We start from the raw sequence: 55,832 nt of genomic DNA, 5'->3' as shown, positions 1-55,832 counted from the left end.
GTTGAGCGCGTCGATCTCCGCCCGCGCCTTGCCCAGCGCTTCGGCCGCCAGGCGTGCCCATCGGCGTACGCGAGGTGGGTCGAGGACCTCCATGTGCGACGCTCCGCCCTCCCCGAGTGCGCTACGTTGAACGAGGAGGATATCGCCGGGTCAGCTGCTCGGGTTCGCACCGAAGGGTGCGGATCGGATATCCTCGTCTGGCTGGCCGGTTGTCCCGGCATGCCCTCCGCTCCGACGAACATCAGCGGACCGGGCTACATCGACTGTTTTAAGGAGCGATACCGTGGCTTCCGTCTGCGATGTCTGCCGCAAGGGTCCGACCTTCGGCAACAACGTGTCCCACTCTCACCGCCGCACCCGCCGTCGCTGGAACCCCAACATCCAGACGGTCCGCGCGGTCGTGGGCGGCACGCCGAAGAAGCTGAACGTCTGCACCTCGTGCATCAAGGCGGGCAAGGTCACCCGCTAGTTCCGACTTCCACGAGAGCCCGCCGGCTCATCGAGCGGCGGGCTCTCGTCATGCCCGGAGGTCCTCAGCGCCACCGCCAGGCGTGGTCCACGGGCCCGATGCCGGCGCCCAGCGGGAAGCCCAGGGCGATGGCGCCCGTGACGTATTCCTTGGCCTTCTCGACCGCGGCGGGGACGTCCTCGCCCAGCGCGAGGTAGGAGGCGACGGCCGAGGCGAGCGTGCAGCCCGTGCCGTGGGTGTGGCGGTTGTCCAGGCGTTCGGCGCGGAAGCGGTATTCGCTCGTGCCGTCGGTCAGCAGGTCGACCGGCTCGTCCGGCAAGTGGCCGCCCTTGATCAGGGCCCAGGCGGGTCCCAGCGCCAGCACCGCGTCGGCGGCGCGGCGCAGGTCACGCTCGTCCTCCACCTTGACCGAGGTGAGCTGCTCGACCTCCCACAGGTTGGGGGTGACGACCGTGGCGACCGGCAGCAGCTGCGTCCGCAGCGTCTCGACGGCCTCGGGCACGAGCAGCGTGTCCCCGTGCTTCGACACCCCGACGGGATCGACCACCACCGGGGCGGCGTACGAGCCGAGCGCCACGGCCACGGTCTCGACCAGCTCGGGCGAGGCCAGCATGCCCGTCTTGATAGCCTGCGCGCCGATGTCGCCGAGCACGGAGTCGAGCTGCGCGCGCACGGCCTCGGCCGGCAGCTCCCAGTAGCCCTGGACGCCCAGTGAGTTCTGCGCCGTCACCGCGGCGACGACGCTCATCCCGTGAACGCCCAGGGCCAGCATGGTCTTGAGATCGGCCTGGATGCCCGCCCCGCCTCCGGAGTCGGATCCGGCGATGGTCAGCACACGTGGAGGGGTCGTAACGGTCATATCCCCCATCCAACCATTCAGTTGACGGAGCACTCCCCGCCGACCAGCCCGCAGTTGCGCGGCTGCGCGGCCCGGCCGGTGGCGGAGAACTTCACTTCGGCGGACCCGCCCTTCGCGAGCGCGCCGGACAGGTCGATGATCAGCAGGTTGCCGTCCTGCGTCCACTCCCCGCCCGTCATGCTCGTGACCCGGCCCACGACGGGCAGCGAGAGCGTGAGCGACTTCATCGCCTGCGGGGAGGCGTTGACCACGTCCAGATGCGCGGTGTAGTTGGCCACACCCTGCCTGACGACGTTGAAGTTGACGTTCACCGAGCCGCCGCTGAGCGCCGACTGAGTCGTGGCCGACGCGGTCGGCTCGGGGTCGGCGGGCGTGGCGTCGGTCGGCCTGCCGCCGGGATCGTTGATCGTTATCGGCTCCTCCGTCGGCGTCTCCGAAGCGCTCTCCTCGAAGCTCGTCGGAAGCGGCTCGTCGGTCTGCCTCGCCGACGTCTTCTCCTTCGTCCTGGTGGGCGTCGGCTCGGGTGAGGAGGTACGGCGCGGCGTCCGCGCGCTCGTCGTGTTCTGCGGTGTCGGGGTGTCGGCCGCGTCGGACTGCTCCTCCTCGGTCGGCTCGTCGACCGGGGACTCCTCCTCCTCGACCGGCTCGGACACCTCAGGCGCTGGCTGGCTGGAGGCCTGTACGGCGGTGCAGGTGTCGCCGGGGCATTCGGCGCCGCCGGGGCCGCTCATCAGCTTGACGCCGGCGACGGTGCCGCCGAGCACGATGGCCACGGCGACCACGGAGAGCAGGGCCACGCGGCCCCTGCCGCCCGTGGGCGCCTCGTCCAGCGGGTCGTCATCCGGAGGCGGCGGTTTGCGGCGGCCACGACGGCGGCGAGGCTCGTCCGGCCCGTCCGCCGACCAGCCGGAGCCCAGGAAGCCGTCGGCACCGTCCGCCCAGGCCGGGGCGGGCGCGTCGGCCACGGTCGGGCTGCCGAACACCTTCACGTCGCCGGGCTCGGGCGGCCGGAGCGCCTGAGTGCTGTCCGGCTCCTGGCCGAACGCCTGCGTGGCATCTCCCCCGTACCCGTCCGATGCCCCAGGAGGAGCCCCGAACGGGTCACTGGGAGGACCGTAGGCACGCGGATCGGACGCCCCGAACGGGTCACTGGAGGGACCGTGCGCACGCGGGTCCGAGGCCCCGGCGGGCGCTCCGAACGGATCCGGTGCACCGCGACCACCAGACATACGCGGATCGGGAGCTCCCGGAGGAGTCCCGAACGGATCGCTAGGGGGGCCGTTGGCGTGCGAATCGGGCGCTCCGAACGGATCCGGTGCACCGCGACCACCGGACGCGCGCGGGTCCGTGGATCCCGGAGGAGCCCCATGGGGCTCCGGCGTCCCTCGGGGACCGGCGGCCTGGGGGCCGAACTCGTCGGCGACCGAGAAGGTCTGTGTGCTCTCCCCCGGGGTGTCCCAGTGCGCGGGCCGGGTGAAGGCGCCGGTGGTCTCGAAAGGCTGGTCCGGCGGCGGGACGGACCCTCCCGGGAGGCGCGGGGGAGGCGGCGCGAAGGCTCCGGTCGTCTCGAACGGGGAGGACGGCGGCGGCGGATTCAGCTCCTGGCCGGGCTCGCGTCTGGGCATCGGCGCCCACTGGCCCGTCACCTCGACCTGGTCGGGCAGCGACGGCCAGCCGGGGGGCTCGGCCTGCCGCTCGTCCGAGTCCCAGAAGGAACTCGTGGCGGTCGGGTCCGGCGCGGTAGCCCACTTCGCGGCATGGTCGGTGAACCTCAGGTCCTCCTGTGAGTCGTCGGACCTGCCGTCACCCCATTCGTCCGCGTCTTCGGATCCACCTGTGCCGTGGCGGCCCATGGTTGCCCTTTCTGCTGGGTACAGTGGCCGCCAATCTTCATAACACCTTTACTACGCCTTTGTCACAGCAATCACGGGAGTTCCCCGTCACACCCGGAGATTTTCCACATATCAGGACAAGTCATCACCTAAAGTGATCCCAGCCGCCGTCTCCCGTCTCACGCCCGTCGACGGCCACGCCCCGGCCTGCGACGACACGGCCCACGATCTGCCACGACGGCCCCAGACGTACCTCTGCGGGGAAGACCGCCGCGAGCGCGTGGTCGTCACCACCGGTGAGCACCCAGTCGAGCGGATCGATCCCGAGCGCGGCGGCCGCGGCCCTGACCGGGGCCCCCACGGCGAACGCGGCGGAGTCCAGCTCCACGCGCACCCCGCTGGCCGCCGCGACGTGCCCCAGGTCCTGTAGCAGCCCGTCGCTCACGTCCAGCATCGCGCTCGCCCCGAGCCTCGCCGCCTCCGGGCCGCACGCGTAGGGCGGGCACGGCCGCCGATGCGCGGCCACGGCCTCCCGGAGCGCCCGCTCCACACCCGAATCGCCCTCCAGGTCCTCCTCGCCGGGCAACCCGTCCCCAGGCGGAGCGTCCGACCGGCCCGCCTCCCCGGGCAGCCGGTTCCCGGACGGAGCCCGGCCCGCCTCCCGTGCGCGATCGCCCTCCCGGCCCGCCTCCAGCAGGGCGAGGCCGGCTGCGGCGTGGCCGAGTCGCCCGGCGACGGCCACGACCTGGCCCGGACGTGCCCCCGACCTGGTCACCGGGGCCCGCCCGCCCAGGTCGCCCAGCGCGGTCACGCCGAGCACCACCAGGTCGCTCCGGGCGATGTCGCCCCCGGCCACGCTCGCGCCGACGACGGCGCACTCGTCGCGGAACCCGTCGGTCAGCGCGTCGAGCCAGCCGACCGGCAGATCGGCGGGTATCCCGAGCCCGACCACGATGGCCGTGGGGACCGCGCCCATGGCGGCCACGTCGGCGAGGTTCTGGGCCGCCGCCTTCCGGCCGACGTCGTAGCCGCTGGACCAATCGCGGCGAAAGTGCCTACCCTCGACTAGGAGGTCCGTTGACACCACGACGCGCCCGTCTGGCGCGCTGACCATCGCAGCGTCGTCGCCTGGACCGAGGAGCACTGTCTCTCCTTGGGGCAGACGTCCTGAAATACGAGTTACCGCTCCGAATTCGCCGAGATCTCCGACTGTGATGACGCACCTCCTGACGCACACAGGGTACGGTGGCCCTTCGGCGTGATCGAATCGCCCGGGAGGACGTAATGGTGCAGGCCTACATCCTTATTCAGACCGAGGTCGGTAAGGCCGCAAGCGTGGCCCGCGAGATCTCCGGGATTCCCGGGGTCACTCAGGCCGAAGACGTGACGGGCCCGTACGACGTGATCGTGCGCGCGGAGGCGCGCAACGTCGACGAGCTCGGCAAACTGGTCGTGGCCCAGATCCAGGCCGTGGATGGGATCACACGTACCCTTACGTGCCCGATTGTCCACATCTAAGGTATCCAAGGTAAACATCTCTCATGCGCACCGCTCCCGTCCTGCTGGTCCTGCTCGCGCTCGCCGGATGCGGTGCCGTACACGTCGAGCCGCCTGCCCCGCAGGGTGAGGCCGCGGCCGCGTGCGTGCGGCTGCACGGTCTGTTGCCCCAGCGGCTCGACGGCGTGGAGCGTGGCACGTCCACCCCCGAGTCCCCCTACGTCACCGTCTGGGGCGAGGGGGAGATCGCGGTGCGCTGCGGGGTGCCGCGGCCGGCCAGGATGGCCCCCACCGATCAGTTGCAGGAGATCAACGGGGTGGGCTGGTTCGCCGACCCGGAGCGGCCGACGCTCTTCACCGCCGTCGCCGACCCCGCCTACGTTGAGGTCACGGTCGCGGGCACGCACGTCGCGGCGAGCGTGCTCGCCGACCTGTCGGGCCCGATCGCCGAGGTGTCAGCGCAGCCCCGCTGAGCGGTGCAGCGCGAGCTGGATCAGCCGGTCCACCAGCTCCGGATAGGACAGGCCCGAGGCGGCCCAGAGCTGCGGCGCCACCGACAGCGAGGTGAAGCCGGGCATCGTGTTGATCTCGTTGAAGATCAGCTCGCCCTCGGCCGTGTAGAAGAAGTCGACCCGCGACAGCCCCTCGCACTCGAGCGCCTCGAACGCGCGCACGGCCATCGCCCGCACCTGCTCGGCCGTCTCCTCGGGGATGTCGGCGGGAACGGTCAGCGACATCTGGTCGGGGTAGTACTTGGCCTCGAAGTCGAAGAACTCCTGGCCCCCCTCGACCTTGACCTCGCCGGGCAGTGACGCGCCGGGCGGCTCGTCGCCGAGCGACTCGAGCACCGCGCACTCGATCTCGCGCCCCACCACCGCCGCCTCGATGAGCACCTTGGGATCGTGCTGCCGGGCGAACTCGACGGCCGCCTCCAGAGAGGCCCTGTCGTGGGCCTTGGAGATGCCCTGCGACGAGCCGGCCCTGGCCGGCTTGACGAACACCGGCCAGCCGAGCTCCTCGGCCTCCTTGAGCACCCGGTCGCGATCGAGCCGCCAGTCACGCTCGCGCACCACCACGTAGCGCCCGATGGGCAGCCCGGCCGCGGCCATCACCGTCTTCATGTGGGCCTTGTCCATGCCGACCGCGCTGGCCAGCACGCCGGAGCCCACGTAGCGCACGCCGGCCATCTCCAGCAGGCCCTGGATGGTGCCGTCCTCGGCGAACGGCCCGTGCATCACCGGGAAGACCACGTCGACCGAGCCCAGCTCCACCGGGATGCTGCCCGGGTCGTAGGCCATCAGCGAGCCCGCGCCGGAGGACGGCAGCGCCAGGGCCGCGCCCGAGGTGTCGACGGCGGGCAGCTCCCCCTCCTCGATCGCGAACCGCTGGCCGGTCGCGGCGAGCACCCACCTGCCGTCCTGGGCGATCCCGATGGGGATCACTTCGTACTTGGTCCTGTCGATCGCTTCCAGCACGCTGCCCGCGCCCATGATGGACACGGCATGCTCGGAATTGCGACCTCCGAAAACGACGGCGACGCGTGGCTTGCTCATGACGTCCGAATCTACCGGCGTGTCCTCACTACAGCGAGTCAACCCGCGCGGGTGGTGGCGGCGATGGTCAGACCCCGTAACGCTCTGGCTTGGGCGAACGGGACATGAGCAGCATGCCCGCCTCACTCGGCGACATGCCGTCGTGCACCACTCCGACGACGACCTCGGTGATCGGCATCTCGACGTCGTGCTTCCGGGCCAGCGCCAGCACGGACTCGCAGGACTTGACGCCCTCGGCGGTCTGCTTGGTGCTCGCGATCACCTCCTGCAGCGTCATGCCGCGGCCGAGCCGCTCGCCGAACGTGCGGTTGCGCGACAGTGGCGAGACGCAGGTGGCCACCAGGTCGCCCATCCCGGCGAGCCCGGCGAACGTGTGTGGGTCGGCCCCGAGCGCCGCGCCCAGGCGGGAGATCTCGGCCAGGCCCCTGGTCATGAGCATCGCGCCCACGTTGTCGCCCATGCCCATCCCGGCGGACACGCCCACGGCCAGCGCGATGACGTTCTTCACGGCGCCGCCGAGCTCCACGCCCACCACGTCGGGATTGGTGTAGGGCCGGAACCACGGCGGCAGGTGGCAGGCCTTCTGCAGCCGAGCGGCCACACCCTCGTCGACGCAGGCCACGACGGACGCGGCGGGCTGCCGCTGGGCGATCTCCTTGGCCAGGTTGGGGCCGGAGACGACCGCGACGCGCTCCTCCGGCACCCCCGCCACCTCGCGGATGACCTCGCTCATCCGCTTGGTCGTGCCGAGCTCGATGCCCTTCATCAGGCTGACCAGGACCGCGTCGCGGGGGATGTGCTCGCGCCAGGCGGCCAGGTTGACCCGCAACGACTGCGAGGGCACGGCGAGCACGACGAAGTCGGCCCCGTCGAGCGCCTCGGCCGGATCGGTCGTGGCCTCCAGCGATGTGGGCAACGCCACACCCGGCAGATAGTCGAGGTTGGTGTGGGCCCGCTGGATGCTCTCGACCAGCTCCGGCCTGCGCCCCCACAGGATGGTCCGGTTGCCCACCTCGGCCAGGATCATGGCGAACGTGGTGCCCCACGAGCCTGTGCCGAACACCGCGACCTTCGTCATGTGCTCACCGTCCCGCCGGGTCGTAGGGAGTCTCGGGCGCCTTCTCCCCGCGCAGCTCCGCGAGCTGCTCGGTGATCGCCGCCATGATGTCGGCGGTCGCCGCGCGCAGGACTTCGGCGTGCGGCGGCTCGCCGGCGTATCGGGACAGGTCGACCGGCGGCCCCACCGACACGTGGAACGTCTTGCGCGGGAACAGCCTCGGCCGTTTCGCACCGTAGGGCAGCAACTCCTGCGCCCCCCAGTGGGCCACCGGGATCACCGGGGCCCCGCTCTCCAGCGCGAGCCGCGCGACGCCCGTCTTGCCGACCATCGGCCACAGCCGGGGGTCACGGGTGCAGGTGCCCTCGGGATAGAAGAAGATCGCGCACCCCTCTCGCAGCCGCTGCGCCGCCGTGTGCAGCGACCTGGCCGCCTCACTGCTGCCCCGCTCGACGGGGATGACGCACAGCGAGCGCACCGCGTGGCCCAGCAACGGCACCTTGAACAGCGCGACCTTGGCCAGGATCACCGGCCAGCGACCGTTGTTGTAGAGGAAGTGCGACAACAGGACCGGATCGGTCCACGAGAGGTGGTTGGCTGCGATGATCACGCCGCCGGTGCGGGGAACGCGGTCTCCGTGCCGCCAGTCACGCTTGACCAGGAGCCATGACAGTGGCTTGACGATCACGACGGCCAGAGTCTCCCAGAAACGCGATGGTCGCGTCAGGCGGCGGCTCATGGTTTCCTCCAACCCGTACGATATGCGCCCCAAGTCTCCCGGTTGTCCGCAGGGGATGTCGAGGCGCGATGCTTAACCCTATGAGCAACCGCTGGTCACTGGTGATCCCGGTGAAGACGCTGGTCGCGGCGAAGACCCGGTTGGCCGCCGCGACAGGCCCGCATCGGACACGGCTGGCCGTCGCGGTCGCCTGTGACACCGTTTCGGCGGCGCTGTCGTGCCCGCTGGTCGCGCGGGTCATCGTGGTGACCGCCGACCCCGCCGCGGCGGGCCCGTTGTCCGCGCTGGGCGCCGACGTGGTGCCCGACCCCGACCACGGTCTCAACACCGCGCTTCGCACGGGGGCCGCCCATGCCGTACGCCTCGCGCCCGGCGACCCGGTGGGCGCGCTGCAGGCGGACCTGCCCGCCCTGCGGCCCGCGGAGCTGGCCGCCGTCCTGGCCGCCGCCGCCGAGTTCGACCAGGCGTTCGTCCCCGACGCACTCGACGTCGGCACCACCTTCTACGGTGTACGGCCGGGGCTGCCGTTCACGCCCAGGTTCGGCGGCGAGTCACGGGCCAAGCATCTGGCCGGCGGGGCGAAGGAGTTGTGCGTGGAGGGCGTCGAGTCGGTCAGGCGCGACGTGGACACCCCCGGCGACCTGCGCGCGGCCATGGCGCTCGGCCTCGGACGGCACACCGCGGCCGTGGTCGCCGACCTGTGGCCGTCCAGCTGATCCACCCGATCCGGGCGACCCGCGCCGCATGCGCGCGGAGGGCCGACCGTTTACGCTGGGCTGCGTGCAGGCAACGGTGCGCGGCTTCGATGAGGTGACCCGTTCGGGCTCGGTCTTCCTCGACGACGGGACTGTGCTGCCCTTCGGCGCCCGGGCCTTCGACGCGGGGCCCCTGCGGCTGCTGCGGTCGGGGCAGCGGGTCCGCCTGGTGGTGACCGACGGCGAGATCACCTACATCACGCTGTCGACGTTCCCCGTGCCCGACTGATCCGGGGCAGAAAGAAGCCCGGCCCTCGGAGTGAGGGCCGGGCGGATGCGACGTCGTTACTTCTTCTTCGCGGCCTTCTTGCCGGCCACGTTCACCAGCTCCTTGAAGTCTGAGCCCGGACGGAACTTCGGCCCCCAGCTCTCGTCGACCTTGATCTCTGCTCCGGTCGACGGGTTCCTGGCCGTGCGAGCCGGCTTGTGCACCATCTCGAACGCGCCGAAGCCGGTGATCGAGACCTTGTCGCCGCTCGCGACTGCCTTCTGGACGGCATCGATGATCGCGTTGACGGCCTCGGTGGCCGTCCTTCTGTCCCCCACGCGATCTACGATGGCGTCAACGAGTTCTCGCTTGTTCATGTCTGTTCTGCTCCCCCAGTTACGGCTCGGGGTTCCAGCTCACGAAGCTCGACGTAGAAACCCCTTACGCGCTCGAAAGTAGGCGGGATCGCGGGGGAACTCAAATACCGAGCGGATTTTCGGGTGCGTGTGGCGTGTCGGAGGCGCTGTCAAGCGCGTCGAGCAAGGCGTCGAGCCTGGTCGCGGCCCTTTCCCGGTCACGTTTGGCGAGGTCGCAGATCGCCAGATATCGGCGCCCCAGGCGTTCCCTCTCGGCGGCGGGGAGCATGCGGACGCGGCGGTGCGCCTCGCGCAACCGCCGCGCCAGTTCGTCGTCTTCTAGACGGTCGTCGGCAGCCATGGCTGCCGACCATTCTCGTATGCCGTCACCTCGTCGGCGTGACGCAGGGTCAGGCCGATGTCGTCGAGCCCCTCCATGAGCCGCCAGCGGGTGTAGTCGTCGATCTCGAATCCGACGGTCTCGCCGGCCCAGCGCACCTGGCGTTCGGCCAGGTCCACGGTCACCCGCAGCGTGGGGTCCGCCTCGACGGCGGTCTGCAGCGCCTCGACCTTCTCGGCGGGCAGGACGACCGGCAGCAGCCCCATCTTGGTGGAGTTGTTACGGAAGATGTCGCCGAACCTGGCGGCGATCACGACGCGGAAGCCGTACTGCTGCAGGGCCCAGACGGCGTGCTCGCGGGAGGAGCCGGTGCCGAAGTCGGGGCCCGAGACGAGGATCGAGGCGCCCTCGTAGGACGGGTCGTTCAGGACGAACGTCGGGTCCTCGCGCCAGGCGGCGAACAGGCCCTTCTCGAAGCCGGTCCTGCTCACCTGCTTGAGCCAGACGGCCGGGATGATCTGGTCGGTGTCGACGTTGCCGCGGCGCAGCGGCACCGCCTTGCCGGTGTGGGTGGTGAAGGCATCCATGATCAGGGTCTCCTAGAGGTCGGCGGGGGCGGTCAGGCGGCCGGTCACCGCGCTCGCGGCGGCGACCTGCGGTGACACCAGGTGGGTGCGGCCACCCTTGCCCTGGCGGCCCTCGAAGTTGCGGTTGGAGGTGGAGGCGCTGCGCTCGCCCGGCTGGAGCGTGTCGGGGTTCATGCCGAGGCACATCGAGCACCCGGCCTCCCGCCACTCGGCGCCGGCCGCCTTGAACACCTCGTCCAGCCCCTCCTCCTCGGCCTGCAGCTTGACCAGCATCGATCCGGGCACGATCAGCGTGCGCGTCTTCACCTGGCGGCCGCGCAGGATCTCGGCGGCGGCGCGCAGGTCCTCCAGGCGCCCGTTGGTGCACGAGCCGACGAAGACCGTGTCGACCTCGATCTCGCGCAGCGGCGTGCCCGCGGTCAGGCCCATGTACTCGAGCGCCCGCGCGGCCGACTGCCTGGCGATCGGGTCGGCGAAGCTCTCGGGGTCGGGCACGACCTCGCCCAGCGGCAGACCCTGGCCGGGGTTGGTGCCCCAGGTGACGTACGGCGTCAGCGTCGAGGCGTCGATCTCGACGACCTTGTCGAACACGGCGTCGTCGTCGGTCCGCAGCGACTTCCAGTATTCGACGGCCTGGTCCCACGACTCGCCCTTCGGCGCGTGCTGGCGGCCCTTGAGGTAGGCGAACGTGGTCTCGTCTGGCGCGATCATGCCCGCCCGCGCGCCGGCCTCGATCGACATGTTGCAGACCGTCATCCGGCCCTCCATGGAGAGCTTCCGCACGGCCTCACCGCGGTATTCGATGATGTAGCCCTGCCCGCCGCCGGTGCCGATCTTGGCGATGATGGCCAGGATCAGGTCCTTGGCCGTGACACCGGGAGGCAGCTCGCCCAAGACCTCGATGGCCATGGTCTTCGGCCGGTAGGCCGGCAGCGTCTGCGTGGCCAGCACGTGCTCGACCTCGGAGGTGCCGATGCCGAACGCGATGCCGCCGAACGCGCCGTGGGTGGAGGTGTGGGAGTCGCCGCAGACGATCGTCATGCCCGGCTGGGTCAGGCCGAACTGCGGGCCGATGATGTGCACCACGCCCTGCCCGGCGTCACCCATCGGGTAGAGCCGGACGCCGAACTCGGCGGCGTTCTTGCGCAGCGTCTCGACCTGGGTCTTCGACACGGGGTCGGAGATGGGGCCGAGCACGGTCGGGACGTTGTGGTCCTCGGTGGCGATGGTGAGCTCGGGGCGGCGCACAGGCCGGCCGGCGAGCCGGAGCCCGTCGAACGCCTGCGGGCTGGTCACCTCGTGAACGAGGTGCAGGTCGATGTAGAGCAGGTCGGGTTCGCCGTCGGCACGGCGCACCACGTGCTGCTCCCAGACCTTCTCCGCCAGTGTGCGGCCCATGATCTCCTCCTATTGATGCGATGCCCCGCATCGCGACTTGCTCGCCGAGACCCGATCTCGCCCTGGTCGCAGTGCTCCCCGCGCTCCTCGGTGCGGAGATCGGCGCTCCCTCGCGGGAGAGTCTCCAACTTGCCTTCTCATATGTCGAGACGGCAGTATCGGTGTATGGACAACTCTAGCGGAGTCGGCGTACTCGACAAGGCCGTTCTGGTGCTCAATGCTCTCGAAGCGGGTCCGGCGTCGCTCGCGCAGCTTGTTCAGGCCACCGGTCTGGCCCGCCCCACGGCCCATCGGCTCGCCGTCGCCCTTGAGCACCACCGCATCGTGACTCGTGACACACAGGGCAGGTTCGTGCTCGGGCCGCGCCTTTCGGAGTTGTCCACGGCGGCCGGCGAGGATCGGCTGCTCGCGGTGGCCGCGCCCGTGCTGCTGCAGTTGCGCGACCTGACCGGCGAGAGTGCGCAACTGTACCGCCGTCAGGGGGACGAGCGGGTCTGCGTGGCGGCGGCCGAGCGGGCCAGCGGGCTGCGTGACACGGTGCCCGTCGGCTCGGCGCTGCCCATGACGGCGGGTTCGGCGGCGCAGATCCTGCTGGCCTGGGAGGAGCCCGACCGGCTGCACCGCGGCCTGCGCGGCGCCAAGTTCACCGCGGCCACGCTGGCCTCGGTGCGGCGCCGCGGCTGGGCCCACAGCGTGGGAGAGCGCGAGCAGGGAGTGGCCAGCGTCTCCGCCCCCATCCGGGGAAGCGGCGGCAAGGTGGTCGCCGCCGTGTCGGTCTCCGGCCCCATCGAACGACTCACCAGAGCCCCGGGACGACTACACGCGGTGGCGGTGATGGCGGCCGCCGAACGGGTCACCGAATCCATGCGACGTACGTCATGATCAGCAAAAGCGCCTATTTGGGGAGCCGAGTGCCTCACGGGCGCACTAGCCTGAGTGCGTGACAGATCGCATCGAGGTAGCCGCCACTGAGCTGCGACCCCTGCTCGAAGAGTTCATCTTGTGGGCGAGCACCAACGCGCCCGACAGCGACCCCGAGCTCGTGGGGCCGGCAGTGCTGTGGCACCGTCTCGCCTTCTCCCAGGATTCCGGCACGTGGAAGCGCGCCGACCTGCGAAACCTGCTGCTCGATCGGATGCCGAAGGTGGTGGACGACCCCGACTCCGCCGCCGACGGCATGCTCCCGGCCGTCGACGCCTACCTGACGTTCCTCTCGCAGACCGGCAGGCTGGCCAAGGGGTCCGACTCCCTCGACGACCTGCGAGCCGAGCTCGACGACGTCGAGGACCAGTTCGTCGAGCTGATGGAGGAGCTCCTCGACGACACCGAGGACACCGGTGACGAGGAGGAAGAGGGCGGCGATCTCGGCGATTTCGAGCTGTTCGCCGACGAGCTGGCCGAGCTCGACACCATCAGGCTGCGGCCCGACACCGAGCTGGCCGCGGCGGCCCGTGAGGTGCCGCTGATCGCCAAGGCCCGCGACCTGGCGCTGTGGGTCGGCTCCGGCCGCCGGGTGGGCGAGGACACCCTGCTGTCCGACGCCGAGGTCGAGGAGGCGCTGGGCGTCGTCGGGCTGCCCAGGCCCGAGGCCCAGGGCTCGCTCGCCGAGGCCGTGCCCCAGCTGTGGAACATCTGGAACCTCGCCGTCGACCTCGAGTTCCTGGAGCCCGGCGAAGCCAACACGGTGGCCGTCCAGGACGACACCTCCGAGTGGCCGTTCGACGACGACGAGGACGTGCTCGACGCCTGGATGCTCGGCCTCCACTCGGTCGACTACGGCGACCCCGAGCTGGCCGACGACGACCTGACCATGGCGCTGGCGGGGCTCACCCGTGGCGTGCTGGTCAGGCTGCTGCTGGCCGGCGGCTCGCGCGACCTCGACGAGCTCCGCCGGGAGCTGGCCGAGGCGGCCGCCGACCTCGACGAGCTGGGCGCCGACGCGTGGGAGGCGGCGGACGACCCGCTGACCCCGGCGGTCGACTGGCTGACGGGCTACGGCATGGTCACGGTCGCCGACGGCACGGTCACCCTGACGCCGCTCGGCACCGAGGGCGTCGTCCACCTGGTCGACGACTCCGACATCGAGGTCGACGCGCGGCCCGCGATCGAGTCGATGAGCGCCCACGAGCTGCTCGCGCTCAGCGCCGAGCTGCCCGAGGAGGAGGCCGACGCCGAGTTCGCCGCCTGGATGCGGCTGCGTGAGCCCGGCCGGGCGGCCGAGGAGCTGCTGGAGGCGGCCGCCGAGGACGAGAGCGACGCGCTCATCCGGGTGCAGGCCGCCAGCGTGGTGGGCGCCCTTGGTGAGGCGGCCATCCCGGCCTGGCAGGAGGCGCTCAAGCAGCCGTCCCTGCGGCCCTACGCGGCGACGCACCTGAGCCACCTGAACGTGCCGGACGCGCCGGAGCCGACGCAGGACGACACCCACTGGCTGATCCTCGACATGTGGACCATCTCGGCGGGCCTGGGCCGGGCGGAGTTCGTCGGCAGTGTCCGCGACATCGGGCCCGAGCTGCTCAACAGCCTGCTCGAAGTGATCTGGAAGATCCCGCACGCCCACGTCGAGGAGTTGCTCGACCTGATCTCGCAGGTCCATCCCGACAAGCAGGTCGCCAAGGCGGCTCGCCGGGCCCTCTTCCGGGCCCGCTCGGCCACCTCCTAGCGTCTCGGCGTCCCGGGCGGGCGCATCCACTACGAGGTCCGCGGCGCGGGGCCGCTGCCGCTGGTCGTGGGACCCGATGTCGGCCGCGGCCTTCGCGCCGCCGGCCGACGCGCTCGCGGGTGACCACACGGTCGCCGGCTCGGCTCATGTCGTCGTCGTCGGCCTCGGCGTGGCCGCGGGCGGCCTGCTCACCTACCAGACCTCCATGGCGCTGGCCGGGCCGCTCGGCACGGCGCCGGTGGAGTCCCCCGTCGACCACGGCGGTTTCCCCGGCCGGGCCGGGGAAGCCGCCGAGGCGCCGCGGAAGGCGCTCATGGACGGGTGAGCGAGCGGGGCGGTGGGAACGCCCGGTGTGGAAAGCACGAAAGGCCCGATCGATGATCGGGCCTTCGCAGATGTAGTCCCGACCGGATTCGAACCGGCGCTACCGCCTTGAGAGGGCGGCGTCCTGGGCCACTAGACGACGGGACCTTCGTGACTTGCCTGACAGTGGTAGTCCCGACCGGATTCGAACCGGCGCTACCGCCTTGAGAGGGCGGCGTCCTGGGCCACTAGACGACGGGACCCTGTCAGCAAGCGATCAGCCGGGTCTCCCCGGCAACGGAGGTAACTCTACCGCACCCCAAGGAGCACGCAAAACCACTATCAACTCAGCGGATCGGGCCTGCGGGGGCGCACCCGGTCGTCCCATCGGCTCGTACGGCCCGGCGCGGCCCCGGCCGCACCGGGGTGGCGGCGATCAGCACGCGGCACCGGAGGTCGCCGGCGGGCGAAACGGTCTCCGCTTCACGGTTAAAGAAACCCCATGAACGCCAAAAACGGATGCCTCTTGCGAGACATCCGTCAGATGCTGGGGTACCAGGACTCGAACCTAGACTAACTGAACCAGAATCAGTCGTGCTGCCAATTACACCATACCCCACCGTTACGAACCCCTTAGGGTTCGTGCGGCGACCTCCGAAAGAATAGCCCAGCTTGGGGGCCAAGACCAAAACGATTGCGCGAGAGCACGCGGCGAGGCCCCTGTCATGCCAAGCTGATGCTGACAAAACACCATGTGGAGGAGCCCAAGCGTTGGCCGAGAATCCGTTGTTCGCCCCCAGCAGCCTGCCCTACCAGCTGCCGCCCTTCGCCGAGATCCGCGAGGAGCACTACCTGCCCGCGTTCGCGCGCGGAATGGCCGAGCAGCTGGCGGAGGTCGACGCGATCGCCCGCGACACCGAGCCGCCGACGTTCGGCAACACGATCGCCGCGCTCGAACGGTCCGGGCGGATCCTCGACCGCACGGCCACGGCCTTCTTCAGCGTCGCCGCCTCCGACTCGACCGACGCCGTCATGGAGATCGAGAAGCAGATCTCTCCCGAGCTGGCCAAGCACAGCGACGCGATCCGGCTCAACCGGGCGCTCTGGGCCCGGATCAAGCAGGTGACGACAGACGACGCCGAGGAGGCGTGGCTGCTGGAGAAGTACCGCGAGGACTTCATCCGGGCCGGCGCCGACCTGTCGGAGGCCGAGCAGGAGCGGCTCAAGGAGCTCAACGAGGAGCAGTCGAGGCTGTCCACCGAGTTCGCCCAGAACCTGCTGAAGGCCTCGACCGAGTCCGCGCTGGTGGTCGACGACCCCAAGGAGCTCGACGGGTTCGACGAGGCCGAGATCGAGTCGTTGGAACGTGACGGCCACTACGTCCTGCCGCTGCTCAACTTCACCAACCAGCCGGGGCTGGCCCAGCTCACCGACCGCGACGTGCGCCGCAGGCTCTACACGCTGAGCGTGGAGCGGGCGCCGCACAACTTCGGGCTGGCCGTGCGGCTCGCGACTCTGCGGGCCGAACGGGCCCGGCTGCTGGGCTACCCCGACCACGCCGCCTACAAGGTCGCCGACCAGACGGCCAAGAGCGTCGAGGCGGTCGAGGGCATGCTGGGGCAGCTCGTCGGGCCCGCCGTACGGAACGCCCGCAAGGAGGCGGAGGCGCTCACCGAGCAGGCCGGGTTCGAGATCGAGCCGTGGGACTGGTCGTTCTACGCGGAGAAGGTGCGCCAGGCCCGCTACGACTTCGACGCCGGCGCGATGCGGCCCTACTTCGAGCTCGACCGCGTCTACCTCGACGGCGTGTTCTACGCCGCGACCCGCCTCTACGGCGTCACGTTCGGCGAGCGGACCGACCTGGCCGGCTACCACCCGGACGTGCGGATCTTCGAGGTGTTCAACGAGGACGGCAGCGCGCTCGGCCTGTTCGCCCTCGACCCGTTCGCGAGGCCGACCAAGCGCGGCGGCGCGTGGATGAACAACCTGGTCAACCAGTCGTTCCTGTTCGGCGAGAAGCCCGTGGTGATCAACAATCTGAACATCACCAAGCCCGTGACCGGGCCGGCGTTGCTGACCTACGACGAGGTCAGCACGGCCTTCCACGAGTTCGGCCACGCGCTGCACGGGCTCTTCTCCGAGGTGCGCTATCCCCGCGTCTCGGGCACCAACGTGCCGCGCGACTTCGTCGAGTATCCGTCGCAGGTCAACGAGATGTGGGCGACCTGGCCCGAGGTCCTGGCCAACTACGCCAGGCACCACGAGACGGGCGAGCCGATGCCCGCGGAGCTGGTGGAGAAGATGAAGGCCGCGGAGAAGTTCAACCAGGGCTTCATGACCGTCGAGTATCTGGCCGCGACGCTGCTCGACTGGGCCTGGCACCGGCTGAGCCCCGGCGAGACCGTCGAGGACGCCGAGGCGTTCGAGCAGGCGGCCCTGGAAGCGGCCCAGATCGCCTTCCCGCTGGTCAGGCCGCGCTACCGGACCAACTACTTCGCCCACGTCTTCTCCGGCGGCTACAGCGCCGGCTACTACTCCTACATCTGGAGTGAGGTGCTCGACGCCGAGAGCGTCGAGTGGTTCAAGGAGAACGGCGGGCTGGAGCGGGCCAACGGCGACCACTTCCGCCGCGCGCTGCTGTCGAAGGGCGGCAGCCTCGACCCGCTGACCGCGTTCCGCGACTTCCGCGGTCGCGAGCCGTCCATCCAGCCGCTGCTGGAGCGCCGCGGCCTGGTCTGACACCCGGCTCCACGGTCCGGCGGCGGCACCGCTGAGTCAGCGAGTGTCGAGATCGGCGATCCGCCGCCGGACTCCTCATCAGGGACGTCCTGGCGACCGGTCTCCCGATGTGCTCTACGCGCTCCGCCAGGCGGCCGTGATCCAGACGGCCCGCTCCGAACGCGTACGGTCACCCCTCTGGCTCGGCCTCACCTCCACGCCGGCGGGCTTCGCGGTGCGACTGCTCCTCGGCTGTCCGCTGAGTCCGAGGCCCGGGGGCACGGGGGTGTGGCCGGCCAGGGCCGCCGGGGCGGCGCTCAGCCTCGCAGGCGTGTCAGCGCGGCGCGGATCCGGTCTTGGGTCCGCTCGCGGCCGAGCACCTCGATCGACTCGAACAGCGGCAGGCCGACCGTCCGCCCGGTGACCGCGACGCGTACGGGAGCCTGGGCCTTGCCCAGCTTGAGCCCGTGGGCCGTGCCGACCTCCTCCAGCGCCTCCTTGAGCGACTCGGGATCCCAGCTGACGACGTCGAGCCGCTCCAGGTAGCCGGACAGGATCTCCACCGGGGAGTTCTTCATCGCCTTGTCCCAGGAGGCCTGGTCGAACACCGGCTCGTCCAGGAACAGGAAGTCGACGTTCTGCCTGATCTCCGACAGGACCGTGATGCGGGTCTGGGCCAGGCCGGCGACCTTGCTGAACATCTCGCGGTCCCAGTCGGGCTCGAGGTAGGGGGCGCAGCGCTCCTCGAACGTCTCCAGCGGCAGGGCCCGGATGTATTCGCCGTTGAACGCGCGCAGCTTCTTCTCGTCGAAGTAGGCGCTGGAGCTGTTGACGGCGTCGAGCCGGAACAGCGGCACCATCTCCGACCACGGCATGATCTCCCGGTCGTCGCCGGGGCCCCAGCCGAGCAGCATGAGGTAGTTGACCATGGCCTCGGCCAGGTAGCCCTCGGCCCGGTAGTCCTCCAGGGCCACCTTGTCGCGCCGCTTGGACAGCTTCTTGCGCTGCTCGTTGACGATGACCGGCAGGTGCGCCCAGACCGGCGGGGTGGCGCCGAGCGCGGGCCAGAGCAGCTGCTGCTTGGCGGCGTTGCCCAGGTGCTCCTCGCCGCGCACCACGTGGGTGATGCCCTGGGTGATGTCGTCGACGGCGTTGGCCAGCACGTAGAGGGGCGAGCCGTCGGTGCGGGCGATGACGAAGTCCTCCTGGGAGTCGTTGGGGAACTCCACCCGGCCCCTGATGACGTCGTCGACGACGGTGACGCCCTCGTCGGGAGTGCGGAAGCGCACCGCGCCCTCGGTCAGGCCCCGGTCGCGGCAGAAGCCGTCGTAGCCCTTGTGCTCGGAGCCGGTGCGGGCGACGAGCAGCTCACGCGTGCAGTCGCAGTGGTAGGCCTTGCCGTCGGCGAGCAGCTTGGCCACGGCCTCGCGGTGCTGCGGCTCGTAGGCCGACTGGAAGTAGGGACCCTCGAACGCCGGAGCGCCGCCGTTGATGCCGATCCAGTCGAGCGCCGAGATGATGCCCTCGGTCCACTCGGGCCGGTTGCGGGTGGCGTCGGTGTCTTCGATGCGCAGCACGAAACGGCCGCCCGACCGCACGGCCAGGGCCCAGTTGAACAGCGCCGTGCGGGCGCCGCCGACGTGGAACATGCCGGTTGGGGATGGGGCGAACCGCACCCGTAGATCAGTCACGAGCGACCACCTTGTTCGTCAGAGTGCCGATGCCTTCGATGCCGACGCTGACCTCGTCGCCGAGCTCGATCGGACCGACGCCGTCGGGGGTGCCGGTCAGGATCACGTCGCCCGGGATCAGCGTCATGACCGCGCTGACGTAGGCGACCAGCGCGGGAATGTCGTGGATGAGCTGGCTGGTGCGGCCGCTCTGGCGGACCTCGCCGTTGACGGTCGTGGTGAGCGCCAGGTCGCTCGGGTCGAGGTCGGTGCGGATCCACGGGCCGAGCGGGCAGAACGTGTCGAAGCTCTTGGCCCGCGTGAACTGGACGTCCTTCTTCTGCAGGTCGCGCGCGGTGACGTCGTTGGCGCAGGTGTAGCCGAAGATGACGTCCTTGACCCGCTCGACCGGCACCTCGCGGCACAACCGGCCGATCACCACGGCCAGCTCGCCCTCGAAGTCGACCCGGTCGGACAGCGAGGTCGGGTAGACGATCGGCTCGCCATGGCCGATCACCGAGGTCGACGGTTTGAGGAAGATGAGCGGCTCCTCGGGCACCTCGTTGCCCATCTCGCGCGCGTGCTCGGCGTAGTTGCGGCCGATGGCGATCACCTTGCTCGGCAGCATGGGGGCGAGCAGCCGCACCTGGGCCAGCGGGAACCGCTCGCCGGTGAACTGCACCTCACCGAAGGGGTGGCCGGAGATCGCGGAGACGAACTCCTCGCCCGGGCCGCCCTCGACCACGCCGAACGACACGCCATCGTCTGTGGAGAACCTCGCTATACGCACCCGACAAGGCTATCGCCGCCGCCCGGGGAGTCGGTTCACGGCGACACGCCAGACGTCGCGTTAGCCTGGAGCCCGCACCGGACGGTGCGGTGAGGTTCGCCGCGAGAGGGGTCGCGTTGTCCATCGTCAAGATCAACGTGTTGACGGTTCCCACCGAGATGCGCGAAGAGCTCGAACACCGGTTCTCCAACCGGGCCGGGATGGTCGAGTCGGCCGACGGGTTCGAGTGGTTCGAGCTGCTCAGGCCCGTCGAGGGCACCGACCAGTACCTCGTCTACACGCGGTGGCGCAGCGAGGACGACTTCCTCAGGTGGCAGGAGAGCCAGGACTTCCAGCGCGGCCACGCCGAGGCGGCGGGCTCCGGTCAGGGGCACGGCCACGGGCGGGGGCCCGCCGCGTCGGGGGCGACTCTGTGGTCGTTCGAGGTCGTGGACAGCGCCGGGCCGAAGGGTTAGGCGTCGAGCGGGTTGCGGGCGATGCGCTCGGCGATGCCCGACCGCACGAAGCCGCCGGCCAGGCTCGACGGCTTGCGCGTGCCCTGGTCGGTGACGCAGGCGGCGAACTCCTTGGCGATCTCCAGGCGCGGATGCCGGGCGAGCACCTCGTCGCGGAGCCCGGGCGGGATCTCGTCGGTGCGGCGGCCGGAGATGTCCATGGCGGTCGAGAGCTCCAGCAGGTGCCCCTCCGGGTCCTCGTCCACCGGGACCTCGTCCCACATGTGACGGATGATCACCTCTGAGGCGCGCCGCCTGCGGTCCTCGGGCCACCCGGCTCCCGTGCAGAAGGCCCAGGCCACGTGTCCGCCGGCCTCCTCGTATCCCACCGTGTGGCTGTCGAACTCGGCGGCCAGCCCGATGTCGTGCAGCATGGCCGACACGTACAACAGCTCGGCGTCGAAGGCGATGTCGTGCAGCCGGGCGTGGGCCGCGGCCCACAGGTAGGCCCTGATCGAGTGGTTGAGGAGTGAGGGCGAGTGGTAGCGGGCCGCCACCTCCAGGGCGCCGCGGCAGGCAGGAGTGTCGGGGAGCACCAGGTCGTTCAGGTTCATGCGTTCATCATGGAGCGCCGGGTCCGGCCGGGACGAGTGGCCCTGAGGTCACCCATCGACGGGATCCGGCCAATCTCTCGCCGGCCGTGTGCCCGGCTTCACGGACGGGACACCCGGCCGACCGGCTGGGGGGCCTCGTCCGGCGCCGCGCCGCTCCGGTGCGGATCCCCGCCCGCGTCGTGGGGCCGGGCGAGCGCCAGTCCCGCCGCCAGGCAGGCGAGCGGCATGGCCGGCAGCACGTACCTGTGGTCGAAGGCGGCGACGAACACCGGCAGCACGAGCAGCGTCATGGCGCTCGCCCACGGCAGCAGCACGTCGCCGCCCAGCCTGCGCCACCTGAGCGCGACCCCGGCCGCGCCGATCACCAGGAGCGCCAGGTGGAACGGTCCACGCAGGTAGCCGTAGGACTGGTAGCCGCGGATCCAGCCCGCGTAGGGCTCGACCATGACCGTCTCGCCGGAGTCGCCCTGGTAGGCGGTGGTGATCTCCTCGGCGGTGCGGTCCTTGGAGGCGGGTGAGTCCTTGAACGGCGCGATCTCCCCGGGGAAGACGTAGGCGCTCTGCTCGCCCTCGACCGGGTACACCCGGCGCTCCCAGGAGAAGATGTGCGCCACGTCGACCAGCCCCGCGCGCAGGAAGTCGAGCGGCTGGGCGAGGATGGCCTGCTTGGCGAAGGCCCCGGCGAGCTCGTCGCGCCTGGCCGGCCCGCCCTTGACGTCGTTGATCGGCGAGTCGGCGGACCAGATGTACTCGGGAGGCGCCAGGCGCTCCCCCAGCGGCTCGGCCGGGCACAGCGGCACGTCGGGCTTGATCTTCGCGCAGTCGGCGAACGTCATGGTCCGGGCCCACAGGAACGTGTTGCCGCGGCTCAGCGCGAGCGTGCCGTACTCGGACTGGAACCACAGCGCGTAGCCGGCCAGCGGGATCGCGCCCGCCGCGGCGAGCGCGACGACCGGCCTCCACCCCGTACGGCGCAGCAGCACCGCGACCAGCACGACGGCGATCAGCGGCAGGCCGATGGTCCTGGTCACGGTGGCCGCGGCGAGCAGGAGTCCGGCGCCCGCGGCGGTCCAGGGCGTCAGGCTCGGCCGCCACAGGAGCAACGCGACCGCCGCCATGACGAGGAACACGAACAGCAGGTCGGCCATGATGAGGTGTTCGAGCTGGATCTGGAACGCGTCGAGCAGCACGGGCAGCGCGAACACCGTGGCGGCCCAGCCGGGCAGCCGGCGGCGCAGCAGCAGGTAGACGAGCACACCGATGCCCAGCCCGAGCAGATGCTGCACCACGACGACCAGTTCGATGCTGGCCAGGGGCTTGAGCGCCCACAGGAACAACGAGTAGCCCGAGGTGCGTGACTCCAGCGGTCGCGGGTCGAGCCCGGCGTTGAGGTAGGCGAAGGAGTCGGCCCAGAACCAGATGGCCGGCCGGTAGCCGAGGACGGCCACGCCTCGCAGGACCGCTCCTGCGAGCAGGGCGAGGAGAAAGATCCAGTGCTTGCGTAGCGTGGACACCATCCGCCTCCTCAGTCCCTATGAGCAAACCAGCCTATAAAGTACGAATGAACGTCGGGGCGCTAACGATCCGGAACCCAACTTGACCCCATGATCGGGCCCGGCCACCATGTTCCACCACGTCTCTTTCGCCTGAACGTCTCTTTTGCCCCCTGAAGCTTGCCCGGAAGGAACTGGCGTGCGCCGCCTCGCGATCCCCCTTGCCCTCACACTCGCCGTCGCAGGACTGGCGGGCACCGCGCAGGCCGAGGCTCCGGTGAAGCGCACCGCGCAGTGCCAGGGCGACTGGCTGCCCGGATCGCCGACGGCCGACGAGGTCATGAAGGGCGAGATCTCGCTGGTGAGCCTGCCCGCAGTCAAGATCGGCAAGAGGATCGACTGGGGCATGAGCCCGTACAAGAACCGTTCGTGGGAGTACGTCTTCCAGTCGCTGCGCTGGATGGGCACGCTGGTCGTGGCGTACGAGAACACCGGCGAGCGCGCCTACCTCGACCGCGCCGAGGAGATCACCAAGGACTGGGTGGCCAACAACAGGCACGGCGCCCGCGGCACCAAGCCGTACGTCTGGAACGACCATCCCGTCTCGCTCCGCACCCAGGCGCTGGTGTGCCTGAGCATGCACGTCAAGGACGGCTGGCTCAAGGACAGCCTGGCCGTCCACGCCAAGCTGCTGTCCGACCCGAGGCTCTACAAGAAGGGCCACAATCACGGGATCGACCAGGACATCGCGCTCATGAGCATCGGCTGCCGCTACGGCCGCAAGGACTGGTCCGGCCTGGCCTCCAGGCGGCTCACCGGCACGGTCAAGCTCGACGTCGACGCGCAGGGCGCGCTCATGGAGCAGGCGCCGCGCTACGCCGTCTACGTGTACGGCAGGCTGCAGGTCGCCATGGCCGGCATGAAGGACTGCGGCCGCAAGGTGCCGGGTGAGATCTCCAAGCGGTCCGAGGCGCTGAAGGACTTCATCGCCCACTCCACGATGCCCAACGGCTACATGGTGCCCATCGGCGACGGCAGCGCCGAGACCGAGCCGAAGATGGAGACCGGCACGCCCTCGGAGAAGGTCAAGGTCTACCGGGCCGGTTACGTGTACGGCCGGACAGACTGGGGCAAGGCCGACTCCGCCTACTACTCGATCAGGTTCGGCCCCGGCACCAAGTTCCACGGCCACGAGGACCACCTGGGCGTGACCTACTACGCGCACGGCCGTGACGTCCTGGTCGACGCCGGGTTCCATTCCTACGAGAAGAGCGCCTACCGCTACTGGACGCTCTCGCCCGAGGCGCACAACATCCCGACCGTCGTGGGCGAGCGATTCCGGCCGCGTACGGTCAGCAAGCTCACGAAGTCGAGCATGGGCAAGGACCGGCAGGCGTTCCGGCTCACCGACAAGGCCTACGGCACCTCCCGTACCCGTTCGGTGCTCGTCAACCACGGCGACCCCGGCGCGGGCCTGATGGCGGTGCTGGACACCGCGTCGGGCGGCAAGAAGGTGCGCAACCTGTGGCGGTTCGCCCCGTCGCTCAAGGTCGTCTCCAACCGCGGCGGCCGGGTGGTGCTGAGCGACGGCAAGTTCAACGTGACGCTGCTCCAGCTGTCGGGGTGCGAGCCGGTGGGCGGGCAGAAGGTGGAGCGCGGCGGGAAGCTGGGCTGGGTGTCGCCGACCTACCTGTCGAAGGAGCCGGCCAACGTCGTGGTCTCCCCCGCCGCCACGTCGCTGCTGACCGTCATCGTGCCGGACACGGACTCGCCGAAGGTGTCGTGCTCTGGCGGGAAGGTCACCGTCCAGGGCGTGACCTTCCCCGCCGGTCTCCTCTAGGCCGCCTCTCGGCCCGCGCGCAGCAGGCCGTAGGTGACGGCCTGCTCCAGCGCCTGCCAGGAGGCGGCGATGATGTTCTCGGCGACGCCCACCGTGGCCCACTCGGAGGTGTCGTCGCTGGAGGTGATGAGCACGCGGGTGACGGCGCCGGTGCCGTGGCTGCCCTCCAGGATCCGCACCTTGTAGTCGACCAGCTCCACCCTGGCCAGCTCGGGGTAGAGCTTCTCGAGCGCCAGGCGCACCGCGCGGTCGAGGGCGTTGACCGGGCCGTTGCCCTCGCCGGTGGCGACGATGCGCTCGCCCTTGGCGTGCAGCTTGACGGTCGCCTCGCTGACCAGCTCGCCGCCCTTGGTGCGCTCGACGATCACCCGCCACGACTCGACCTCGAAGTGGCGCCGCTGCTCGCCCTGGACGGTGTCGCGCAGCAGCAGCTCGAACGAGGCATCGGCGGCCTCGAAGGTGAACCCCTTGGCCTCCAGCTCCTTGACCCGGTCGACCAGGGTCTTGGTGTTGGCGGGTGTGAGCTCGTAGCCCAGCTCGCGGCCCTTGAGCTCGACCGAGGCGCGGCCGGCCATGTCGGAGACCAGCATCCGCATGTCGTTGCCCACCTGGGCGGGGTCGATGTGCTGGTAGAGGTTGGGGTCGACCTTGATCGCGCTGGCGTGCAGGCCCGCCTTGTGGGCGAACGCCGACGTGCCCACGTAGGGGGCGTGGGAGTTGGGGGTGACGTTGGTGACCTCGGTGATCGCGTGCGCGATGCGGGTCATGTCGGCCAGGGCCTGCGGAGGGACGAGGTCGAAGCCCCGCTTGAGCTGGAGGTTGGCGACCACGGTGAACAGGTTGGCGTTGCCGGACCGCTCACCGTAGCCGTTGGCGCAGCCCTGCACGTGCGTCGCGCCCGCCTGTACGGCGGCCAGCGTGTTGGCGACCGCGCAGCCGGTGTCGTCGTGGCAGTGGATGCCGACGCGGGCGCTGGTGCCGACGGCGGCCTGGACGATCTCGGCCAGCTCGTCGGGGAGCATGCCGCCGTTGGTGTCGCAGAGCGCGATCACACCCGCTCCGGCCTCGGCCGCCGTGCGGATGACCTCCAGCGCGTAGGCTGGGTTGGACTTGTAACCGTCGAAGAAGTGCTCGGCGTCGAGGAACCCCCCCCCCCCCCCCCCCCCCCCCCCCCCCCCCCCCCCCCCCCCCCCCCCCCCGCGCCGGATTCGCGCAGAGCGGCCACCAAAGGGTCGTCGGCTGCCTTCACACCGGCCCGGCGGGTCGCACCGAACGCGGCGAGCTGCGCGTGCTTCAGGTCCAGCTCTGTTCGAGCCCGCCTGAAGAACTCTGTGTCCTTGGGGTTGGCGCCCGGCCAGCCCCCTTCGATGAAGCCGACGCCCAGCCCGTCCAGGTGGCGTGCGACGGAGAGCTTGTCAGCGACGGTGAGATTGAGCCCCTCCTGTTGCGCGCCGTCGCGCAGCGTCGTGTCGTACACGTGGAAGCGGTCGTCGGCCATGGTTTGTCGTCTCCCTGGGAAAACAAAAAGACCCCTCACGGACGTGAGAGGTCTGCGCGCTGGCGGTGTCCCTGTGTCAGCCAGCGCGCCTGTCGATAATGAGCAGACGGTAGAACATGATGCCTGCGAGTCTGCCATACGAATCCACCATCTGGCACATCGATCTCGTCATCCGAGATCGGAAAGGTCACACGGTGACGCCCGGATCGCCGATGATGGCCTCCTCCAGCGCGGCCGGGTCGAACGCCGAGTCACCCAGCATCCGCCCGTCGAGCAGCACCGTGGGCGTGCCCTCGATCCGGATCTTGGCGCTCTCCGTCAGGTGGGCCTGGACGAAGGACTGTGAGATGACGCACTCGTCCACCGACGCGCCGACCTTCCTGGCCGCCGCGGCCAGCTCCTCCACGGTGAACCCGGAGGCCACCCCGTGCGGGGCCGGCTGCATGTCGTACAGCTCGTCGCGGAAGGCCAGCCAGCTGGCCTCGGGCACGCACCGGGCGGCGGCCGCGGCCCTGATGGAGTTGGACCGCATCGGCTCGTCCCGGAAGATCGTGACGGGGTGGAAGACCACCCTGACCTTGCCCTCTCTGGCCAGGCGCTGGATCGTCGCGTCGACCCGGGAGTGCAGGTCCTTGCAGACCGGGCAGTCGTAGTCCTCGTAGATGTCGAGCACCGGCGCGCTGCCGCGGCCGTCGGCCAGCACCATGGTGCCGTCGACCTGCCGGGTCAGCCGCACGCCCTGCGGTGCCTGGCCGTCGTCGAACCCGACGACCGCGACCACGGCCAGCATCGCGCATGCGACCAACACGGCCGCCACCTTGTTCTTCATCCGCCCGCCCTCAGCTCATTGATCGCGCAGACCCTACCTGAAGAAGGTGAAATCTGACTGATTGGGGCGGCTCATCCAGACGTGTGGCACCGGCGACGAACCCGACGTCCGGCTGCTCATGCTGGGGCACGGCGGAGGGCGGACAATGACCTCATGAAGGCATTCGCGGCGGGCACCGCCATCGGCCGATACATCCTCGAGCACACCACCCGTCCCGACCTGTTGCTGCAGGAGCTGGCGGCGGAGACCGCGGAGCGGACCGGCGACGACGCGGGGATGCAGATCTCCGCCGACCAGGGCCGGTTCCTCACCATGATCACCCAGTTGGTGGCGCCGGCCGTCGCGGTCGAGGTGGGAACGTTCACCGGATACTCGTCGCTGTGCATCGCCCGCGGGTTGTCCGGTGGCACGCTGCACTGCTTCGACGTGAGCGAGGAGTGGACGTCGATCGCCCGGCGCTACTGGGAGAGGGCCGGGGTGTCCGATCGGGTGAGGCTCACGCTCGGCCCCGCGCTGGAGACCCTGGCCGCCTTCGACCAGCCCGTCGACCTCGCCTTCCTCGACGCCGACAAGGCCGGCTACCCCGCCTACTACGAGCTGCTCATGGACCGGCTGCGGCCGGGCGGGCTGCTCATGGTGGACAACACGCTGTGGACGGGGTACGTGGCCGACCCGTCGCGCGATGACGCGATCACGGTGCTGATGCGTGAGTTCAACGACCTCGTGGCGGAGGATCCGCGGGTGACGGTCGTCATGCTGCCCATCGCCGACGGGTTGACCATGGTGCGGAAGAACGGCTGAGCCGGAATCCGGTCAGCTGATCTTGTGGATCCAGTTGTGCGGGTCCGGCCGCGAGCCGTACTGGATCCCGACGAGCTCCTCGCGCACCCGCATCGTGACCGGGCCGGGAGTTCCGTCGCCGATGCTCCACGCGCGGTCGGCGCCCTTGACGGAGCCGACCGGCGTGACGACCGCGGCCGTGCCGCAGGCGAACACCTCCGACAGCTCCCCGGACTCGCACCCGGCCTGCCACTCGTCCGTGGTGATCAGGCGCTCCTCCGGCCGCAGACCCAGATCGGCGGCCATCGTCAGGATCGAGTCGCGGGTGATGCCGGGAAGCAGGGTCCCGGTCAGCGCCGGGGTGACGAGCTTGTCGCCGAAGACGAAGAACAGGTTCATCCCGCCCATCTCCTCGACGTAGCGGTGCTCGTGGGCGTCGAGCCAGACCACCTGGTCGCAGCCGTTCTCGACGGCCTGCCGCTGGGCGACGAAGGCGGCGGCGTAGTTGCCGCCGCACTTGGCGAAGCCGGTGCCGCCGGGGGCGGCGCGGGTGTATTCGGTCGACAGCCACACCGAGACGGGCTTGATGCCGCCGGAGAAGTAGGAGGCGGCGGGCGAGGCGATGACCATGTAGCGGTAAGTCCGGGAGGGGTAGTTGACGCCGAGTCCGACCTGGGTCGCGAAGATGAAGGGCCGCAGGTAGAGGCTGTGACCCTCGGTGGTGGGCACCCAGTCGCGGTCGGTCTGCACGAGCAGCTCCAGCGACTCGACGAACGTCTCCTTGGGCAGCTCCGGCATGGCCATCCGCTCGGCCGAGCGGTTGAAGCGGGCGGCGTTGGCGTAGGGACGGAAGGTCACGATGGAGCCGTTGATCTGGCGGTAGGCCTTGAGCCCCTCGAACAACTCCTGCGCGTAGTGGAGGACCGCCGTGGCCGGGTCGAGCGAGAGCGGCCCGTACGGTTCGAGCCGCGCGTCGTGCCAGCCCTCGCCGTCGGTGTAGTCGATCGAGATCATGTGGTCGGTGAAGACCTGGCCGAATCCGGGGTTCGCCAGTACCTGCTCCCGCTCGGCCGCGGTGCGAGCGTGGTCGGAGTGCTGCACGTCGAAGCTGAGCTTCTGAGCGATGGTCATGACGAAGGTTCCTTCTCTCTGCGAATCCACGGATCTGCTAGGCGCTGCCCGAAGGCTGTGCGTACTTCCTATTGTCTCGCTATTTGGGATGGCAAGAGGCCGATGGGGTGTTTGGCCATTTAGACGCGAAAAGGCGCCTGGCTGGTCCTTGTTCGGGACCGCCAGGCGCCGGTGGAGCTGGGCGGGCCCTAGCTCGATACGCGGGCGGTGATGTCGTCACCGATCTCGTGCGTGGTGCGGCTCGCCCACCCGGCCAGCCGCTCGACGATGTCGTCGGCGACCGCCTGCTCGACCTTGGCCGCCTCGGCGTGCAGGCCCAGGTGGTCGAGGAGCATGGCGACCGACAGGATCGTGGCGGTCGGGTCGGCCTTGCCCTGGCCGGCGATGTCGGGGGCGCTGCCGTGCACCGGCTCGAACATGCTGGGCGTGGTGCGCTCGGGGTTGATGTTGCCGCTGGCGGCCAGGCCGATGCCACCGGCGATCGCCGCGCCGAGGTCGGTGATGATGTCGCCGAACAGGTTGTCGGTGACGACCACGTCGAACCGCTCGGGCTGGCTGACGAAGAACATCGAGGCCGCGTCGATGTGGCTGTAGTCGGTGGTGACGTCGGGGAACTCCTCGGCCACCTGGTTGACCGTGCGCTGCCAGAGGTCGCCGGCGAAGGTCAGCACGTTGGTCTTGTGGACGAGGGTCAGCTTCTTGCGCGGCCGCGACTGCGCCTTCGCGAACGCGTAGCGCACCACACGCTCCACGCCGTGGGCGGTGTTGAGCGACTCCTGGGTGGCGATCTCGTGCGGGGTGCCGCGGCGCATGACGCCGCCGGTGCCCGCGTAGAGGCCCTCGGTGCCCTCTCGGATGACGATCATGTCGATGTCCTCGGGCCGGGTGTCGGCCAGCGGGGTCTCGACGCCGGGGAAGAGCTTGACCGGTCGCAGGTTGACGTAGTGGTCGAAGGCGAAGCGGATCTTGAGCAGGAGGTCGCGCTCCAGGATGCCCGGCGGCACGCTGGGGTCGCCGACGGCCCCGAGCAGGATGGCGTCGTAGCCGCGCAGCTCGTCGAGCACGGCGTCGGGCAGCGTCTCGCCGGTGCGGTGATAGCGGGCGGCGCCCAGATCGTAGTGGGTTGCCTCGATCTTCGTGCCGACGGCTTCCAGGACCTTGAGCCCCTCGGCCACCACCTCGGTGCCGATGCCATCTCCGGGGATGACTGCCAGGCGAATGTTGCGCGACTCCATGGATGGCACCTTACCGGCTCGTCTCGTCTGACGAACACACCGTCTCATTTTTTGGACATTCCATTTTACTCCGCCCGGAGTAGCGTAAATGGCATGACGACGGAGAAACCGCACTTCACCGGCGAGCGGGCGACTCTCCTCGCCACGCTGTACGGCAGAGCGCTGGACGCCCGTTCACCACACCCGCTGCTCGGCGACACCCTGGCCGCCGAGGTAGCCGAACGGATCGACCACGACTTCCGCCAGACCGGCCTGACCCCGCGCACGGCGCCCGCGGTCGCGCTCAGGGCGCGCTTCCTCGACGGCTGGGCCCGGGAGTTTCTCGGGCGGCACCCGGAGGCGACCGTGCTCCACCTGGGCTGCGGTCTCGACACGAGGGTGCACCGCCTCGATCCGCCGCCCGGCGTCGACTGGTACGACGTCGACTACCCCGAGGTCATCGAGCTGTATCGGAAGGTACTCCCCGAACGCCCCGGCCTCACCCTGATCAGGTCGTCGGTGACCGACTTCGGCTGGCTCGACGCGGTCCCGCGCGACAAGCCGGTGCTGGTCATCGCCGAGGGCCTCATCTACTACCTCCACGAGGAGGACGGCCGCGAGCTGCTGCGCCGGATCGCCGAAGGCTTCCCCAGCGGGCAGATCGTCTTCGACTCCATCAGCCGCCGCGGCCTGCGCCTGCAACTGCTGAACAAACCCGTCCGCAGGGCCGGGGCCGACATGCACTGGAGCATCGAGGGCCCATCGGACCTGCTGTCGATCAGCCCGAGGCTGCGCTGCGTGAGCGCGCTGAGCGTGTTCGACATGGACGGCTTCGGCGACCTGTCGATCTCCTACCGGATCACGGCCCGCGTCATGCGGGTCTTTCCCGCCCTGAAGAAGCTGTCGATCTTCTACCGGCTCGAGTTCTGAGGCGGGCCGCCGTTGTCCCGGCGGTCCAGCGCGGTCTGCAGGGCCTCGGCGGCCTCGTCCTCGTGCCCTTCGGCACCGTTCCAGGCGTACATGTCGTCCATGGGACTCATCTCGTTTCGCGGGGCGTCGTCGGTGGGAAGTCGGACTCCGGTCGCGAGTCCGACCGGGCTTGAGCTCGCGGGTCCGGGTCACGGACCGGGCGAAGGGGACTGACGGCCGACGGGAACGCCGCTCACCGCGGCGGGTCGCCGACCTGCCCTAACAGGCCCCGCCGCGGCAGGTAATGAGTACGAGAACCTGGCGCATCTTGTCGTTCAGGCTACCCGGCGGTGGTTCCGCTGTCTCGTTGGATGTCCTAGTATCTCACATATTGAGACAACAGAACGGCTGCCGCCGGACGGATCCAGCGGCAGCCGTGCCCTCCGGAAGGTCAGTCCTCGAGGTCGACCGAGCGGCCGCTCTCAGCGCCGATCTCGGAGACGATCTGCTCGACCACGTCGGCCGGGATGGCCGTGTCGACGGTCAGCGCGATGAGCGCCTTGCCGCCCTTGACATCACGGGCCACCTGCATGGAGGCGATGTTGACGCCGTGCTCGCCGAGGAGGCGGCCGACGACGCCGACGACGCCGGGACGGTCGGTGTAGGTGAAGAACGACAGGTGCTCGGTCGGCTCGATCTCCATCTCGTAGCCGTTGACCTCGACGATCTTCGTGATCTGGCGTGGCCCGGACAGCGTGCCGGAGACCGAGACCTGGCGGCCGTCGGCGAGCACGCCGCGCACGGTCACCACGTTGCGCCAGTCGGGGCTGTCGGAGCTGGTCACCAGCTCGACGCTGAGGCCGCGGTCCTTGGCGATCAGCGGGGCGTTGACGTACGTGACGGAGTCCTCGACCACGTCGCTGAAGACGCCCTTGAGGGCGGCGAGCTCCAGCACCCGCACGTCGTGCGAGGCGATCTCGCCACGCACCTCGATGTCGAGCTTGATGGCGACCTCGCCGGCCAGTGCGGTGAACACCCGGCCCAGCTTCTCGGCCAGCGGCAGGCCCGGCTTGACGTCCTCGGCGACCGCGCCGCCCTGGACGTTGACGGCGTCGGGCACGAACTCGCCGGCCAGCGCCAGCTTCACGCTCCGCGCGACCTGGGTGCCGGCCTTCTCCTGGGCCTCGTGCGTGGAGGCGCCGAGGTGCGGCGTGACCACGACCTGGTCCAGCTCGAACAGCGGGCTGTCGGTGCAGGGCTCCTTGGCGAACACGTCGATGCCGGCGCCCGCGACGCGGCCCTCCTTGATCGCGGCGTAGAGGGCGCTCTCGTCGACGATGCCGCCACGGGCCACGTTGACGATGCGCACCGAGGGCTTGACCTCGTGCAGCTCCTTGTCACCGATGAGCCCGATCGTCTCCTTGGACTTGGGCAGGTGCACGGTGATGAAGTCGGCCTGCTTGATGACCTCGTCGAGGCTCAGCAGCTTGACGCCCATCTGCGCGGCGCGGGCCGGCGGCAGGTAGGGGTCGTAGGCGATCAGCTCGACCCCGAACGGCTGCAGGCGCTGGGCCACGAGCTGGCCGATCTTGCCGAGGCCGAGAATGCCGACGACCTTCTCGTCCAGCTCGACGCCGGTGTACTTCGACCGCTTCCACTCGCCGTTCTTGAGCGCGGCGTGGGCCTGGGCCGTGTTGCGGGCGCAGGCCAGGATGAGCGCGACGGTCTGCTCGGCGGCGCTGGTGATGTTGGAGGTCGGCGCGTTGACGACCATCACGCCGGCTTTGGTGGCCGCCTCGACGTCGACGTTGTCGAGGCCGACACCGGCGCGCGCGACCACGCGAAGCTTCGGGGCGGCGGCGATGGCCTCGGCGTCGACCTGGGTGGCCGAGCGGACGATCAGGGCGTCGACGCCGGCGAGGGCCGGCAGCAGCTGGGAACGATCGGCGCCGTCGGTGTGGCGAACCTCGAAATCGGCGCCGAGCACGGCGAGGCCTGCCTCGGACAGCTCCTCTGCGACCAGAACGACGGGCTTGTTCACTGATGGGATCCTTAGATGCATGCGGCGGGCGGGAAGGACACGTCGACGGGTCCCTCGGGATCGCTCCGAGTCTATCCGCGCTTGTGAATGCATTCACGAAGGACCCGCATTCTGAGACGGCGCCTGCCCGGCGTACCCACCCGTGGCCAAAGTCATCCACATGGGACCCGTCTTTGTCTTGATCGGGAGATTTATTGGCTATTAGCCTGATAAGCCATGGCCAACTACCTATGGTTCGTCATATGAGCATCGGGAACCCTGCGCTCGCCCACGTGCTCGCACAGCATGGCGCCCCGCACCGCCTGCTGGCAGCTCTCGCGGACGGTGGAGTTCTGGTGGCCGTACGACCGGACCGATCCGTCGTCCTGGGCACCACCCAGGCAGGTGACCGCGTGCTGCTCGGCTACACCGGAGCGGCGACCTATGCGAGGCATCGGGGCAGCCACTCGCTGTCAGCCTGCGACGCGGACACCATCCTCGACATCCAGCGTGTCACCGGCGTACGGGAGATCGTGATCGACGCGGCCGGACCCGCCGCGGCGGCCGTGCCCATCGACGACCTCCAGCGCTTCCTCACCGCGACCCGTACGGGGCCCACGCCGGTCCTGTCCGGCGCCGCGCCGGCCGCCTACGCCACGGGCGCGATGGCCACGGTCTCGCGGGGCACCGCCCTCGCGCAGGTCGCGCCCCCCTCGACCGAGTCTCCCCCGATGCCGTGGATACCGGCGCCGCGCCCGCACCTGTCGGGGCCGATGCAGCAGGTCGACCCCGGCTACCGCCGGTGCGCGCACCCGATCCTGCCCGCGCTCCGCCGGGCGATCGCCACCCTGCTCATGGACTTCCCGCTGGTGCACCACGTCTGGATCTCCGAGGCCCGCACGGCCTCCGGGGCTCCCGGCATCATGCTGCACGTCAAAGTGCACATGTCGGCCGCCGAGGACGTTGTCCGCGACCTGCACCGCGGGGTCCGGGCCCGGCTGCCGCAGTTCGCGGCGAGCGAGGCGCCGATCCTCATGGCCCGGGTGGCCGACACGCGCAGCGAGCGCCGGATGATCGAGATCGGCGCGCACGTCGTCTGTGCCGACGTACGCGACTAGATGGCAACATATCCCGGAATATCCAGGGAGTATCCGGAAAAATAGGCTCTACCGAACAAGGGCCCGCTCGGTTTAGATGAGGGGCATGATCGCACCGGCCGTGGGCGTACCCACCGTTTCCCGGGGTGTACGCCTCGGCTACGGCGTGGGATCGTTCTGCACGGCGACGTTCAGCGCCGTGCCCGGCCTGCTGCTGCTCTACTACATGACGAACTTCCTGGCCGTGCCCGGATGGGTGGCCGGGATCGTGGTGGCCGCCCCCAAGGTCTGGGACCTGGTGATCAACCCGCTGGTCGGCCGCTGGTCCGACCGCACCAGGTCACGGATGGGCCCGCGGCGGCCGTGGCTGCTCGCGGGCGCGTGCACGCTGCCCTTCATGTTCTTCCTGGTGTTCGCCGGGCCGCCGCTGACCGGCGTCCCGGCGGCCATCTACGTGGGCCTGTGCTTCATGGCCGCCGCCACCGCGTACGCGCTGTTCGAGGTCCCCTACAAGGCGATGCCCGCCGAGATGACCGAGGACTACCACGAGCGGACCTCGCTGCTGCAGTGGCGGATGATCTTCGTCGGCCTGGCGACCCTGATCAGCGGCGTCCTGGCGCCGACCATCGTCAACAGCCAGGGCGACAACGGCACCCTCGGCAGCTACCGGCTGATGGCCGTGACGATCGCCCTCATCATGCTCGCCGCGATGCTCGGCTCCTTCTTCGGCACGGCGCGCGCCCCGATGACCGCCGCGCCCCACGCGGACACGGGCGGCCTCCGGCGACAGTTCGCGGCGGCCCGGAGCAATCCCGCGTTCGTCTGGCTCCTGGCGCTGAGCTGCACGCAGCAGCTCGCGATCGCCACGATGCTGGCCGCCGCGCCGTACTTCGCCGCCTACACGCTCGGCGACCCGGGAACGACCAAGACGCTCTTCGCCGTGCTGGTGGGGCCGATGCTGCTAACCATGCCGCTGTGGGTCCGGCTGGCCAAACGGTTCGACAAGCGCGGCGCCATGATCCTGGCCGGGATCCTGTACGGCAGCGGCACCGCGGCCGCGTTCGCCACGCCGATCTTCGGAGTCGTCTACGCGCACGCCGTGCTCCTGCTGGTCGGCACCGGGATCGCCGGGGTGACGCTGCTGCAGTTCTCCATGCTGGCCGACGTGATCGCGCTGGACGCCACGACGACGGGCAACCGGCGGGCCGGCGTGTTCACCGGGCTGTGGACGGCGATCGAGAGCGGGGTCAGCGCGTTCGGCGCGCTGATCTTCGGTGTGATCATCTCCGTGGGCGGCTTCATCCCCTCGGAGCCGAGCGCCCCGGTCCAGCAGCCGGACAGCGCGGTGACCGCCGTGCTCATCGGGCAGACCGCGGTGCCGGCCCTGATCATCTTCCTGTCGGTGCTGATGACGCTGAAGTACCGGCTGACGGATCCCTTGAGGGCCGCCGTGCCGGACGCCTCCCACTGACCGGGTCGGCGCTCGCCTGCCGCCGACCCGGATCGCTCCGCGGAGATCCACGCTTTCTGGACAGGGCGCGCCGTATAGGCCGATACTCGGGGGATGAGCTCGACGCATCCACCGTTCCGCGCCTCCGACGGGGAACGCGATCGTGCGATCGGTGAGCTGCGCGACCGGGCCGTCGAGGGGCGGATCTCCCACGACACGTTCGTCGGCCGGGTGGATCAGGCGCTGCGAGCACGCAACCAGGATGAGCTGGACAAACTGGTGGCCGATCTGCCGCGACGCAGATCGCTTCGCCAGCGGCTGACCGACATGGTGTCGGCCGCCTCCGACTTCACCACCGGCCTGCGGTCGGCCTGGCGCAGGCCCCGCCTGCCCCGCCTGGCCCTGCCCGACGACGACCGGGCCCGCTACGTGGTGGGCCGCGGGTCCGCGTGCGATCTCGTGCTGGCCGACCTGACCGTGTCACGCGTCCACGCCGAGCTGCGCCGCGACTCCGACGGCGGGTGGATGCTGGTCGACCTGGGGTCGCTCAACGGGACCCGGCTGAACGGCTGGCGGCTCGTCGGGCCCGCCCGGGTCCGGTCGGGTGACGAGGTCTCCTTCGGCGACTGCGGCTTCCTGGTGAGCGCGGGCCTGCCGTCCGCCTGACCCGCCGTACACCGGTAGCCCCGAAAAATACGGATATTTGCGGATTACAGGCTCTGTGCGCTGCCCCATGATCCCAGGCGAGACCCCCAGCCCTTTGGAGATCCCATGCGGCGCACCTCAGCCTCCCTCGTCGCGGGCGCGCTCGTCGCGACCCTCGCGTGGGCGTCCAGCCCCACCTCCCCCGCGGTCGCGTTCGAACCGTCCCCCGGCGTGGCCGACCTGACCCAGGACCTGAACCAGATCCTCAGCGACTCCCGCCTGACCATCGCCAGAGCCGGCGTGGTCGTCAAGAGCGCGGCCAACGGCGAGGAGCTCTACGCCACCGACGGCGGCAAGCTGCTGATCCCGGCGTCCAACACGAAGCTGTTCACCTCCGCGGCGGCGGCCGAGACGCTCGGCCTCGACTACCGCTTCCCCACCACGGTCCTGGCCGGCGGGAGCAAGGCCGGCTCCGCGCTGGCAGGTGACCTGGTGCTGCGCGGCACCGGCGACCCGACGATGCTGGCCGCGGACTACGACGCCCTGGCGGCCAAGGTCGCCGAGTCGGGCATCAAGGTGGTCACGGGCAAGCTCGTGGCCGACGACACCTGGTTCGACTCCGTGCTGCTCGGCAACGACTGGACCTGGGACGACGAGACGGCCTACTACGCGGCGCCCATCTCCGCGCTGACCGCCTCGCCCGACACCGACTACGACGCCGGCTCGGTGATCGTCTCGGTGGCTCCGTCCGGTGACGAGGTCAAGGTCTCGACCACGCCCGAGACCGACTATTTCAAGATCGTCAACAAGGCCACAGTGGGCGCCTCGACCAACGTGCTCATCGAACGCCGGCACGGCACGCGCACGGTCGTCATCACCGGCACCGTGGCCGGCACGTACAACGAGTGGGTCGCCGTCGACGACCCCACCGCGTACGTCTCCTCGCTGTTCCGCAAGGCGCTGAGCAGGCACGGCGTCCGCGTCCTCGGCCCGACGGTCACCGGAGCGGCCCCCACCGGCGCGCAGGAGCTGGCCAGGCACGAGTCGATGCCGCTGAGCGAGCTGCTGGTGCCGTTCATGAAGCTCAGCAACAACATCCACGCCGAGATCCTGACCAAGGCGATGGGCCGCGAGGTCGCCGGCCAGGGCACCTGGGCCGCCGGGCTCAAGGTGACCACCGACTTCGCCAAGGCGAACGGCGTCCAGGTGCTCAACATGCGCGACGGCTCGGGACTGTCGCGCCGCGACGGGTTCACGCCCACCTCGATCGTCCAGCTCCTGACCGCCATGCGCGCCAAGCCCTGGTACCAGACCTGGTACGACTCGCTGCCGATCGCGGGCGACGCCGACCGCTTCGTCGGCGGCACGCTGCGCAGCCGGATGCGCAACACGCCCGCGGCCGGCAACGTCCACGCCAAGACCGGTTCGCTGACCGGTGTCACCGCCCTGTCGGGCTACGTCACCAGCGCCGACGGTGAGCCGCTGGTCTTCTCCATCATGCTCAACCAGTACCTGTCGGGCTCGCCGAAGGACATCGAGGACAAGATCGCGATCCGCCTCGCCCAGTTCTCCCGCACCGCCCCGGCCGACGCGCCCGCCCAGCTCCGCACGGGCACCGACACCGCCGCCGGCTCCGGCGACCTCGAGTGCTCCTGGCTCAAGCCCGCCCACTGCTAGCGCTCCCCCGCTCCCCGACGGGACCGCCCCACGGTCCCGTTGGGGCCACAGGGACGCGATGGATGAATCCAGACGCGCGAGAGGAGGGAGAGGTTTACCCAGGTCGGGGGAGATGTGGTTACGATTCGGACACTTGGAGCTCCAGGTATAGCACCACTTTTCCTGACATGGCCGATGTGCGCCCACCAGAATGCGGGTTCGACGCAGTGTCTAACCCCCCTCGGAGGACATGGTGCGCGGACAGTTCCAGGCACTGGCCTGCCTCGGAAGTCTGGCGGCATTGAGCTTCCCCGTCCCGCCCGCCCAGGCGGCCACCATCGAGCGGGCCCCGCTCAAGCAGGCGTGCCAGGTCGTGGCCGTGAAGCCACAGATCGACGTCAAGGGCATGATCAGGGGCGCGGCGATCAGGAGCGGCTGCGACGACCGGACCCGGTTCCGGGTGCGGATCAAGCGGGTCGTGCCCGGCCCCGACCGTACGGTGAAGAGCGGCTCCAAGATGCTCACCAACGGCAGGATCGTGGCCGGCGTACGCTGCGTCAGAACCCCTGCCCGCTACTACGTCGTCGCCCTCGACTACCGGGGCGGAGCCGGTAAGTCCGGGGCCGTGACCCTGTCCTGCAAGAGGCAGACCCCGCCGAAGAGCGGCGGCGCGTCGGCCGTCGAGGACACGGTCGTCAAGCTGACCAACGAGGCCAGGGCCGCAGGCGGCTGCCGCCCCCTCGTCCACGACCCCAAGCTGCACGCCGCCGCCGAACGGCACTCCGCGGACATGGCCGCCAGGGGCTTCTTCGACCACACCTCCCCCGACGGGCGCTCGCCCGGTGACCGCGTCAGGGCCGCGGGCTTCGCCCCGATCAGCACCTGGGGCGAGAACATCGCCAAGGGCCGGCGCACCGCCGCGCAGGCCGTCGACGGCTGGCTCAACAGCCCGGGCCACCGCGCCAACATCATGAACTGCGCCTTCACCCACATCGGCGTCGGCCACGCGGCCACCGGCCCGCACTGGACCCAGGTCTTCGCCGCGCACTGACCCACCCCCGGCCAGGGAGCGCCTGGCTCCACCGAGCGCGCCACCGCGCCGGTTCCCACCGCCCGCCACGGCGCTCCCATCCGGCGGGCCCGGCCGCGCCTCCCCCGCACACGGACCGCGGCCGGGCCCGCACATCACGCCGCTCGCATCACCCGTCCCGCACCGCCGGAAAGTCGTACGGCCGTTCCCGGGCAAGTCGTTCCCGGGCAGGTCGTTCCCGGGCAGGTCGTTCCTGGGTAAGTCGTTCCTGGGTAGGTCTTCGTGGGACCCGACGGACTGCGGGGGCGTTCATGCACTGGCACGCCTATACCTGGATCGGCCACGGCGAGGACCTGGGCCGCGAGGACGAGCGTCGCCCCGGTTCGCCCGAGTTCGCCGGCTCGCACCTGCCCCCCATGCGGACGGGCGACTGGCTGGCCAAGCCCGCCTCACGGATCGCCGCCACCTTCGACGACCCGAGCAGGGCCGTGGAGTGGCTGGCCACCCAGTACGGCACGATCCGCGGCGCGTTCCTGCACTCCGACCGGGTGGGTCCGCGGGCTCGGCTGGACAACGCGGCCGACGCGCTGCCGCGGGGCGTGGACGTGCAGTGGGGCGAATGGCTGACCGGGGGCCGGTTCGCCACCTTCGGCGTGGTCTGCTGCCCCAACCGGCACGCGGATCACCCCTGCCCGATCCGCCGTCCCAGCACGATGACCCCTTGACCGGGACGTCCCAGCATTCACCGTCCTCAGGATCAGCGGCAGGCGGGTGGCGCGAGCCAGCGCGCATGACCCGGCCCCATCGGGGAAGGGGCTACAGACGCCGAAGTGTCGATCCCCGTCAGACCGGCGGATGGATGTGAAATGAAGCCCATTCCCTTCGAACTGCAGGTGACAGTCACCGGCAACTCGCCTCTCGAGCTCAAGGAAGCCGCCTACCGCGAAGCGGAACGCTTCTTCGGCGCCAGCGCGGAGACGGACGTCATCAGTGCCCGGGCCGAGCCGGACCCCTCCCGGCCCGGAGCCTTCCAGGCGACGATCGTCTTCCGGCAGATCGCGACCGGGTGAAGCCTTCCGGGCGGGTGGGCCCGAAGCGTGGGGGGCGCTGGGCCCCCCACGGGTGAGTCAGGCCTTGAGCCAGCTCATCATCGGGCGGAGCTTGGCGCCGGTCTTCTCGATCGGGTTGTCCGCCAGCTCCTCGCGGTGACGCGTGAACTCCTTCTGGCCGCCGTCGAACTCCTCGACCAGCTGCCGGGCGAAGGTGCCGTCCTGGATCTCGCCGAGGATGCGGCGCATCTCCTGACGGGTCTCGTCGGTGATGATGCGCGGGCCACGGGTGTAGCCGCCGTACTCGGCGGTGTCGGACACCGACCAGTACATCTTCGAGATGCCGCCCTCGTACATGAGGTCGACGATGAGCTTCATCTCGTGCAGGCACTCGAAGTAGGCGACCTCGGGCTGGTAGCCGGCCTCGATGAGCGTCTCGAAGCCCGCCTTGATCAGCTCGGACACGCCACCGCAGAGGACGGCCTGCTCACCGAACAGGTCGGTCTCGGTCTCCTCGGTGAAGGTCGTCTTCAGCGCGCCGGCGCGGGTGCCGCCGATGCCCTTGGCGTAGGACAGGGCCAGGTCGAGGGCCTTGCCCGAGGCGTCCTTCTCGACGGCGACGAGACACGGGACACCGCGGCCCGCCTCGAACTGGCGGCGGACGAGGTGACCGGGGCCCTTGGGGGCCACCATGCACACGTCGACGCCCTCGGGCGCCTCGATGAGGCCGTAGCGGATGTTGAGGCCGTGGCCGAAGAACAGCGCGTCGCCCTCGACCAGGTTGGGGGCGACGTGCTCGGCGTAGAGGTGGCGCTGGATGTGGTCGGGCGCCAGGATCATCGTGAGGTTGGACTCCTCCACCGCCTCCGACGGGGTGAGCACGCGCAGGCCGTCGTTCTCGGCCTTCTCGCGGCTCTTGGAGCCCTCCGGCAGGCCGACGCGCACGTCGACCCCGGAGTCACGCAGGGAGAGCGCATGGGCGTGGCCCTGGCTGCCGTACCCCAGCACGGCCACGTGACGTCCCTGGATGATCGACAGATCGGCCTGGTCGTCGTAGAAAATCTCGGTCACTTCTGTAGAACCTTTCAGGCGGTACGGTCCAGTGCCCTGAGGGACCGGTCGGTAATGGAACGGGCGCCGCGGCCGATGGCCACCATGCCCGATTGGACTAGCTCCTTGATCCCGAAGGGCTCGAGGACCTTGACGAACGCCTCGAGCTTGTCGGGGGTGCCGGTGACCTCGATGGTCACGGCGTCGGAGGCCACGTCGACGCAGCGGGCACGGAAGAGCTGGACGAGCTCGAGCACGTGGGAGCGGCTGTCGGCGTCGGCCTTCACCTTGATCAGCATCAGCTCGCGCTGCACCGACTGCCCCGGGTCGAGCTCCACGATCTTGAGAACGTTCACCAGCTTGTTGAGCTGCTTGGTGACCTGCTCCAGCGGCAACTCCTCGACGCTGACCACGATGGTCATGCGGGAGATGTCGTCGTGCTCCGTGGGCCCGACGGCCAGCGAGTCGATGTTGAAGCCCCGCCTGCTGAACAGCGAGGACACCCGGGCCAGGACACCCGGCCGGTTCTCGACAAGCACAGAAAGCGTGTGCCTGCTCATTGGTCGCTCACCACTCCTCGTTCGCTCCGCGGGCGCTCGTCGGGTTCGCTCCTACTCATCGTCGCTCTCCCACGTCGGCGCCATGTCCCGCGCGATCTTGATGTCGTCGTTGCTGGTGCCCGCCGCGACCATCGGCCAGACCATGGCGTCCTGGTGGACGACGAAGTCGACCACGACGGGCAGGTCGGTGATCTCCATGGCCTTCATGATGGTGGCATCCACGTCTTCGGGACGCTCGCAACGCAGGCCCACACAACCATAGGCCTCCGCCAGCTTGACGAAATCCGGGATGCGGCGGGCGGTCTGCAGGTCGGTGTTGGAATAGCGCCGGTCGTAGAAGAGCGTCTGCCACTGGCGGACCATGCCGAGATTACCGTTGTTGATGACCGCGATCTTGATCGGCACACCCTCCAGGGCACAGGTGGCCAGCTCCTGATTGGTCATCTGGAAGCAGCCGTCGCCGTCGATGGCCCAAACGGTGGCGTCGGGCCGGCCCATCTTGGCGCCCATCGCGGCCGGAACGGCGAAACCCATCGTACCGAGGCCGCCGGAGTTGATGAACGTCCCCGGGTTCTCGTAGCCGATGAACTGCGAGGCCCACATCTGGTGCTGGCCGACGCCGGCCACGTAGTAGGCGTCGGGCCCGGCGATCGCGCTCAGGCGCTGCATGACGTACTGCGGGGCCAGCGAGCCGTCCTCGAACTCTTCGTAGCCGAGCGGGTAGGTCTCCTTGTAGCCGTTGAGCACGGTCCACCAGTCGGCGTAGTCGCCCCGCTGGGCCGACGCCTCAATCGTGGCGATGAGGTCGGTGATGACCTCCTTGCAGTCGCCCACGATCGGCACGTCGGCGTGGCGGTTCTTGGAGATCTCGGCCGGGTCGATGTCGGCGTGCACGACCTTGGCGGAGGGGGCGAAGGTCGACAGCTGCCCGGTCACCCGGTCGTCGAAGCGCACTCCCAGGCCGATGAGCAGGTCGGCCTGCTGCAGGGCCCCGACGGCGGAGACGCTGCCGTGCATGCCCGGCATGCCCATGTGCTGCGGGTGGCTGTCGGGGAACGTGCCGCGCGCCATCAGCGTGGTGACGACCGGGATGTTGGTCAGCTCGGCCAGCCGGATCAGCTCGGCCGAGGCGCCCGCCTTGTGCACGCCGCCGCCCACGTACAGGACGGGACGCCGCGACTCGGCGATCAGCTTGGCGGCCTCGCGGATCTGCTTGGAGTGCGGCCTGGTCACCGGGCGGTAGCCGGGCAGGTGCATGACCGGCGGCCAGGAGAAGGTGGTCTCGGCCTGCAGCGCGTCCTTGGAGATGTCGACCAGCACCGGCCCCGGCCGCCCGGTGGAGGCGATGTGGAACGCCTCGACGATCGTGCGGGGGATGTCGAACGGGTCGGTGATCAGGAAGTTGTGCTTGGTGATCGGCATGGTGATGCCGGAGATGTCGGCTTCCTGGAAGGCGTCGGTGCCGATCGCCCCGCTGGCGACCTGGCCGGTGATCGCCACGATCGGCACGGAGTCCATGTAGGCGTCGGCGATCGGCGTGACCAGGTTGGTCGCGCCGGGACCGCTGGTCGCCATGCACACCCCGACCTTGCCCGTCGCCTGGGCGTAGCCCTCGGCCGCGTGCCCGGCGCCCTGCTCATGCCGTACGAGCACGTGCCGGACCTTGGTCGAGTCGTAGAGGGGATCGTAGGCGGGGAGGATGGCGCCGCCCGGGATCCCGAACACGGTGTCGACTCCCACGTGCTCCAGTGCCCTGACCAGGGCTTGTGCACCTGTCATCCGTTCGGTCATCGGCTCGTTCCTTGTGTGGCTACTCACTCAGGACATAAAAAATGCCCCTTCCCGCCGGGAATGGCGGGTCTGGGGCGGCGCGCAGGTCGTAGTGCTTCGCTATCGGCCCGCGCGCCGGCGAAGTACTACGAGAATCCCACTACGAAGCATGGGCACACCATAGCCCCTTTGTGACCCCCGATGTCAACTTGGTGGGACGCGAGTCTCAAACCGTGAGACTCGTCCGCATCAGGGAGTCGACGCCGCGCGCCGCCATCGGCCTGGCGACCAGGAAGCCCTGGCCCCGGGTGCAGCCCATCTCACGCAGCAGCTCCAGCTGCTCGGGACGCTCGATGCCCTCGGCCACCACGATCAGGCCGAGATCGTTGCCGAGCCGCACGATCGTCCGCGTGAGCAGGGTCAACGTGTCGTCCCTGCCCAGGCCCGACACGAACGACGGGTCGATCTTGATCATGTCGACCGGCAGCTGCCGGAGGAACGCCAGCGAGGCGTAGCCGGTGCCGAAGTCGTCGATCGCCAGCCGCACGCCCAGCGCGCGGAGCTCGGACAGGCGCTTGATCGTCTCCTCGGCGTCCTCGACGAGCATCTCCTCGATCACCTCGAGGGTGAGCGCGGAGGCGGGCAGGCCGCTCTCGGCGAGCGCCTCCTCGACGGTCTCGACGAACCGGGGCGCGGTGATCTGGCGGGCCGACAGATTGAGCGACAGCCCGATGTCCCACGACGACGCCCGCCAGGCGGCCACCTCACGGCACGACTCGCGCAGGATCCACTCGCTCAGCGGCACGATCAGCCCGGTGTCCTCGGCCGGGCCGAGGAACTGGTCGGGCGGCACGAAGACCGACCCCCGCCACCACCGCACGAGCGCCTCGACCGCGGTCACCCGCGAGGTCGCGAGGTCGACGACCGGTTGGTACTCGATCGCGAACTGGTGCTCGATCAGCGCCCGCTGCAGGTCGGCGGCCAGCTCCAGCCGGCGAACCACGTCGGCGTGCATCTGCGCCGCGAACACCTCGACCCGGCGCCCGCCGAGCTCCTTGGCCCTGGCCATGGCGACGTCGGCGTTGCGGATCAGGTCGCCCGAGGGCATGTCGTCCTCGGCGAAGGCCACGCCGACGCTCGCGGTGAGCGCCACGTCGCGGTCGGCCACCCGGAACGGCTCCTGCGAGACGGCCCCCAGCAGCCGCTCGGCCAGGTCGACGGCCAGTTGGGCCTCGCCACCCGTCTCCACGAGCACCGCGAACTCGTCACCGCCCCACCGGGCGAGCGTGTCGTCGGGTCGTACGGCTCCGCGCAGCCGGCGCGCGGCCTGCCCGAGCAGGTGGTCGCCGCTGGCGTGCCCGACCGAGTCGTTGACCGAGGTGAACCCGTCGAGGTCGAGGAAGATGACCGCGACGTGGCCGGTGCGGCCGGAGAGCACCTCTCGGGTGCGCTCCTCGAAGTAGGCGCGGTTGGGCAGCCCGGTGATGCCGTCGTGGAAGGTCAGGTGGGCGACCTGGTTGCGCAGCGCCTCCTCGTCGCTCACGTCTCTGGTGGTGACGAGGACGAGGTCGTCGCCACTGACGTGGCGGGTGGCGACGGACTCGGTGGGGCGCCAGGTGCCGTCGGAGGCGCGTACGCGGCAGGCGATCATGCAGGTGCCCGGGCTGGCGCCCTCGTCGTCGACCATCGCGCGCAGCGACCGCTGGAGGCCGGGCACGTCCTCGGGATGGATGTAGTCGAAGATCGTGCCGTCGATGAGCTGGTCGGGACGGTAGCCGTAGGTGACCTCGACGCCGGCGCCGATCTCGCGCACCACTCCGTCGTAGTCGCAGAGCAGCACCACGTCGCCGGTGCTCTCGGCCAGCTCGCGCAGCTGCCGGTCGCCGAGCGAGACCAGCCGGCGCAGCCGGATGTTGGCCGCGGCCAGCACGGTCAGGCGCACCAGCAGGAGCAGCACCGCGGAGGCGGCGAGCACGACGACGCCGGAGACCGGCACCGCCTGCCGCCCGCCGGCCAGGTGGACGAGCAGCGTGCAGGTGGCCACGGCGACCAGCGCGGGCGGCACCATCGCGACCAGGTTGCCGGGGATCGAGCCGGCGGAGGCGGGCTCGGACTCGGCCGGGCGCAGCGCCCACGGGGCGGCGGCCAGCAGCAGGAACGCCACCGGTGCGAGCATCACGCTCCACGTCGGCGGGGCGCTGTCGGACAGCCGCGCGACGGCGCCCGCCATCCCGGCGATCGTGGTGGTGGCGAGCACGCCGGTGCCGGTCAGGGCGAGCGACCACGACGTGGACCGGCCCTTGACCACCGGCGGGACGGTGGCGCAGGTCACTAGCAGCGAGATCATCGGCGGGAGCATGGCGAAGGTGAACATCGCCGGGTCCACCTGGGCGTAGATGTGGCGCAGCCCGATCACCCAGGCGATCAGGAAGAGCGAGACGGCGCACAGGTAGGAGTCGGCGACCAGCCTGAGGATGGCGGTGCCGGGAAGGGCCCGACCGGCCGCGGTCAGCGCGCCGCCCGCCATCAGGACCACGCCCAGCAGCAGGAGCAGGTCGCCGAAGCTGACCACGATGCTCGAGCTCTCGGCCAGCGACTGCACGCCCGCGCCGGCGGCCCAGGCGAAGGCGCCGCCGCCCATCCAGCGTGCGCCGACCGCGGCCGCGCGGTGCTCGGCCAGCTGGACGGAGGCGAGCAGCAGGGAGGCTCCGGCGAGCAGCGCCGCGAGAAGCCCCGCGACGGCGCCGGTGACCAGGGCCGGGCCGCCCGCAAGGAGCGCAGCCGCGAATCCCGCCGCACCCGTCGCCGCCGCGGCGGTCAGCGGGGCCCGTGGGTCACGCCAGCGGATCACAGTCGTTGCCCATCCCGTCTCGTTGCCCGATGATCGCCGATGTCCGACCGACCACATCGCCAGTGTGTGCGGTCGCGGGTATTCGGGTGGCGACAACGCCGATGTCGTCACCGATCTGATAACCACACAGACCGATTGATCCGAGAACTTACTTGACAGTGAGTCAGGAATACTTGGTAGACACGCAACGCTACGCACTGGAGGTCACGGACCAGCCACGTTCCGGATTACTCTCAGTACGCGTCCGTGATGATGTTGTTCAACGGCTCGCCGGCCAGATAGCGCAGCAGCTGCGAGCGGATCAGCCGCAGCACGCGCCGGTCGGAGGCGGGGGTGCTGCCCGCGACGTGAGGGGTGATCAGCACCCCCGGCGCGCTCCAGAGGGGGTGGCCCTCGGGCAGCGGCTCGGGCGCGGTGACGTCGAGCGCGGCGCGCAGCCTGCCGGTCTTCAGCTCGGCGAGCAGCGCGTCGGTGTCGACCACCCCGCCCCTCGCGGCGTTGACCAGCACGGCGCCGTCCTTCATCCGGGCCAGGAACGCGGCGTCGGCCATCCCGGCGGTGGCCGGGGTGGCGGGCACCAGCAACACCACCACGTCGGCAGCGGGCAGCAGCCCGGGCAGATCCTCCATGGCGTGGACCCCGTCACGGGCGCCGCGGGCCACGCGGACGACCTCGACCTCGAAGCCGCCGAGCCGGCGTTCGAGCGCGGCGCCGATCGAGCCGTAGCCGACGATCAGCACGGTGGAGTCGGCCAGCACGCCGGTGTGGTGGTAGGTCCACACGCCTCTGCGCTGCGCGTCGACGAATCCGGGGAACTCCCGCAGCACCGCGATCATCGCGCCGACCGCCCACTCCGCTGTGCCCGCGTCGTGCACGCCGCGCGCGTTGCACAGCACCGCGCCCTCCGGCATGTGCGGCCGGTACGGCTCCACACCGGCGGTGACGGTCTGCAGGAGGCGCAGCGAGGTCATCCCGGCCAGTGTCCCCGCTACGTCGGGGACCGTGACCAGCGGCGGGATCCAGACCTCGACCTCCCCGGCGCCGTCCGGAGCCTGGCCGCCTGCGTAGACCTCGCACTCCACGCCGGGCAGATCGGACAGGACACCGGCGACCGCGTCGGAAGGGACCCAGATCTTCATGCCGAGAACCTTACGACCACCGGGGAAGTATGGAACACATGAGAATTGTCATGGCTTTCGTTCTGGCGCTGGCACTCGCCGCCTGTTCGAGCGCGGGCGGGGTGACGCCGACGGCCGCCGTCTCACCCGCTCCGCCGCCGGGCGAGCCGAAGACCGTGGCCCGCGACCTGGCGGTGCCGTGGGCCATCGAGTTCCTGCCGGACGGTGATGCACTGGTGACCGAACGCGACTCGGCCCGGCTGCTCCGGGTGACTCCCGCGGGCCGGGTGACCGAGCTCGCCAGGATCCAAGGGGTGACCCCCGAGGGCGAGGGCGGGCTGATGGGCGTGGCGGCCAAGGACGACCAGGTGTTCGTCTACTACACCGCCGCCGAGGACAACCGGATCGTCCGCTACCGCCTCGGCGACACCGGGCTGAGCGAGCCGCGGGTGATCGTCCAGGGCATCCCCAAGGGAGGCATCCACAACGGCGGCCGGCTGGAGTTCGGCCCCGACGGCTACCTGTACGCGAGCACCGGCGAGGTCGGCGACCGGGCCCTGGCCCAGCGGCGCGACTCGCTCGCGGGCAAGATCCTGAGGATGACCACGGACGGCGCGCCCGCTCCCGGAAACCCCTTCGGCACCCTCGTCTACAGCCTCGGCCACCGCAACGTGCAGGGCCTGGCCTGGGACGACTCGGGAAGGATGTACGCCTCGGAGTTCGGCGCGAACACCTACGACGAGGTCAACCTGATCAAGCCGGGCGCCAACTACGGCTGGCCGGAGGTCGAGGGCCGCGGCGACGACCCCGAGTTCGTGAACCCGATCCTCACCTGGCCTACCTCCGACGCCTCGCCGTCCGGCCTGGCCTACGCGGAGGGGTCGCTGTGGATGGGCGCGCTGCGCGGCGAGCGCCTGTGGCAGATCCCGCTCGACCCGAACGGGTCGCCGGGCACGCCGGTCGCCCACTTCACCGGCACGTACGGCAGGCTCCGCGGCGTGGCGGTGTCGCCCGACGGCACGCTCTGGGTGTCGACCAGCAACAAGGACGGCAGGGGCTCGGTTCGCGACGGCGACGACCGGATCCTGTCGGTCGCCCCGCGCCGCCCGTGACCGGGATCAGCCGGTGCCGCCGGTGACCGTGCAGGTGACCTGCGCCTGGGGCCGGTACTTCGTCGTCAGCTTCCGGTCCCGCCTGATCTCTTCGCCGTCCTTGTAGAAGACCCGGGTGACGTCGATCGTGAAGCCCTGCTGACCGGTCACGGGCAGGCACCCGGGGGCGCTGCTGGTCTCGCGGCGGAAGGGGGTGAAGGCGCGCTTCGGCGACTCGACCGCCTGGATCCGGTCGTAGCGCCTGGTGCTCCAGAGCGTGACCGTGACCGACGTCCCGGTGGAGGCGGTCTTGATCAGCACCCCGTGGTCGGAGTCGTTGCGCCACTTCAGGTCGAGATCGGGATAGAGCAGCGCGGCGTCACGACCGGCGGGATACCGGGCGGCGTAGTAGTCCATCGGGACGTGCCCGGCGTCGTCGAACCCGCCGAAGTAGGCCGCGTTGTACATCGTGGTGGCGAACTGCGAGACGCCGCCGCCGACGATGTTGACCATCCGGCCGCCGACGATCTGCCCGGCCTCGACGTAGCCCTTCTCGCGGGTGCGCTCGCCCGCCGCCTCGTTCAGCGAGAACGTCTCCCCGGGTCTCACCAGGTAGCCGTCGAGCTGGGCGGCCATCCGCTGGATGTTGGCGGCGCGCGGCTGGCAGCAGTCGAACGAGGTGGTGAACTCCCCCACCTTCGCCGCGATGCCCAGGTCCTTCACCTCGGACGTGACGACCTCGGGGCGGACCGCGTCGAGCTTCACCGGGATGACCCGGGGGCCGTCGCCGGTGACCACCTTGGCCACGTCCCGGGCCAGCTGCCGGTCGTCCACCCCCCTGCCCGCACGGGCCGGGACCAGCACCGGCTTGCCGTTCACGATCTCGTACGTGGCGTCGCGCGGGGCCTGGCTCTCGTCGACCAGGCTGCTCTCGACGCTCGCGAGGGCCGCCTCGGCGTCGAACTGGGGGACCAGGGCGCCCTTGCCGCCGGAGACGAAGGTCAGATGGGCGGCGATGGCCGACGGCGGGAGCTCGGCCCGCTTGCCGTCGATGGCCAGCGTGAGGGGCGCGGAGACCGCCTGGAGGGCGTCCGCCTTGGCCGCGGTGACGTCCGCGGGCGTGGTCTGGGCCTTGGCGGGCATGAGCGTGAGCGTCACGGAACTGCGGGAGTGGAGGAACGCGTCGGTGATGACGCGCACGGCGTCTTCCCGGTCGAGCAGCACGCCGTCCTGCGGCGCCGACGCCACCGGCTCCAGCCCCCTGAAGGCGATCCGGCCCTCGCGAGGAGGCTTGTCGTACGCCTCGGCCAGCCCTTCCACGGTCCTGGTGAGCTGGGAGGCGTCGACCGTCACCTTCGGCTCCAGCTCGGTCGTGCCGGTCAGCCCTCGCCACACCTCGACGGGGCTGGGAAAGCCGCTGGGCGCCTGGTTGATGGTGCTGACCACGTCGAGTTCGAGTCCGGCCTCGTCCGGCTGGACGGTCTCGCGCTTGCCGCCGATGTCGATGGCGACCGGCTTGCTCAGCCTGGCGGCCAGCTCGGTGCGGAGTTTGTCGGCCGCCCGGGTCATGGTGAGGCCGCCGATGTCCACGCCGCCGACGCGCGTGCCGCGCAGCACCGAGCCCGACATCAGCACCGCGGGCACCAGGTACGCCAGGACGACCAGCATCACGACGAGGACGAGGACGGCGGGCAGCAGCCGGCCGCGGCGGGACGGCTCGGGGTCGAGCAGACCGGCGGGCCGGTCCTGCTGGCCCCCCGGCAGGCCGAACACGGGGGCGGGCGGGATCGGCGGATCGACCTGGCCCTCGTTCACCGGCCAGGGCTGCGCGGGCGCGGCGATGGGGGGCAGGGACGCGCCACCGTTCGGGCCCTTCGCGGCGGCCGGCGCGGGGTCCTGGACGCCACCGAAGATGTCGCGCGAGACGCCGGGCGGCAGACCCTCGATCCGTGGCTTCCTGCTGGTGGCCGACGAGGGTAACGGCACCGAGGCGAACGGGTCCGTCGGTGATTCGATCGGTCCGGCGTTACGCACGCCTCAATCTCCTCCCGCTCCGCAGCCACATCCTCAGGCAACAGTAAGGCACGCGCATCCTGATATGTCACGGGAAATGACTACGGAAGTGTGTCAACCTATCCACCGGTAGCGATGCTCCGGACGACCTGCCGTGCCGTACCTCGGCCGGAGCTCGGCCCGGCCCGCCGCGCACAGGTATTCCAGGTATCGGCGGGCGCTGACCCTCGACAGTCCGGCCAGCACGGCCGCCTCGGCGGCCGACAGGTCGCCGCCCGCGTCCCGCAACGTGTCGGCGACCAGGGCGCACGTCGCGGGCGACAACCCCTTGGGCAGCGCCGTGGCCGAGCCGGGGATGCCGAAGAGCCGGTCGACGTCGTCCTGGCGGGCCTCGGGGCCTATGGCGGTGAGCTGCCGGCGCGTGCCGGCGTAGTGCCGGAGCCGCTCGGCCAGCGCCGCCGAGGTGAACGGCTTGATCAGGTAGTTGACCGCGCCGCCGCGCATCGCCTCCCTGACCGTGGGCACGTCGCGGGCCGCGCTGATCACGAGGACGTCCACGTCGTGCAGCGACTTGAGCACCTCCAGTCCCGACATGTCGGGCAGGTAGATGTCGAGCAGCACGAGATCGGGGCGATGCTCGGCCACGGCGTCGAGCGCGCCGGTCCCGCTGTGCGCGGTCGCGACCACCCGGAACCCCGGCATCCGGGCGACGTAGCCGCCGTGGATGCGGGCCACCATGAAGTCGTCGTCCACCACCAGCACCCGCACGTCGCCCATCTCACGCGAGCCCATCTCACGCGAGCCCATCTCACGCGAGCCCATCTCACGCGAGCCCATCTCACGCGAGCCCATCTCACGCGAGCCCATCTCACGCGAGCCCATCTCGCCCGAACCCATCCGGCCGGAACCCGTCATCGCGTCACGCGAGCCCTTCTCGCCCGCGCTCATCTCGTCCCCACCACGACCGCGGGAGGCAGCAGCGCGGTGAAGACCGCGCCGTCAGCGTTGCGCACCTTCACCCAGCCGCCCCTGCGCAGACACGCCTGCCTGGTCAGCGCCAGGCCGAGGCCGCGCGGGCCCGAATGCGCCGCCTTGGTGGTGAACCCTTCCCCGAAGACCTCTCCGACCAGTTCGGGCGCGATGCCGGGGCCCGAGTCGCAGACCCGCACGTGCAGGCCGCCGGTGTCGGCGAGCAGGGACACCTCGATCGTGCCGGACGCGCCGTCGAGCGCGTCGATCGCGTTGGCGACCAGGTTGCCGATCACCAGCACCGCGTCCTGCGGATCGCCGACCGACCCCTCCGGGACGTCCGAGTCCTCGGCCAGCACCAGCCGGGCGCCCCGCTCGGCCGCCTCGGCCGACTTGGCCATCAGCAGCGCCGCCAGCGTCGGATCCTGGACCCGCTCGCGCAGGTCGGCGGCGTACGTGCCGCGGGTGAACCGGGTGATGAAACCGATGGCCGCCTCGTGCTCGCCCAGCTCCAGCAGGCCGACGACCGTGTGCATGCGATTGGCGAACTCGTGGGCCTGGGCGCGCAGGGCCTCGGTGGCGCTGCTGCTGTCGTCGAGCTCGCGGGCCAGCCGGACCAGCTCGGTGCGGTCGCGAAGGGTGACCACCCAGCCGCGGTGCTGGCCGCGTACCGAGACCGGAGTGCGGTTGAGCACCAGCACCCGGTCGCCGTGCAGCACCACCCGGTCCTCCCCCGGGTCGTCGCCGGCCAGCACGTCGCGCATCCGGTCGGAGACCGGCATCCGCGTCAGGTCCTGGCCGACGTCGCCCAGCAGCTCGCGGGCCGCGTCGTTGACCAGCGTCACCCTGCCCGCGAGGTCGAGCGCGAGCACGCCCTCCTTGACGCCGTGCAGCACCCCTTCGCGCTGCTCCAGCAGCGCGGCGATCTCACTGGGCTCCAGCCCGAACGTCTGCCGCCGGACCCGCGCCGTGATCAGCGCGGCGGCCGTCAGGCCGCAGACCAGCACGGCCAGCGCGGTCCAGAGCAGCGGGGGCAGCGCGGCGGCGAGCCGGCCGGTGACCGTGGTCCGCAGCACGCCGACCGACACCAGGCCGATGACGTCGCCGTACTCGTCGAAGATCGGCGCCTTGCCCCTGACCGTGGTGCCGATGGTGCCGGTCTCGGTGCCGACCCAGCTCCTGCCGGTCGTGAGCACGGTGGTGCCGTCGGTGGACAGCCGTTCGCCGATCAGGGCGGCGTTGGGGTGGGCGTAGCGGGTCTGCTCGCGGTTGGCGATCACCACGTAGTCGGCGCCGGTGGAGCCCTGCACGCTCAGCGCGAGCGGCTGCAGCACCTTCTCCGGGTTTCGCAGGTCGAAGGCCTCGCGGACCTGCGGGAGCGCCGCCACCGACTGGGCGATCGCCAGCGCCCGCTGCTCGTACAGCGAGTCCAGCTGGTCACGGGTGTGGTCGGCCCACACGCTCGCGGTGCCCCCGACGGCCAGCAGCACGATCACCATCTGGAGCACGAACAGCTGGGTCCCGAGGGAGGCGTCTCGTACCCGTCTCACGAGGCTCATGCAAACAGCCCGAGGTCACGGGCCGGTCGCGACCAGAACGACCTAAACGACTCCTATCGCGGAAACCTCGACGCCACCGGGCGGACACTTCACGATCCAGATTCCATAACGTGAAATCCCCCCTTTGGAGTGATCATGCGTCTGCGCATACTCGCCGCTCTAGCGGCGATCTCCGTCGCCGCGCTCAGCGGCTGCGGCGAAACGGGCGGCAGCGGCGGTGGCGGCACCAGCGCGTTGCGCATCATGGCCCCCGCCGCGCCCGGAGGCGGCTGGGACCAGACCTCTCGTACGGCCGAGCAGGCGCTCAAGTCCGCCGACCCGGCCCGCAAGGTCGAGGTCTACAACGTTCCCGGCGCGGGCGGCACGATCGGCCTGGCCCAGCTCGCGGGCGAGAAGGGCAACGGCAACCTGCTGATGACCATGGGCCTGGTCATGGTGGGCGCGATCGAGCAGAACAAGTCCAAGGTCACGCTGGCCGAGACGACGCCGATCGCCAAGCTGACCGAGGAGTACGAGATCATCGTGGTCCCGGCCGAATCCCCGCTCAAGCAGCTGTCCGACCTGGTCGCGGCCTGGAAGGCGGACCCGGCGAAGGTCTCCGTCGCGGGCGGCTCGGCGGGCGGCACCGACCACATCGTGGCCGGCCTGATGGCCAAGGCCGCGGGCGTCGACCCCAAGCAGGTCAACTACATCGCCCACTCGGGCGGCGGCGAGGCGCTCAACGCGCTGCTCGGCAACAAGGTCACCCTGGGCATCTCGGGCGTCGGCGAGTTCGCCGAGCACGTGAAGTCCGGCAAGCTGCGCGCGCTCGGCGTGACCTCGGGCGAGCGGCTGCCCGATCTGGACGCGCCCACGGTCAAGGAGGGCGGGCTGGACGTGGAGCTGGCCAACTGGCGCGGCTTCGTGGCCCCCGGCGGGCTCAGCGACGCCGACAAGCAGGCGCTCACCGGCCTGGTGACCAAGATGCACGACTCGCAGGCCTGGAAGGACGCCGTGGCCAAGAACGGCTGGATCGACTCCTTCATGACCGGTCAGCAGTTCGCCGACTACCTGAAGTCCGAGGAGACCCGGGTCAAGGGCATCATCGCCGAGATGGGGCTCGTCTCCTGATGTCCACGCCCGACGACCCCGGTCGCGGATCCGCCGAGAAGCGGCTGCCTTGGTGGCGGCCCGAGCTTGGGCTGGCCCTCGTGGTGCTGGCCCTCGGCGGGTTCGTCGTCGTGGGCACCCTGGGGGTGTCGGCGGCGGCCTCGCAGCTCGGCATCGGGCCGCGCTTCTTCCCGATGCTGGTCGGCGGCGCGATGATCCTCATCGGCCTGTGCTACGTGGCCGACGTGCTGCGCGGCGGCCGGGGCGACCCCGAGGAGAACGAGGACGTCGACCTCGACGCGCCGGCCGACTGGCGGAGCGTCGGGCTGGTCAGCGGCGTCTTCCTGGGATTCACCGCCGTGCTGAACGTGCTCGGCTGGATCATCGCCGCGAGCCTGCTGTTCTTCGGGCTGTCGGTGGCGCTCGGCGCCGAGCACCGGCTGCGCGCGGCGGGCGTCGGGGTGGTCCTGGGGATCACCACGTACTTGCTGTTCGTCAAGGGGCTGGGCGTCACACTGCCGGGCGGGCTGCTGCGGGGGGTGATCTAGGTGGACTCGTTCGAGCTGCTGCTCGGCGGGTTCGCCGAGGCGCTGACGGCGGTCAACCTGCTGTACGCGCTGATCGGCGTCACGCTCGGCACCCTCGTCGGCGTGCTGCCCGGCATCGGGCCCGCCATGACCGTGGCCCTGCTGCTGCCCATCACCTTCACCGTGCCGCCGGCCAGCGCGTTCATCATGTTCGCCGGCATCTACTACGGCGGCATGTACGGCGGCTCCACCACCTCGATCCTGCTCAACACGCCCGGCGAGTCGTCCTCGATGATCACCGCGCTGGAGGGCAACAAGATGGCCAGGCGCGGCCGGGCGGCGCAGGCGCTGGCCACGGCCGCCATCGGCTCGTTCGTCGCGGGCACGATCGCGACCGCGCTGCTGGTCGTGGCCGCGCCCGCGGTGGTGAGCTTCGCCATCTCGTTCGGCCCCGAGGACTACTTCGCGCTGGCGATCCTGGCCTTCACCGCGGTGTCGTCGGTGCTGTCCCGGTCGGTCGTGCGCGGCCTGGCCTCCCTCGGGCTCGGCCTGGTCATCGGGCTGATCGGCATCGACCAGCAGACCGGGCAGGCCCGGCTCACGCTCGGCATCCCGCAACTGCTGGACGGCATCGACGTGGTGATCGTCGCGGTCGGGCTGTTCGCGATGGGCGAGGCGATGTACGTGGCCTCACGGCTGCGTCACTCGATCCCCGACGTGGTGCCCGTGGGCCGCGCCTGGATGGGCCGCTCCGACTGGCGCCGGTCGTGGCGGCCGTGGCTGCGTGGCACCGCGCTCGGCTTCCCGTTCGGCGCGCTGCCCGGCGGCGGCGCGGAGATCCCCACCTTCCTGTCGTACGCGGCGGAGAAGCGGCTGGCGCGCGGGGTCGCCCGCGAGGAGTACGGCAAGGGCGCCATCGAGGGCGTCGCCGGGCCGGAGGCCGCCAACAACGCCTCGGCCGCCGGCACCCTGGTGCCGCTGCTCACGCTGGGGCTCCCCACCTCGGCGACGGCCGCGATCCTGCTCGCCGCCTTCCAGCAGTACGGCCTGCAGCCGGGCCCGCAGCTCTTCGACCACAACCCGGCCCTGGTGTGGGGCATGATCGCGTCGCTGTTCATCGGCAACACGATGCTGCTCGTGCTCAACCTGCCCCTGGCCCCGCTGTGGGCCCGGGTGCTGCGAATCCCGCGGCCCTACCTGTACGCCGGGATCGTGCTGTTCGCCGCGCTCGGGGTCTACGCCCTGAACGCGACCGTGGTGGACCTGGTGGTGCTGTTTCTGCTCGGGCTGCTCGGGTTCGCGATGCGCAGGTTCGGGCTGCCGATCGCCCCGGCGGTGATCGGCATGATCCTGGGGCCGATGGCCGAGATCCAGCTGCGCCGGGCGCTGGCCATCGGGGCGGGCGACGTGACCGTGCTGGTGAAGAGCCCGGTGGCCGTGGTTCTGCTGGTGCTGTCGCTGCTCGCGCTGCTGACGCCGGTGTTCAGGAAGGCGCTGGCCCGGCGCGACGCCGGAGCCGCCGCGCACGTGCCCAGGGACGAGGATTAGCGTCCCCGGGGGGGGAGGCGGTGTTGTCGGTGGTGTCCGTCGCGGTCACGGCCGCGCTGTGCACCGCGGTGGGCTCCGGCTACTGGACGGTCTTCGCGGCCGCGCTCGTCATCGCGCTGGTGGGGGTGGCGATCGCGCCGCGTGCGGTCGCGGGCGCCGCGCGGGCCGTGCCCGCCGGCGAGAAGCTGGCGGCCTGAGGTGGCGGCCG

At 70.5% G+C, this 55,832-nt stretch carries 52 protein-coding genes, 3 tRNA genes and 2 pseudogenes (1 of these 57 running past the window's edge); 26 read left to right on the top strand and 31 right to left on the bottom strand.

Annotation, left to right across the window (positions count from 1 at the left end):
• A protein-coding gene (locus tag AB0C16_RS17345) for a DAK2 domain-containing protein (protein ID WP_357683852.1) crosses the window boundary here: on the bottom strand, positions 1-93 show its start. It extends 1,452 nt beyond the left edge of the window; 93 of the gene's 1,545 nt are visible here — the first part of the coding sequence; it begins with the start codon at positions 91-93; its stop codon lies off the left edge, out of view.
• 190 nt (positions 94-283) lie between these two features.
• Here AB0C16_RS17345 and rpmB point away from each other — a divergent pair, with 190 nt between their 5' ends.
• A complete protein-coding gene (gene rpmB / locus AB0C16_RS17340; RefSeq protein ID WP_043618345.1) occupies positions 284-469 on the top strand; it encodes a 50S ribosomal protein L28 in 186 nt (61 codons plus the stop codon).
• Positions 470-533: 64 nt separating this feature from the next.
• Here rpmB and thiD read toward each other — a convergent pair whose 3' ends face one another.
• The 3 genes from thiD to AB0C16_RS17325 all read right to left on the bottom strand — a co-directional run bounded on the left by thiD (position 534) and on the right by AB0C16_RS17325 (position 4,397).
• Positions 534-1,337, bottom strand: a complete 804-nt coding sequence (gene thiD, locus AB0C16_RS17335) for a bifunctional hydroxymethylpyrimidine kinase/phosphomethylpyrimidine kinase (protein WP_357683849.1) — start codon at positions 1,335-1,337, stop codon at positions 534-536.
• Positions 1,338-1,345: 8 nt separating this feature from the next.
• On the bottom strand, positions 1,346-2,317 hold the full coding sequence (locus AB0C16_RS17330; RefSeq protein WP_357683847.1) for a hypothetical protein: 972 nt from the start codon (positions 2,315-2,317) through the stop codon (positions 1,346-1,348).
• A 988-nt stretch (positions 2,318-3,305) separates the two neighbouring features.
• Positions 3,306-4,397, bottom strand: a complete 1,092-nt coding sequence (locus AB0C16_RS17325) for a thiamine-phosphate kinase (RefSeq protein WP_357683844.1) — start codon at positions 4,395-4,397, stop codon at positions 3,306-3,308.
• Between the two features lie 47 nt (positions 4,398-4,444).
• Between AB0C16_RS17325 and AB0C16_RS17320 the strand changes: the two genes are divergently transcribed.
• Together AB0C16_RS17320 and AB0C16_RS17315 are read left to right on the top strand one after the other, a co-directional pair.
• Positions 4,445-4,678 carry an Lrp/AsnC ligand binding domain-containing protein gene (locus AB0C16_RS17320; protein ID WP_357683841.1) on the top strand — a complete coding sequence of 78 codons (234 nt, stop codon included), beginning with the start codon at positions 4,445-4,447 and terminating at the stop codon, positions 4,676-4,678.
• Between the two features lie 23 nt (positions 4,679-4,701).
• Positions 4,702-5,130, top strand: coding sequence for a DUF3515 family protein (locus AB0C16_RS17315; RefSeq protein ID WP_357683839.1), 429 nt, complete (start codon positions 4,702-4,704; stop codon positions 5,128-5,130).
• On the opposite strand, the gene AB0C16_RS17310 is transcribed toward AB0C16_RS17315, so the two are convergent.
• The 3 genes from AB0C16_RS17310 to AB0C16_RS17300 all read right to left on the bottom strand — a co-directional run bounded on the left by AB0C16_RS17310 (position 5,113) and on the right by AB0C16_RS17300 (position 8,006).
• Entirely contained in the window at positions 5,113-6,210 is a 1,098-nt protein-coding gene (locus tag AB0C16_RS17310) for a D-alanine--D-alanine ligase family protein (protein WP_357683836.1), read from the bottom strand. The two genes, AB0C16_RS17315 and AB0C16_RS17310, sit on opposite strands and share 18 nt — an antisense overlap.
• A gap of 67 nt (positions 6,211-6,277) precedes the next feature.
• A complete protein-coding gene (locus AB0C16_RS17305; RefSeq protein WP_357683833.1) occupies positions 6,278-7,288 on the bottom strand; it encodes an NAD(P)H-dependent glycerol-3-phosphate dehydrogenase in 1,011 nt (336 codons plus the stop codon).
• Between the two features lie 4 nt (positions 7,289-7,292).
• On the bottom strand, positions 7,293-8,006 hold the full coding sequence (locus AB0C16_RS17300) for a lysophospholipid acyltransferase family protein (protein WP_357683831.1): 714 nt from the start codon (positions 8,004-8,006) through the stop codon (positions 7,293-7,295).
• Between the two features lie 80 nt (positions 8,007-8,086).
• Between AB0C16_RS17300 and cofC the strand changes: the two genes are divergently transcribed.
• Both cofC and AB0C16_RS17290 read left to right on the top strand, forming a co-directional pair.
• Complete coding sequence (gene cofC / locus AB0C16_RS17295; RefSeq protein WP_357683828.1) at positions 8,087-8,722, top strand: 2-phospho-L-lactate guanylyltransferase; 636 nt, start codon at positions 8,087-8,089, stop codon at positions 8,720-8,722.
• A 64-nt stretch (positions 8,723-8,786) separates the two neighbouring features.
• The gene (locus AB0C16_RS17290; RefSeq protein WP_357683826.1) at positions 8,787-8,990 is read left to right on the top strand and encodes a hypothetical protein; all 204 of its coding nucleotides are present in this window, start codon (positions 8,787-8,789) and stop codon (positions 8,988-8,990) included.
• A gap of 56 nt (positions 8,991-9,046) precedes the next feature.
• Here AB0C16_RS17290 and AB0C16_RS17285 read toward each other — a convergent pair whose 3' ends face one another.
• The 4 genes from AB0C16_RS17285 to leuC form a co-directional block, all read right to left on the bottom strand.
• On the bottom strand, positions 9,047-9,346 hold the full coding sequence (locus AB0C16_RS17285; protein ID WP_189123350.1) for an HU family DNA-binding protein: 300 nt from the start codon (positions 9,344-9,346) through the stop codon (positions 9,047-9,049).
• A 100-nt stretch (positions 9,347-9,446) separates the two neighbouring features.
• Positions 9,447-9,686, bottom strand: coding sequence for a hypothetical protein (locus AB0C16_RS17280; RefSeq protein WP_357683823.1), 240 nt, complete (start codon positions 9,684-9,686; stop codon positions 9,447-9,449).
• Positions 9,665-10,252: a 3-isopropylmalate dehydratase small subunit gene (gene leuD / locus AB0C16_RS17275; RefSeq protein WP_357683821.1), complete on the bottom strand. Its 588-nt coding sequence runs from the start codon at positions 10,250-10,252 to the stop codon at positions 9,665-9,667. Before leuD ends, AB0C16_RS17280 begins: the two co-directional genes overlap by 22 nt.
• Before the next feature lie 12 nt (positions 10,253-10,264).
• Positions 10,265-11,650 carry a 3-isopropylmalate dehydratase large subunit gene (gene leuC / locus AB0C16_RS17270; RefSeq protein ID WP_357683818.1) on the bottom strand — a complete coding sequence of 462 codons (1,386 nt, stop codon included), beginning with the start codon at positions 11,648-11,650 and terminating at the stop codon, positions 10,265-10,267.
• A gap of 165 nt (positions 11,651-11,815) precedes the next feature.
• On the opposite strand from leuC, the gene AB0C16_RS17265 reads away from it, so the two are divergent.
• The 3 genes from AB0C16_RS17265 (at position 11,816) to AB0C16_RS17255 (ending at position 14,634) form a co-directional block, all read left to right on the top strand.
• A complete protein-coding gene (locus AB0C16_RS17265) occupies positions 11,816-12,532 on the top strand; it encodes an IclR family transcriptional regulator (RefSeq protein WP_357683815.1) in 717 nt (238 codons plus the stop codon).
• Positions 12,533-12,590: 58 nt separating this feature from the next.
• A complete protein-coding gene (locus tag AB0C16_RS17260) occupies positions 12,591-14,309 on the top strand; it encodes a hypothetical protein (protein ID WP_357683813.1) in 1,719 nt (572 codons plus the stop codon).
• A gap of 76 nt (positions 14,310-14,385) precedes the next feature.
• A complete protein-coding gene (locus AB0C16_RS17255; protein ID WP_357683811.1) occupies positions 14,386-14,634 on the top strand; it encodes a hypothetical protein in 249 nt (82 codons plus the stop codon).
• Between the two features lie 73 nt (positions 14,635-14,707).
• Here AB0C16_RS17255 and AB0C16_RS17250 read toward each other — a convergent pair.
• The 3 genes from AB0C16_RS17250 to AB0C16_RS17240 form a co-directional block, all read right to left on the bottom strand.
• Positions 14,708-14,780 (bottom strand) — tRNA-Glu (locus AB0C16_RS17250).
• Positions 14,781-14,799: 19 nt separating this feature from the next.
• Positions 14,800-14,875: transfer RNA gene (locus tag AB0C16_RS17245), tRNA-Glu, on the bottom strand.
• Positions 14,876-15,159: 284 nt separating this feature from the next.
• A tRNA-Gln gene (locus tag AB0C16_RS17240) sits at positions 15,160-15,231 on the bottom strand.
• Between the two features lie 152 nt (positions 15,232-15,383).
• Here AB0C16_RS17240 and AB0C16_RS17235 point away from each other — a divergent pair.
• Positions 15,384-17,351 carry a M3 family metallopeptidase gene (locus AB0C16_RS17235; RefSeq protein ID WP_357683808.1) on the top strand — a complete coding sequence of 656 codons (1,968 nt, stop codon included), beginning with the start codon at positions 15,384-15,386 and terminating at the stop codon, positions 17,349-17,351.
• Between the two features lie 296 nt (positions 17,352-17,647).
• On the opposite strand, the gene gltX is transcribed toward AB0C16_RS17235, so the two are convergent.
• Positions 17,648-19,021, bottom strand: coding sequence for a glutamate--tRNA ligase (gene gltX / locus AB0C16_RS17230; RefSeq protein WP_357683807.1), 1,374 nt, complete (start codon positions 19,019-19,021; stop codon positions 17,648-17,650).
• Entirely contained in the window at positions 19,014-19,790 is a 777-nt protein-coding gene (locus tag AB0C16_RS17225) for a fumarylacetoacetate hydrolase family protein (protein ID WP_357683805.1), read from the bottom strand. Before AB0C16_RS17225 ends, gltX begins: the two co-directional genes overlap by 8 nt.
• 116 nt (positions 19,791-19,906) lie before the next feature.
• Between AB0C16_RS17225 and AB0C16_RS17220 the strand changes: the two genes are divergently transcribed.
• Positions 19,907-20,245, top strand: coding sequence for an antibiotic biosynthesis monooxygenase (locus tag AB0C16_RS17220; RefSeq protein ID WP_357683803.1), 339 nt, complete (start codon positions 19,907-19,909; stop codon positions 20,243-20,245).
• Here AB0C16_RS17220 and AB0C16_RS17215 read toward each other — a convergent pair.
• Together AB0C16_RS17215 and AB0C16_RS17210 are read right to left on the bottom strand one after the other, a co-directional pair.
• Positions 20,242-20,838, bottom strand: a complete 597-nt coding sequence (locus AB0C16_RS17215) for an HD domain-containing protein (protein WP_357683800.1) — start codon at positions 20,836-20,838, stop codon at positions 20,242-20,244. The two genes, AB0C16_RS17220 and AB0C16_RS17215, sit on opposite strands and share 4 nt — an antisense overlap.
• A gap of 98 nt (positions 20,839-20,936) precedes the next feature.
• Positions 20,937-22,355 carry a hypothetical protein gene (locus tag AB0C16_RS17210; protein ID WP_357683797.1) on the bottom strand — a complete coding sequence of 473 codons (1,419 nt, stop codon included), beginning with the start codon at positions 22,353-22,355 and terminating at the stop codon, positions 20,937-20,939.
• A gap of 175 nt (positions 22,356-22,530) precedes the next feature.
• Here AB0C16_RS17210 and AB0C16_RS17205 point away from each other — a divergent pair, with 175 nt between their 5' ends.
• Positions 22,531-24,171 carry a heparinase II/III family protein gene (locus AB0C16_RS17205; RefSeq protein ID WP_357683795.1) on the top strand — a complete coding sequence of 547 codons (1,641 nt, stop codon included), beginning with the start codon at positions 22,531-22,533 and terminating at the stop codon, positions 24,169-24,171.
• Here the strand turns inward: AB0C16_RS17205 and cimA are convergent.
• Together cimA and AB0C16_RS17195 are read right to left on the bottom strand one after the other, a co-directional pair.
• A pseudogene (cimA, locus tag AB0C16_RS17200) lies at positions 24,168-25,669 on the bottom strand (citramalate synthase). The gene AB0C16_RS17205 and the pseudogene cimA sit on opposite strands and share 4 nt — an antisense overlap.
• A gap of 187 nt (positions 25,670-25,856) precedes the next feature.
• Positions 25,857-26,477, bottom strand: a complete 621-nt coding sequence (locus tag AB0C16_RS17195) for a thioredoxin domain-containing protein (protein WP_357683793.1) — start codon at positions 26,475-26,477, stop codon at positions 25,857-25,859.
• 174 nt (positions 26,478-26,651) lie between these two features.
• Here AB0C16_RS17195 and AB0C16_RS17190 point away from each other — a divergent pair, with 174 nt between their 5' ends.
• The gene (locus tag AB0C16_RS17190) at positions 26,652-27,299 is read left to right on the top strand and encodes an O-methyltransferase (RefSeq protein WP_357683790.1); all 648 of its coding nucleotides are present in this window, start codon (positions 26,652-26,654) and stop codon (positions 27,297-27,299) included.
• A 12-nt stretch (positions 27,300-27,311) separates the two neighbouring features.
• Here AB0C16_RS17190 and AB0C16_RS17185 read toward each other — a convergent pair whose 3' ends face one another.
• Entirely contained in the window at positions 27,312-28,409 is a 1,098-nt protein-coding gene (locus tag AB0C16_RS17185) for a branched-chain amino acid aminotransferase (RefSeq protein ID WP_357683788.1), read from the bottom strand.
• Between the two features lie 188 nt (positions 28,410-28,597).
• The gene (locus AB0C16_RS17180; RefSeq protein WP_357683785.1) at positions 28,598-29,644 is read right to left on the bottom strand and encodes a 3-isopropylmalate dehydrogenase; all 1,047 of its coding nucleotides are present in this window, start codon (positions 29,642-29,644) and stop codon (positions 28,598-28,600) included.
• Between the two features lie 93 nt (positions 29,645-29,737).
• Between AB0C16_RS17180 and AB0C16_RS17175 the strand changes: the two genes are divergently transcribed.
• Complete coding sequence (locus AB0C16_RS17175) at positions 29,738-30,553, top strand: class I SAM-dependent methyltransferase (RefSeq protein ID WP_357683782.1); 816 nt, start codon at positions 29,738-29,740, stop codon at positions 30,551-30,553.
• Positions 30,554-30,983: 430 nt separating this feature from the next.
• On the opposite strand, the gene serA is transcribed toward AB0C16_RS17175, so the two are convergent.
• Positions 30,984-32,573 (bottom strand): phosphoglycerate dehydrogenase, encoded by a 1,590-nt coding sequence (gene serA / locus AB0C16_RS17170; RefSeq protein WP_357683779.1) that lies wholly within the window; start codon positions 32,571-32,573, stop codon positions 30,984-30,986.
• 242 nt (positions 32,574-32,815) lie between these two features.
• Between serA and AB0C16_RS17165 the strand changes: the two genes are divergently transcribed.
• From AB0C16_RS17165 to AB0C16_RS17135, 7 genes are all read left to right on the top strand, one after another.
• Positions 32,816-33,670, top strand: coding sequence for a hypothetical protein (locus tag AB0C16_RS17165; protein WP_357683777.1), 855 nt, complete (start codon positions 32,816-32,818; stop codon positions 33,668-33,670).
• 85 nt (positions 33,671-33,755) lie between these two features.
• Positions 33,756-35,120: an MFS transporter gene (locus AB0C16_RS17160; protein WP_357683774.1), complete on the top strand. Its 1,365-nt coding sequence runs from the start codon at positions 33,756-33,758 to the stop codon at positions 35,118-35,120.
• 93 nt (positions 35,121-35,213) lie between these two features.
• The gene (locus AB0C16_RS17155; protein WP_357683772.1) at positions 35,214-35,765 is read left to right on the top strand and encodes a DUF1707 and FHA domain-containing protein; all 552 of its coding nucleotides are present in this window, start codon (positions 35,214-35,216) and stop codon (positions 35,763-35,765) included.
• Positions 35,766-35,870: 105 nt separating this feature from the next.
• Positions 35,871-37,421, top strand: coding sequence for a D-alanyl-D-alanine carboxypeptidase/D-alanyl-D-alanine-endopeptidase (gene dacB, locus AB0C16_RS17150; protein WP_357683769.1), 1,551 nt, complete (start codon positions 35,871-35,873; stop codon positions 37,419-37,421).
• A gap of 229 nt (positions 37,422-37,650) precedes the next feature.
• On the top strand, positions 37,651-38,451 hold the full coding sequence (locus AB0C16_RS17145) for a CAP domain-containing protein (protein ID WP_357683766.1): 801 nt from the start codon (positions 37,651-37,653) through the stop codon (positions 38,449-38,451).
• 290 nt (positions 38,452-38,741) lie between these two features.
• Positions 38,742-39,155, top strand: a complete 414-nt coding sequence (locus AB0C16_RS17140; protein WP_357683764.1) for a hypothetical protein — start codon at positions 38,742-38,744, stop codon at positions 39,153-39,155.
• Positions 39,156-39,296: 141 nt separating this feature from the next.
• On the top strand, positions 39,297-39,500 hold the full coding sequence (locus AB0C16_RS17135; protein WP_357683762.1) for a hypothetical protein: 204 nt from the start codon (positions 39,297-39,299) through the stop codon (positions 39,498-39,500).
• Positions 39,501-39,557: 57 nt separating this feature from the next.
• Here the strand turns inward: AB0C16_RS17135 and ilvC are convergent, their stop codons facing one another.
• From ilvC to AB0C16_RS17110, 5 genes are all read right to left on the bottom strand, one after another.
• Positions 39,558-40,541, bottom strand: a complete 984-nt coding sequence (gene ilvC, locus AB0C16_RS17130) for a ketol-acid reductoisomerase (RefSeq protein ID WP_357684158.1) — start codon at positions 40,539-40,541, stop codon at positions 39,558-39,560.
• A 23-nt stretch (positions 40,542-40,564) separates the two neighbouring features.
• Complete coding sequence (ilvN, locus tag AB0C16_RS17125; protein ID WP_357683759.1) at positions 40,565-41,089, bottom strand: acetolactate synthase small subunit; 525 nt, start codon at positions 41,087-41,089, stop codon at positions 40,565-40,567.
• A 51-nt stretch (positions 41,090-41,140) separates the two neighbouring features.
• Positions 41,141-42,907: an acetolactate synthase large subunit gene (locus AB0C16_RS17120; RefSeq protein WP_357683757.1), complete on the bottom strand. Its 1,767-nt coding sequence runs from the start codon at positions 42,905-42,907 to the stop codon at positions 41,141-41,143.
• 178 nt (positions 42,908-43,085) lie between these two features.
• Positions 43,086-45,710 carry an EAL domain-containing protein gene (locus AB0C16_RS17115; RefSeq protein WP_357683755.1) on the bottom strand — a complete coding sequence of 875 codons (2,625 nt, stop codon included), beginning with the start codon at positions 45,708-45,710 and terminating at the stop codon, positions 43,086-43,088.
• Positions 45,711-45,943: 233 nt separating this feature from the next.
• The gene (locus tag AB0C16_RS17110; protein ID WP_357683753.1) at positions 45,944-46,849 is read right to left on the bottom strand and encodes a 2-hydroxyacid dehydrogenase; all 906 of its coding nucleotides are present in this window, start codon (positions 46,847-46,849) and stop codon (positions 45,944-45,946) included.
• 50 nt (positions 46,850-46,899) lie between these two features.
• Here AB0C16_RS17110 and AB0C16_RS17105 point away from each other — a divergent pair, with 50 nt between their 5' ends.
• Positions 46,900-47,940, top strand: a complete 1,041-nt coding sequence (locus AB0C16_RS17105) for a PQQ-dependent sugar dehydrogenase (RefSeq protein WP_357683752.1) — start codon at positions 46,900-46,902, stop codon at positions 47,938-47,940.
• A 6-nt stretch (positions 47,941-47,946) separates the two neighbouring features.
• On the opposite strand, the gene AB0C16_RS17100 is transcribed toward AB0C16_RS17105, so the two are convergent.
• Both AB0C16_RS17100 and AB0C16_RS17095 read right to left on the bottom strand, forming a co-directional pair.
• A complete protein-coding gene (locus AB0C16_RS17100; RefSeq protein ID WP_357683749.1) occupies positions 47,947-49,953 on the bottom strand; it encodes a VanW family protein in 2,007 nt (668 codons plus the stop codon).
• A 93-nt stretch (positions 49,954-50,046) separates the two neighbouring features.
• Positions 50,047-50,700, bottom strand: coding sequence for a response regulator (locus tag AB0C16_RS17095; RefSeq protein WP_357684156.1), 654 nt, complete (start codon positions 50,698-50,700; stop codon positions 50,047-50,049).
• Between AB0C16_RS17095 and AB0C16_RS17090 the strand changes: the two are divergent.
• Positions 50,653-50,763 (top strand): annotated as a pseudogene (locus AB0C16_RS17090) (hypothetical protein); the annotation flags it as partial. The gene AB0C16_RS17095 and the pseudogene AB0C16_RS17090 sit on opposite strands and share 48 nt — an antisense overlap.
• 113 nt (positions 50,764-50,876) lie before the next feature.
• Here the strand turns inward: AB0C16_RS17090 and AB0C16_RS17085 are convergent.
• A complete protein-coding gene (locus AB0C16_RS17085; RefSeq protein ID WP_357683747.1) occupies positions 50,877-52,460 on the bottom strand; it encodes a sensor histidine kinase in 1,584 nt (527 codons plus the stop codon).
• A 135-nt stretch (positions 52,461-52,595) separates the two neighbouring features.
• Here AB0C16_RS17085 and AB0C16_RS17080 point away from each other — a divergent pair, with 135 nt between their 5' ends.
• The 4 genes from AB0C16_RS17080 to AB0C16_RS17065 are packed head-to-tail and all read left to right on the top strand — an operon-like array spanning position 52,596 to position 55,821.
• Positions 52,596-53,570: a tripartite tricarboxylate transporter substrate binding protein gene (locus AB0C16_RS17080; protein ID WP_357683744.1), complete on the top strand. Its 975-nt coding sequence runs from the start codon at positions 52,596-52,598 to the stop codon at positions 53,568-53,570.
• Positions 53,570-54,097 (top strand): tripartite tricarboxylate transporter TctB family protein, encoded by a 528-nt coding sequence (locus AB0C16_RS17075; RefSeq protein ID WP_357683742.1) that lies wholly within the window; start codon positions 53,570-53,572, stop codon positions 54,095-54,097. Before AB0C16_RS17080 ends, AB0C16_RS17075 begins: the two co-directional genes overlap by 1 nt.
• A complete protein-coding gene (locus AB0C16_RS17070; RefSeq protein WP_357683739.1) occupies positions 54,098-55,624 on the top strand; it encodes a tripartite tricarboxylate transporter permease in 1,527 nt (508 codons plus the stop codon). It abuts the gene before it with no gap.
• Positions 55,625-55,647: 23 nt separating this feature from the next.
• Positions 55,648-55,821 carry a hypothetical protein gene (locus AB0C16_RS17065; protein ID WP_357683736.1) on the top strand — a complete coding sequence of 58 codons (174 nt, stop codon included), beginning with the start codon at positions 55,648-55,650 and terminating at the stop codon, positions 55,819-55,821.
• Positions 55,822-55,832 lie beyond the last annotated feature (11 nt).

The organism is Nonomuraea sp. NPDC048916, from assembly GCF_040649575.1.
Taxonomy (GTDB): Bacteria; Actinomycetota; Actinomycetes; order Streptosporangiales; family Streptosporangiaceae; genus Nonomuraea.
The sequence above is the reverse complement of the archived record's forward strand: the minus strand, read 5'-3'. Positions and strand labels throughout refer to the sequence as shown.

Excerpts from the sequence above, each read along its gene's own strand:
- AB0C16_RS17215 (WP_357683800.1), bottom strand. The coding sequence starts at position 20,838 with ATGAACCTGAACGACCTGGTGCTCCCCGACACTCCTGCCTGCCGCGGC.
- AB0C16_RS17110 (WP_357683753.1), bottom strand. The coding sequence starts at position 46,849 with ATGAAGATCTGGGTCCCTTCCGACGCGGTCGCCGGTGTCCTGTCCGAT.
- AB0C16_RS17140 (WP_357683764.1), top strand. The coding sequence starts at position 38,742 with ATGCACTGGCACGCCTATACCTGGATCGGCCACGGCGAGGACCTGGGC.
- AB0C16_RS17190 (WP_357683790.1), top strand. The coding sequence starts at position 26,652 with ATGAAGGCATTCGCGGCGGGCACCGCCATCGGCCGATACATCCTCGAG.
- AB0C16_RS17255 (WP_357683811.1), top strand. The coding sequence starts at position 14,386 with ATGTCGGCCGCGGCCTTCGCGCCGCCGGCCGACGCGCTCGCGGGTGAC.
- AB0C16_RS17160 (WP_357683774.1), top strand. The coding sequence starts at position 33,756 with ATGATCGCACCGGCCGTGGGCGTACCCACCGTTTCCCGGGGTGTACGC.
- AB0C16_RS17175 (WP_357683782.1), top strand. The coding sequence starts at position 29,738 with ATGACGACGGAGAAACCGCACTTCACCGGCGAGCGGGCGACTCTCCTC.
- AB0C16_RS17075 (WP_357683742.1), top strand. The coding sequence starts at position 53,570 with ATGTCCACGCCCGACGACCCCGGTCGCGGATCCGCCGAGAAGCGGCTG.
- AB0C16_RS17105 (WP_357683752.1), top strand. The coding sequence starts at position 46,900 with ATGGCTTTCGTTCTGGCGCTGGCACTCGCCGCCTGTTCGAGCGCGGGC.
- leuD (WP_357683821.1), bottom strand. The coding sequence starts at position 10,252 with ATGGATGCCTTCACCACCCACACCGGCAAGGCGGTGCCGCTGCGCCGC.
- thiD (WP_357683849.1), bottom strand. The coding sequence starts at position 1,337 with ATGGGGGATATGACCGTTACGACCCCTCCACGTGTGCTGACCATCGCC.
- AB0C16_RS17265 (WP_357683815.1), top strand. The coding sequence starts at position 11,816 with ATGGACAACTCTAGCGGAGTCGGCGTACTCGACAAGGCCGTTCTGGTG.
- AB0C16_RS17210 (WP_357683797.1), bottom strand. The coding sequence starts at position 22,355 with ATGGTGTCCACGCTACGCAAGCACTGGATCTTTCTCCTCGCCCTGCTC.
- AB0C16_RS17315 (WP_357683839.1), top strand. The coding sequence starts at position 4,702 with ATGCGCACCGCTCCCGTCCTGCTGGTCCTGCTCGCGCTCGCCGGATGC.
- AB0C16_RS17300 (WP_357683831.1), bottom strand. The coding sequence starts at position 8,006 with ATGAGCCGCCGCCTGACGCGACCATCGCGTTTCTGGGAGACTCTGGCC.
- ilvN (WP_357683759.1), bottom strand. The coding sequence starts at position 41,089 with ATGAGCAGGCACACGCTTTCTGTGCTTGTCGAGAACCGGCCGGGTGTC.
- AB0C16_RS17135 (WP_357683762.1), top strand. The coding sequence starts at position 39,297 with ATGAAGCCCATTCCCTTCGAACTGCAGGTGACAGTCACCGGCAACTCG.
- AB0C16_RS17155 (WP_357683772.1), top strand. The coding sequence starts at position 35,214 with ATGAGCTCGACGCATCCACCGTTCCGCGCCTCCGACGGGGAACGCGAT.
- AB0C16_RS17185 (WP_357683788.1), bottom strand. The coding sequence starts at position 28,409 with ATGACCATCGCTCAGAAGCTCAGCTTCGACGTGCAGCACTCCGACCAC.
- AB0C16_RS17305 (WP_357683833.1), bottom strand. The coding sequence starts at position 7,288 with ATGACGAAGGTCGCGGTGTTCGGCACAGGCTCGTGGGGCACCACGTTC.
- AB0C16_RS17165 (WP_357683777.1), top strand. The coding sequence starts at position 32,816 with ATGAGCATCGGGAACCCTGCGCTCGCCCACGTGCTCGCACAGCATGGC.
- dacB (WP_357683769.1), top strand. The coding sequence starts at position 35,871 with ATGCGGCGCACCTCAGCCTCCCTCGTCGCGGGCGCGCTCGTCGCGACC.
- cofC (WP_357683828.1), top strand. The coding sequence starts at position 8,087 with ATGAGCAACCGCTGGTCACTGGTGATCCCGGTGAAGACGCTGGTCGCG.
- AB0C16_RS17280 (WP_357683823.1), bottom strand. The coding sequence starts at position 9,686 with ATGGCTGCCGACGACCGTCTAGAAGACGACGAACTGGCGCGGCGGTTG.
- AB0C16_RS17320 (WP_357683841.1), top strand. The coding sequence starts at position 4,445 with ATGGTGCAGGCCTACATCCTTATTCAGACCGAGGTCGGTAAGGCCGCA.
- AB0C16_RS17085 (WP_357683747.1), bottom strand. The coding sequence starts at position 52,460 with ATGAGCCTCGTGAGACGGGTACGAGACGCCTCCCTCGGGACCCAGCTG.
- leuC (WP_357683818.1), bottom strand. The coding sequence starts at position 11,650 with ATGGGCCGCACACTGGCGGAGAAGGTCTGGGAGCAGCACGTGGTGCGC.
- AB0C16_RS17285 (WP_189123350.1), bottom strand. The coding sequence starts at position 9,346 with ATGAACAAGCGAGAACTCGTTGACGCCATCGTAGATCGCGTGGGGGAC.
- AB0C16_RS17145 (WP_357683766.1), top strand. The coding sequence starts at position 37,651 with ATGGTGCGCGGACAGTTCCAGGCACTGGCCTGCCTCGGAAGTCTGGCG.
- AB0C16_RS17080 (WP_357683744.1), top strand. The coding sequence starts at position 52,596 with ATGCGTCTGCGCATACTCGCCGCTCTAGCGGCGATCTCCGTCGCCGCG.
- AB0C16_RS17180 (WP_357683785.1), bottom strand. The coding sequence starts at position 29,644 with ATGGAGTCGCGCAACATTCGCCTGGCAGTCATCCCCGGAGATGGCATC.
- AB0C16_RS17310 (WP_357683836.1), bottom strand. The coding sequence starts at position 6,210 with ATGAGCAAGCCACGCGTCGCCGTCGTTTTCGGAGGTCGCAATTCCGAG.